Origin of the sequence: Edwardsiella sp. A.80236, from assembly GCF_044540725.1 — a bacterium.
Taxonomy (GTDB): Bacteria; Pseudomonadota; Gammaproteobacteria; order Enterobacterales; family Enterobacteriaceae; genus Edwardsiella; species Edwardsiella tarda.
In genome coordinates this window covers 1-48886 of the sequence record NZ_JBIUCY010000022.1, presented here as the reverse complement: position 1 = coordinate 48886, position 48886 = coordinate 1, and the positions used below count along the sequence as shown (strand labels likewise).

The window sequence follows — 48886 nt, the reverse complement described above, 5'->3', positions numbered from 1 at the left end:
ATGCCGAACTCAGAAGTGAAACGCCGTAGCGCCGATGGTAGTGTGGGGTCTCCCCATGCGAGAGTAGGGAACTGCCAAGCATTAAATAAAGCAAAAAAGCCGCTCAATGAGCGGCTTTTTTGCGTTTAACGCCAATCATCCTGCACCTCTTTATGTATGATTCGATATCGATGGGGAGTTATCCTCCCGCACCGACGGATTTATTTTCTTTTGCTACTCTTTTGAGCTTGCAACCAATTCTGTACGAAGTCGGCGATCTCCTCGACGTGGTTGATATTGAGCAGAGGTACATGGCAGGGATGGGGATGGTCACTGGCTAAAGCGATGACATGCTCATCGAGTAAACCGGCGAAGGGCTTCCCTACCGTTTGCCGATAGAGTGCAATCTTAGCGATAGTTTCATGCTTAAATCCCTCCACTAAAATAAGATCGCAGCGGGCGGCATCAATACGCGAGGCGAGAAAGCGCAAATCGAGGGGGGATTGTTCGGGGGTCTCTGTCATCAGGGCCCAACGTAAATCGCTGGCCACTAGGGTTTGCTCGGCGCCCGCCTTACGCAATTCATAGCTGTCTTTACCCGGCGTATCAACATCCATATCGTGGTGAGTATGTTTGATCAGTGCGATACGGATGCCACGCGTGTTTAGACAAGGGATGAGTTTTTTGAGTAACGTCGTTTTTCCTGTGCCGCTGTAGGCGGCAATACCCAGTAGAGGAGGCGTATTCACGATAGTCTCGGTTCCTGTTGCTGAGCCTGCTGACACTCTTGCAGGCTGTTGATATTGATAAAATTTGCACATCGCGGATCGTGAACGGCCTGAGCGTGTACCTGTGCCATGAATAACATCAACTTGCGGTCACCCTGTTGTAGGAATTGCTCGAGGGCGGGCAAGATGTCGCGATGCCAGAGCGCTAATGTTGGATGGCTGTGTTCGCCGTCGTCGATATAGGCTACATGAGCATCGCCTTTACCCTGCCACAGGATATCGACCAGATCGTGAGGAATGAAAGGGGAATCACAAGGAACAGTGATAAGCCACTCGCTTTGACATTGCGCTAATCCGGCGGCAACACCGGCGAGTGGACCAGGAAAGTCAGGTAGACTATCACCGATAACCTTACAGCCACTTTGTTGGTAAACCCCCTGGTTACGGTTCGCGCTGATGACGACTCGACATACTTGTGGCGCTAGACGCTGAAGTACCCATTGGTATAACGGGAGTCCATGTAAGGTGACTAATCCTTTATCTTTGCCTTGCATGCGGGTTGCGCGCCCTCCAGCCAGAATAACGCCTTCAATATCCTGCATAATGAGCGTGCTCCTCGGATTATGGTTAGCGATCACCTGATTAGGGTCATCCATATAGTCATCGATGTAATAGTTTGTAAATAGTGAGTGTTATACGGTAAACGGCTATCTTTGTTAAATTAGGATTGCTAGTTTTAGCGGCTTAGTAAAGATAAAAGAGAAGGTACTCCATGAAATGTCATCGCGTTAACGAATTGATTGAGTTGATCCATCCGGCCTGGCAACAGGAGCCGGATCTGAATCTCATCCAGTTTCTGCAGCAACTAGCTAATGAGGCGGGGTATGAGGGAGCCTTAGCCGATTTAACCGACGATATCCTCATTTATCACCTCAAGATGCGCGGTAGTGAGAAGAGCGCGGTGATCCCAGGATTACAGAAAGATTATGAGGAAGACTTTAAAACGGCGCTGCTGCGTGCACGCGGTGTGATTAAAGATTAATCTCATGACGACATCGGCCTTTAACTTCCAGACGCTAACCCCTGATTTGATATTGGAGGGTTTAGCACAGTGTGGGATCCGCGTCGACTCTGGGCTTAGCGAACTCAATAGCTATGAAAATCGCGTCTATCAGTTGATGGACGAGGAGCGGCAGCGCTATGTGGTGAAGTTTTACCGCCCGGAGCGTTGGAGCGATGCTCAGATTGCCGAGGAGCATGCCTTTGCGGCGGAGCTCGTGCAGGCGGAGATCCCGTTGGCGGCGCCACTTCGCCTACAGGGTGCAACGTTACATCATTATCAGGGTTATGCCTTTGCTGTCTTTCCTAGCCTTGGCGGGCGTCAGTATGAGGTAGATAACCTCGATCAGCTGGAGTGGGTCGGTCGTTATCTAGGGCGAATCCACCAGGTCGGCCGCTGTCAGCGTTTCAGGGAGCGCCCTACGATGGGGTTGGATGAATATGTCTACCAGCCTCGTGCTGAATTGGCGCACTCGCCTCTGGTCCCCGATGATCTACGTGAGAGTCTCCTCGCAACGTTGGATGCATTGATCGGTGCCTTGGTGGTGCTATGGCGGGATGATTACTCATTGTTACGTTTGCATGGTGATTGCCATCCCGGCAATATTCTGTGGCGGGATGGTCCGCTCTTTGTCGATCTGGATGATGCCCGCAATGGTCCGGCGATCCAGGATCTGTGGATGTTGCTTAACGGCGATGAAGCAGAGAAACGATTACAGTTGGATATCGTGTTGGAGGCCTACACCGAGTTCAGCGATTTTGATGTTCGGGAGTTAGCGCTGATCGAGCCATTGCGTGCCATGCGTATGATTCATTATCTCGCATGGGTATGTCGCCGTTGGCAGGATCCGGCTTTTCCTCGTAGTTTCCCCTGGATGGCGGATCGCCAGTTTTGGCACAGTCAGATCCAGACCTTTCATCAGCAGTTGGGTCTATTACAGGCTGCCCCGCTGAAATTGACCCCAATGTATTGATAACCAAGCCCTGAGGATGGAGATGAGAGTATGAAAAAGATGTGGCTGGCCCTACTGGGCATGGTAATGGCATTTGGTGTATCGGCTGCCCCCTTTACCAATGGCGAACAATATATCACCCTGGATAAGCCAGTAAATGGTGCACCACAGGTGTTAGAATTTTTCTCTTTTTATTGCCCGCACTGTTATGAGTTTGCTGAGGTTTACCATATTCCTCAAACCATTGAGAGCAAGTTGCCGCAAGGCGTTAAGCTGACTAAATACCACGTCGAATTCTTGGGACCGTTAGGGAAACAGTTGACTCAGGCTTGGGCGGTAGCCATGGCGTTAGGCGTCGAGAATAAGATTACCCAACCGATGTTTGATGCGGTACAGAAGAGTCAGACGATTAAGAGTGCGGCGGATATCCGTAACGTCTTCATTCAGGCTGGGATCCCTGCGGCAGAATATGATGCTGCTTTAGATAGCTTTGTGGTGAAATCTCTGGTGGTTCAGCAAGAGAAAGCGGCACAAGATTTCCAACTACGTGGTGTGCCTGCCGTCTTTGTTAATGGTAAATATATGGTCAGAAACGAGGGGTTGGATACTAGCTCAATGGAAAATTATGTTAAACAGTTTGCTAATGTAGTGCAGTTCCTGGCGACACAACCCTAAATACCACTCGCCCTATAAGACGTCGAATAGTGGATCTATTCGACGTCTTTCTTATTTATGATTTATGCTGATATTTTTGACGCAGTTGGCTGATTAACTGGTCCTTGCGCTGCCAAAGGGTATTCAACCAGAGCTGAAAGTGACGCTTAAAGCCCTTATCATTGAAGTAGTCTCCGCGAATCTCATCACTGATAGGAATCGTTTCGATATCGACGACGATGCTTTGCATGCGCCCACAAAGGAGATCCCAAAATGGCCGGTGTAGATTGTTTGGATAGAGCAGCGTCACATTGAGTACGCGATCGAACTGTGATCCCAACGCACTGAGGGTAAAGGCAATGCCGGCTGCTTTAGGCTGCAATAGATTCTGATATGGCGAATGTTGTTGCTCACGTTTTTCCGTAGTACAACGCGATCCTTCGACGAAGTTGACGATGGTGGTGGGGTGTAGACGGAATTTCTCGCATGAGCGGCGGGTTGTCTCAATATCCTTACCGCGACGCTCCGGATGTTTCAGCAAATAGCTGCGAGAATAACGGCGCATGAATGGCATATCCAATGCCCAGCAAGCGAGGCCGATAAAAGGCACCCAAGCGAGCTGCTGCTTGAGGAAATACTTATTCATGGGGATATGATTGCGGAGTAATACACAGAGTACCACAATATCTGTCCAGCTTTGGTGGTTGCTGATTAGCAAATACCAGTTCTCTTTGCTTAGCCCCTCCAACCCACGAACATGCCAACGGAGCTTGGGGTTGAGGCTCATTAATCCCGCGAGTCCCTGACACCAGCACCACATTAAGCCATCGGAATAACGAGAAATAGCGCGCGATACGTTGGGGAAGGGTAAGAGTAGCTTTACCACACCGAGCAGAGCGATGGGGATCGAGCAGGCGGCGGTGACTATGATGGTCAACAATGTTGTAAGTACAAAGATAAATGGAGACAACATCGAAGCAAGCAACATAGGCATCTGAGGGACACATCGCAGTTTATGGAATAAGGTCAGTAATTTTAACAGAAGGGGACGACTGTCGGCACATTTTGTCCCCCACGACACGTTGATGTTAAAAGGCACTCGGCGTCTGAAAAATCACCGACACAATAATAATAGCTAAACAATAGGGTAGCGATTTTCCTGACGACAATAAATCTATGCACAATGCATCTACTATTAATTTATGCAGAGATATTATTGGAGATAAAGTGTAATTAATTGATTTGTATGTGAAATATATTATAACCCTTGCCTGATTCTTCCCCGTGAGCTAAAAGAACACGATTTTGTACACAAACTTATCCACAGCGCGATCCTGCCAGATCTCGCATAGAACGGGGAGACAAAACGATGCTGAGCATTCGTCAGCGCACTCGACCTGTGGCATGCTTATGATCTGATGACCACCACGATAAAGATAGATTATGGCCCAGATAGCTGAAAATCCCCTGATCCTGGTTGATGGATCCTCATACCTCTACCGCGCCTATCATGCGTTTCCGCCGTTGACCAATGGCGCTGGCGAGCCTACCGGGGCGATGTACGGTGTGCTGAATATGCTGCGTAGTTTGATTATGCAGTACCAGCCGAGCCATATTGCCGTTGTCTTCGATGCCAAGGGCAAGACTTTCCGTGATGAGTTATTCGCTGAATATAAATCACATCGTCCTCCAATGCCGGACGACTTGCGTGAGCAGATTGCACCATTGCATCAAATGGTACAGGCGATGGGATTACCGTTGTTGGTGGTACCGGGTGTCGAGGCTGATGATGTGATCGGTACATTGGCACGTCGAGCCGAGCAGGCAGGGCGTCATGTGTTGATCAGCACTGGCGATAAAGACATGGCACAGCTGGTGACGCCGAACATCACCTTAATCAACACGATGACCAATACGGTCCTGGGGCCTCAGGAAGTATTTGATAAATACGGTGTTCCTCCAGAGTTGATAATCGACTTTCTAGCATTAATGGGCGACGCATCAGATAATATTCCTGGCGTCCCAGGGGTCGGTGAGAAGACAGCGCAGGCACTGTTGCAGGGGATCGGCGGATTGCAGTCGATCTATGGGGACATCGACCGTGTCGCAACCTTGAGTTTTCGCGGAGCGAAAACCATGGGGGCAAAGCTACTGCTCAATAAAGAGAAGGCCGACCTCTCCTATCTGTTGGCGACCATTAAAACCGATGTCGATTTGGCGCTGGATTGCGATGATTTAGCGATCAAACCGCTAGATAGCGCCACGTTGCATACCCTGTTTCAACGCTATGAGTTTAAACGTTGGCTGAGCGATGCGCAGGATGGATCCTGGCTCACGGCTGCACAGGGGATGAAAACGAAGGCGGTGAAACCTGCCAGCGAGGAGGCGAACCTGTCCGCCGTGGCAACCGCGGCGACGCTTTCACGCGAGGGGTATCAAACGATTTTAGATGAGGCGGCGTTAGAGGCATTGATTGCTCGTTTGCAACACGTTGGTTGCTTCGCCTTCGATACAGAAACCGACTCGTTGGATGTCTTATCCGCTAACTTGGTGGGGATCTCGTGCGCCGATGCGCCGGGACAAGCTTATTATATCCCATTGGCTCATGATTACCTGGATGCGCCGGCGCAGCTCGATCGTGAGTGGGTGCTGGCTCGCTTACAGCCACTATTGGAAGACGAAAAGGTCGCCAAAGTCGGGCAGAATCTGAAGTACGATATCGGCGTGATGGCGCGTCATGGCATCATCCTGCGTGGCGTGGCGTTTGACACCATGCTGGAGTCGTATGTCTTGAATAGTGTGGCCGGGCGTCACGATATGGATAGCCTGGCTGCCCGCCATCTGGATCATAAGACCATTACTTTTGAAGAGGTGGCGGGAAAAGGGAAAGGCCAACTGACCTTTAACCAAATTCCCTTGGAGCAGGCGGCCGAGTATGCGGCTGAAGATGCCGATGTGACCCTGCGCTTACACCAACGTCTCTGGCCGACGTTGGAGAGTGAGGCGGGACCTCGTCATGTCTTTTGTGACATCGATATGCCATTGGTTCCCGTACTGTCACGGATGGAGCGCACCGGGGTATTGATCGATAGCACTATCTTAGGTCAACACTCCCAGGAACTGGCGGTACGTCTGAGCGCGTTGGAACAACAGGCGCATACCTTGGCGGATGAGCCCTTCAATCTCTCTTCGACTAAACAGCTCCAGAGTATCCTGTTCGACAAACAACAGCTGCCGATTCTGAAGAAGACGCCGGGTGGCGCGCCATCAACGAATGAAGAGGTATTGGTTGAGTTAGCGGAGCAGGGATATGAGCTACCGCAGGTGATCCTGGATTACCGTACACTCGCTAAGTTGAAGAGTACTTATACCGATAAGCTGCCGCAGATGGTAAGCCCACTAACCGGACGGGTTCATACTTCTTATCATCAGGCTGTCACCGCGACGGGGCGGCTCTCTTCCAGCGATCCCAACCTGCAAAATATTCCGGTACGCAGCGACGAGGGGCGGCGTATTCGTCAGGCGTTTATCGCGCCAGCAGGCAGTAAGATCGTAGCGGCGGACTATTCTCAGATCGAATTACGTATCATGGCGCATCTGTCGGGCGATCGTGGGCTGTTGGAGGCCTTTGCGGCGGGGAAAGATATCCACCGTGCGACGGCCGCCGAAGTCTTTGGTCTGCCGTTGGAGGCGGTAACGGCCGATCAACGGCGCAGCGCCAAGGCGATTAACTTTGGCCTGATTTATGGTATGAGCGCCTTTGGGCTGGCACGCCAGTTGAATATTGGTCGTAACGAGGCTCAGCGTTACATGGATCTCTATTTCGAGCGTTATCCGGGCGTATTGGCTTATATGGAGCGGACACGTCAACAGGCGTCTGAACAAGGGTATGTCGAGACGCTAGATGGTCGGAGGCTCTATCTGCCGGAGATTAATGCGCGTAATGCGATGCGTCGCAAGGCTGCAGAACGGGCGGCGATCAACGCACCGATGCAGGGAACTGCCGCGGATATTATTAAGCGGGCGATGATCGCCGTCGATGCCTGGTTACAGCAGTCGCAGCCACAGGTACGCATGATTATGCAGGTACACGATGAATTGGTCTTCGAGGTGCCGGAGGCGCAGGTTGACGAGGTCGTCAGTCACGTTCGTACATTGATGGAGGGCAGCTTGGCGCTGGCCGTACCCTTGAAGGTTGATATCGGCTGTGGTGAAAATTGGGATCAAGCGCATTGAATGGTGTCGATTTAATCCTTTTATGTAATTTACCTACATAAAAACGCAGTTAATGCACAAAATAGCGACGTTAACGGTGTTTATTGTGTAACTAAACAACGAAAAAGTTTGCGCATACTCTAAAATGTTGTACAGTTACCGATGTAGGGTACAGAGGTAAGATGTTCTATCTTTCAGACCTTTTACTTCACGTAATCGGATTTGGCTGATTATTAGCCGCCCCAGTCAGTTATGACTGGGGCGTTTTTTTTGTAGGGAATGCCTACCCCACCCTGTGTTCTTGCCCCTTTATTCGTCCAGACCGTGGTGAGGGCGCATGGCGTATCGTTTTCCCTGTTTAACCGTGTGTTATCCCTGAGTTTTCATGTCTATTCGTGGTTATTTTGTGGAAAAATTACATAAAAAAAGCCGCTGATGCGGCTTGTGTCAGATAGCGTAATCCTAGCATGCGGTGTTATTCACCGAGACTCGACGCATCATCGCTGTCTTCGGCTTGTTGCGGTGCGATCTCGCTGAACCAGGTATCCAGCTTGTCACGCAGTTTATCGACACCGAATTTTTTCAGTGAAGAGAAAGCCTCGACTTGAATATCCCCCATGAACGGCAAGACGGCTTCGCGTACCAGATTAAGCTGTGCCTTGCGGGCTCCGGAAGCTAACTTGTCCGCTTTCGTGAGCAACAGTAACACCGGCAATCCGGCCTCGACGGCCCAAGCGATCATCTGCTGGTCAAGATCCTTCAGCGGGTGACGGATGTCCATCAGCACCACTAATCCCTTCAGACATTGACGTTGTTGTAGATATTCACCCAGAGCGCGCTGCCATTTGCGCTTCATCTCTTCCGGCACCTCGGCATAACCGTAGCCGGGTAGATCGACCAGACGCACACCATCGTCAACTTCGAACAAGTTGATGAGCTGAGTACGTCCCGGTGTTTTACTGGTGCGAGCCAAGCTCTTTTGATTGGTGAGGGTATTTAATGCGCTGGATTTCCCGGCATTAGAACGCCCGGCGAACGCGACTTCGATACCGATATCCGCAGGCAGGTGGCGAATATCTGGGGCGCTGGTGACGAAATGCGTCACATGGTAGTTATAAGTTTGACGGGCCAAGCTGGTCGTCTCCCTGTTGCTGGCAGAATAATGGTGGGAATTATAACCATAAAGGCGCGCAAGGGCGCGTAAATCCGTCACCTGTTTAGTCTGGGTGCTGTAAGACACAGGCATCTCATCATGTGCGAGATCGACGATAGCCTATGCTGAAAAAACCGTTTCATACTGTAAGGCTTTGATTTTTTACTTATTCATATTCAATTAATTACATAACTTATGTGATCTGTATCGTGGGAAGAGCGCGAGAGAACCATATTGTCGTTTACCGTCAGTAAGATAGAGTGATTACACGGTAGGGATGCCGTGAAAGGGACCTCAAGACCAGGATGGTGAGAGATCGGGTGTGTCAGGATGACGCAGCGAGATGCAGGATGCAGCCATAGGACGTGGCTTGGCAGACAGGATGTTTGTCACAGGGAAGAGGCTCGAGGATGAGCTGCCCCGTGAGGGGGCTCAAGGAAGAGAGCAGGGACGCACAAGCGCAAAGGGATAAACCGGGACGTTGTTTGCCGTTAAGGACGATGAGTGTCAATATCCTTCTGCAGAAGGTATAGAATTAAGGCGACAGTTTAGACTGTCGCCTTTTTTCTTTGCGGCCTTTCTGATAGATTCCGCCGCAGTTTTCGACATCTCTGACCAAGAGTATAAGTTATGAGTCCGGTGAATAAATCTAAGGCCGTTAAAGGCAAAAAAACACGTAAGACCCGCCAGGAGCTAGATCTGGAGGGACGTGAGCGTAAACGCCAGAAGAAGCGCCGCGGCCATAAGCCGGGTGCACGTAATAATGAGCAGAGTACCCAAGGTGGGAAGGGCGGCATACATGCCGATCGCGATCCGCGCATCGGTAGCAAAAAGCCGGTCACGTTGGTGGTCGAGCCTGGCGTCGTGAAAAGTCGGGTACAGGTTGTGAAGCAGCCAGAGACGAAGACAGTATTGACGCCGGAGGCAGAACTGGCGCGTTTGGAAAATGATCCGCGTCTGGATGCCTTGCTGGAGCGCTTGGAAGAAGGCGCGACGCTGAACAGTGAGGAGCAGCGTTATGTGGATGAGATGCTGGATCGCATCGATGAATTGATGGAAGAGTTGGGCATCGAACTGGAAGATGACGAGGAGGAAGAGAAAGACGAGGACATCATGCAGCTGCTGCGCCGCGGTAGCCCAAAAGATGCGATCTGATGCCGAATGGCGTTGATTCTGGTCATAGCCTCGTTGCTCACATGTTATCTACTGTGGTTATTGGCTAAACTATGGCGGCTGTCGCAGCGCAAAACGCGCTGGCAACGAGCCGCCATACGTTACGGTCGGCCACCGGCTTCTCCACTGCGTGCCGGCAGGAGAAAACAGAATAAGGAGTGAGCACCCATGTCGGAACAGACTATCGTCTGGGATCTGGCCCTGATCCAAAAATATAACTATTCCGGGCCACGCTATACCTCATACCCCACCGCGCTGGAGTTTAACGAAGACTTTAACGAAGCGGCTTTTCAACGTGCGGTGGTCCGTTATCCCGAGCGTGCACTATCTCTCTACGTCCATATCCCGTTCTGTCACAAGCTGTGTTATTTCTGCGGCTGCAACAAGATTGTCACTCGCCAGACGCATAAGGCAGATGAGTATCTGGATAAACTGGCATTGGAGATTGCTGCACGGGCTCCGTTGTTTGCCGGGCGTACCGTCAGTCAGTTGCATTGGGGGGGCGGAACGCCGACCTATCTCAATAAGGCGCAGATTAGTCGCCTGATGGCGTTGTTGCGTACACACTTTCATTTTGCCCCGCAGGCTGAGATTTCAATCGAGATCGATCCGCGTGAGATAGAACTGGACGTCCTCGATCATCTGCGTCATGAAGGATTTAATCGCCTCAGCATGGGGGTACAGGACTTTAATAAGACGGTACAACAGCTGGTTAACCGTGAGCAGGATGAGGCGTTCATCTTCGCCCTATTGCGTCACGCGCGGGAAATCGGCTTTACTTCGACTAATATCGATCTGATTTATGGCCTGCCGCGTCAGACCCCGGAGAGTTTCGCTTTTACCCTACAAAAGGTGATCGAGTTAAATCCCGATCGCCTAAGTATCTTTAACTACGCGCATATGCCGAAGCTCTTCGCCGCTCAGCGTAAGATTAAGGATGCCGACCTGCCCAGCGCCGATCACAAGCTGGCGATCTTGCAGCAGAGTATCGCGACCTTGACGGGGGTCGGTTACCAGTTTATCGGTATGGATCACTTTGCCCATCGGGATGATGAGCTGGCGGTGGCTCAGCGGGCCGGTAAGTTGCACCGTAATTTCCAGGGGTATACGACCCAGGGCGATAGCGATCTGCTGGGATTAGGCGTGTCGGCGATTAGTATGATCGGCGATAGTTACTCGCAGAATCTGAAGGTACTGAAGGAGTATTACGCTGCGGTTGAAGCGCAGGGTACCGCGTTATGGCGTGGATTGACCATGAGCCAAGATGATTGTATCCGCCGTGACGTGATCAAGGGGCTCATTTGTAATTTCCGCCTCGATTACGCCCCGATCGAGCAACACTATGGTATTCGCTTCGTGGACTACTTCGTCGAGGATTTGGTGCTACTTCGCCCGTTGGCTCAGGATGGGCTGGTGGAGTTGGGGGCGGATGCCATTACCGTGACGCCGCGTGGGCGTCTATTGATTCGCAATATTTGCATGTGTTTTGATGTCTATCTACGCCGTCAGGCACGGATGCAACAGTTCTCTCGTGTGATTTAAGCATCGGGCCAGAGCCGGATACCAAACAGCCCCGCATAAGCGGGGCTGTTTGGTTTAGCGTGTGTCGAGATGGTGGACGTGGTTAGACGCTCCAGAATAACAGCGCTAATAACTGGGGCGACATGATGCGCAAGAACATCGCCAGAGGATACACGGTGGCATAGGAGAGCGCGGCCGCCCCGCTCGTGGCATGCAGACCATTAGCGAAGGCGAGGGCTGGGGGATCGGTCATGGCGCCAGCCAGCATGCCGCAGAGCGTCAGGTAGTTCATCTTGATCAGTAGGCGTGCCATGATGGCTGCGGTGATCAGCGGAATGGCGGTGATCAGGATGCCATAACCAATCCAGGTGACCCCTTCGCCGTTGATCAGCGTATCGATGAAGTTACCGCCTGATTTTAGTCCGACGACCGCCAGAAACAGCACGATCCCCAGCTCGCGTAGGGCCAGGTTGGCGCTGGGTGGCATAAACCAGTACAGCTTGCCGATGCTACCGATACGGCCAAGAATGAGGGCAACGACTAACGGGCCACCGGCTAATCCTAGTTTGAGCGCCGCCGGAAATCCGGGGATAAACAATGGGATCGAACCTAGTAGTACCCCTAACCCAATACCGATAAAGACCGGTAGCATTTGCACCTGTTGCAGTTTTTGCTGCGCGTTGCCGACGATGGCGGCGACGGCATCGATCGATTGGGGGCGTCCGACCAGATTCAGGATATCACCAAACTGAAGGGTCGCATTGTTGCCCGCCACTAATTCGACCCCGGCGCGGTTGAGGCGGGAAATGACCACATCGTACTTTTGCTTCAGGTTAAGATCGCGGATCTTCTTCCCTAACACTTTCTCGTTCGTCACGACGACACGACTGACTTGGAGCTCTGTGCCGCGTGTCGACAGTGACGTATCGACCTGTTCGCCGATCACCAACCGGGCGCTCTCCAGCTCTGGTTTCTGTCCAACCAGATGAAGGAGATCGCCGATCGCTATTTGAGTCGTTGGCAACGGTACCATCAGTAGATCGCCCCGCTTGAGACGCGAGCAGACGATGGTATCGCTATTCAGGATCGGGACATCTTGAATCGATAGACCGTCCAGATTTGGATTGCGTACCATGATATTCATGGTTTGCAGCAGTTCATGATGATGGCCATTACGCGAATCGAAGTCACGCGCCTCGGCATCGACGTTGATGCGGAATAGTAAGCGTACTAACCACATCACCAAGAGGATCCCGCAAATTCCAAACGGGTAGGCCATGGCGTAGCCCATCCCCATCAGATTGATTTGGTCGGGCGCCGATCCTAAATCGGTCAGGATCTGTTGTCCGGCACCAAGCGCGGGGGTATTGGTGACCGCGCCGGAGAAAATCCCAAGGATGATGGGCAAGGGGACGTCGAACAGCTTATAGATGGCGGCGGTGATCAGGCCACTGATCGCCACCATTAAGACAGCAAAGGCGTTGAGGCGTAGCCCCGAGACGCGTAGTGATGAGAAGAACCCCGGCCCAACCTGGATGCCGATGCTGTAGACGAACAGGATTAGGCCAAACTCCTGAATAAAATGCAGCATATCGTTGTTGAGGATCAGCTGATAGCTTTGGGCGAAATGGCCGACGATAATGCCGCCGAACAACACGCCGCCGATCCCAAGGCCAACGCCGTAAATCCGCCAGTTACCGATCCATAACCCAAGTACGGCGACCAGCGATAGCATACTGACCGTTAGGGCGATATCACTCATGGACACATCCTTGATAGTAAGAAGATCCGCTATAAATCTATACGGTTATATAACCGTATGAGGACGCATGGAAAAATCACCTATTCTATTCTCACAGAATACTGCATAGGGTTATGTGCCATCAGGCACATAACCCTATGGCATGTATTGGCTATCCTAGCAGATATTCGCGCAGGCGCGGTGTAGTAAGCGGTTACGACAGGATGCCGCTACACCACAAGAAGGTATAGGGTTAGCCTAAGAGATGAAATAGCGCGGCGCATAACACGGCGGCAACGGCGGCATGTGAAGAGGGACCACCAGCCGAACTGAGTTCGGCACCGTGAGAGAGCATGGCATACAGTGAGTCGATCATCATAATTCTCCCTGAAAATGTCGTCGATCATACGCGTCGCACCGGACGTGTAAAGATCGTACTTGGCGTTTTTTTGTGCGGCGCGTGGCGTTTTTACTCAGTAATCAGCACGCCATTGACTATTCCATGCCTAATTCTTTCAGTTTACGGGTTAGCGTATTTCGTCCCCAGCCTAACAATCGCGCCGCCTCTTGCTTGTGCCCTTGGGTGTGCTGTAGCGCACAGGTTAATAGGGTACGTTCCATTTCTGGGAGCGCCTCAGCGAGCAGATCCTGCCGTCCATTCTGTAAGGCTTGCTGCGCCCACTGGCGTAGTAATAGAGGCCAATTGGCAGGGCTATCCGATGGACAGGATGTCGTGTCATGGGGTTCGCTAAGGCGCTCATTCGGGAGATCTTGGACGAGCACCTCTTGGCCGGCGGCCATGACCGTCAGCCAGCGGCAAGTATTTTCCAGTTGGCGCACGTTACCAGGCCAGGGCAGGCGTGTTAACGCCGCCTCGGCCTCGGGACTCAACACCTTAGCTTCAACGCCCAACTCGCGCGCGGCGACTTTGAGGAAGTGGCGCGCCAGGCGGGGAATATCCTCACGCCGTTCGCGTAGTGGGGGCAGGTGAATACGGATGACGTTGAGGCGGTGAAACAGATCTTCGCGAAACTTCCCCTCCTGGACCCGCACCTCCAGATGCTGGTGGGTGGCGGCGATGATGCGTACGTCGACCTTGACCGGCGCATAGCCACCAATACGGTAAAACTGACCATCGGCTAACACGCGCAGCAGGCGGGTTTGGACATCCAATGGCATGTCGCCGATCTCATCGAGAAACAGGGTACCACCATCCGCCTGTTCGAAGCGTCCCTGACGGATTTGGTTGGCGCCGGTGAAGGCTCCCTTCTCGTGGCCGAATAACTCAGACTCGATCAGATCGCGTGGGATAGCCGCCATATTCAAGGCGATAAAGGGGGCTTGGGCGCGAGGGCTATGGCGATGTAGGGCGTGAGCGACTAACTCCTTACCGGTTCCCGACTCACCGTTGATCAAGACACTGATGGAGGAGCGAGACAGTCGACCGATGATACGAAATACATCCTGCATCGCGGCAGCCTCACCGATAATATCGGTGCTAGGATCGCCCGCCGGTGTTTGGCGCGAGGGTTGTTGTTGTTCCTGATAGTGGCTGATGGCGCGCTCGACCAAGGCGACGGCCTCATCGATATCGAAAGGTTTGGGCAGATAATCGAAGGCACCCTGTTGATAGGCGCTGACGGCGGCGTCGAGATCGGAGTGGGCGGTCATAATGATGACCGGTAGCAGGGGATGGCGCTGTTTGATCTGTTGGAGCAGCGCCAGACCATCCATACCGGGCATACGAATGTCAGACAGTAGGACGTCCGGCGTCTGACTGCTGAGCGCCGTCAGTACCGCCTGGCCGTTGTCGAATGTGGTGCAGCAGAGACCGGCGCCCGTCAGCGCGCGTTCTAATACCCAGCGGATGGCACTGTCATCGTCGACGATCCAGACGAGACCCGGTTGCATTGTCATGGTGACCACCTGTTGCGTTAGGGGCGGAGGCTATTTGCGAATCGGCAAATACACCGAAAATTCGGTATGGCCTGGCCAGCTGTTAAATTCAATTTTGCCCTGATGTTGATCGATCAGGTTACGTGCAATTGACAGGCCAAGTCCGGTTCCCCCGCTACGACCGCTGACCATCGGGTAAAACAGCGTGTCTTGTAGTTGGGCGGGGATCCCGGGCCCGTCGTCTTCGATATCGATGCGCGCCGCCAGACGATAGCGTTCGCCGTGCAGGGTGATCTGAAGCGCCGTCCGTGTCCGTAGGGTAATGGTGCCACCACGCTCGCCTAGTGCCTGCAGGGCATTACGGGTGATGTTTAACAGCACCTGTTCAATCTGCTCCGGATCGTGATTAAGCTCCGGCAGACTGGGATCGTAGTCGCGCAGTAGGGTCACGTTATCGGGACATTCTAAGGACACTAACTGGCAGACGCGTTCGACCACCTGATGGATATTCTCTGTGACGCGTTGCCCTGGACGTTGTGGCCCTAAGAGGCGATCGACCAGGTTACGTAGGCGGTCGGCCTGCTCGATGATCACCTGGGTATATTCGGTCAACGCGGGGTCGGGCAGTGCTCGCGCCAGCAGTTGGGCCGCGCCGCGTAAGCCACCGAGCGGGTTCTTGATCTCATGAGCGAGTCCACGTACCAGATCGCGTGCGGCGACTTGCTGAGCGTGCTGTAACTGCTCCTGGCTGAGTCGGCGTTGGCTGTCTAAGGTAGCCAGTTCGAGCATCATCAACCCTTCGTGTAGGGGTTGGGCCGTTAACGTCATGACGTGAGGCTGGCTGTCGACCACCAACATGACTTCGTTGTCGGTAAATCCCTGTCCGCTACGGAGGCTGGCCTGCATCATGTCGATGTCTAACGACAGGTAGCTTAATAGATCCGGTAGCGGTGTGCCGAAAAGTTTACGTGGACTTTGCGCCAGTAACTGTTGGGCGGCCGGGTTGGCATAGCGGATGACCAACGCATCATCCAAGACTAATACACAGGTCATCAAGGCATTCAGCAACTGCCAGGCATCGGGTTGTTCGCGCTGAGGCGCGATGGTCGGGTCGGCCATGGGCATACTCCTGCACTATTTTGGTGCAATATGATTTTTGCACTGTAGCATGCTTTTGTTACCGAGAGGGTGGGCGGCACGCTTTTTTCCTCACCGGTCTGTGATGCATGGCGAAAAAAACCCATCCGAAGATGGGCTGAAAGTTTCCACGGCAACAAAAACAGAGACGTACTGTATGGGGTGTCTGGCCGTTGCCCGGTGCAGTGCCAGGCAACGGCACGCTGTCGCTTATACGCTGTAGTACAGTTCAAACTCAACCGGGTGCGGCGTCATGCGTACACGATCCATCTCTTCCTGGCGCAATGCGATGTAGGCATCGATGGCGTCATCGGTGAAGACACCGCCACGCGTCAGGAACTCGCGATCGCTATCCAGAGCCGCTAGGGCCTCATCCAGCGAACCGGCCACGGTCGGGATCTCTTTGGCCTCTTCCGGCGGCAGGTCATACAGGTTTTTATCCATGGCGTCGCCGGGGTGGATTTTGTTGATGATGCCGTCGAGACCGGCCATCAACAGTGCGGCGAAGCACAGGTAGGGGTTAGCCGCCGGATCCGGGAAGCGCACCTCGATGCGGCGAGCCTTCGGCGATGCCACCACCGGGATACGAATGGAGGCGGAGCGGTTGCGGGCAGAGTAGGCCAGCATCACCGGTGCCTCATAGCCCGGCACCAGACGCTTATAGGAGTTGGTGGTCGGGTTCGCTAGCGCGTTGATCGCCTTCGCGTGTTTGATCACCCCACCGATGTAGTACAGTGCCATCTCGGACAGGCCGCCGTATTTGTCACCGGCAAACAGGTTACTGCCGTTCTTGGAGAGGGACATGTGGCAGTGCATACCGGAACCGTTGTCACCAAACATCGGTTTTGGCATGAAGGTAGCGGTCTTACCAAAGGCGTGGGCGACGTTATGTACCACATACTTGTAGATCTGGATTTCGTCGGCTTTCTTGGTCATGGTGTTGAAGCGAGTAGCCACTTCGTTCTGCCCGGCAGTCGCCACCTCGTGGTGATGCGCCTCGACGACCAAACCCATCTCTTCCATGGTCAGACACATGGTAGAACGGATGTCCTGTGAGGAGTCGACCGGCGGAACCGGGAAGTAGCCGCCCTTGACGGCGGGGCGATGGCCCTTGTTACCGCCTTCATATTTGGTCGAGGAGTTCCAGGCGCCCTCGATGTCATCGATGGCGACATGGCTGCCACGGATGCTACTACCGAAGCGGATATCGTCGAACAGGAAAAATTCTGGTTCCGGCCCGAAGAGTACGGTGTCGGCGATACCAGAGGCGCGCAGGAAATCTTCGGCACGCTTGGAGATGGAACGAGGATCGCGATCATAACCCTGCATGGTTCCCGGCTCCAGGATATCGCAGCGGATGATCAGGGTCGGCTCCTCGTAGAACGGGTCGAGCACCGCCGTGGTGGCATCCGGCATTAACACCATGTCAGATTCATTGATGCCTTTCCAGCCACCGATAGAGGAGCCGTCAAACATTTTACCTTCTTCGAAGAAGTCGGCGTTTACCTGATGAGCCGGAATAGTGACGTGCTGCTCTTTACCTTTGGTGTCGGTAAAACGCAGATCGACAAATTTAACTTCGTGCTCATTCAGCATCGCTAAGATATGTTCAGCGGACATACTCTACTCCCGGTTTCTTTGGTCGCCGTGCAACGGATCACGGATGATAGAAAGTGGTTTTAGCCATCGTGACATAGTATTAGCTAGAAACGTGCCAACTTTACAAATTGCCCGGATGGCGCATAATTACCTAACTCTGACATTGTGTCAGGCGCTACCGATGGAGCTGAGTGCTCCATAACGGTGCAAAACACTTCAGCAAGCGCACAATCTTGGTGCAAGCTGTTTATTCCCGCGCCATTTAGCATCGTGAATAGGATCACAAACCGCCATTCGCAGCATTGTTTCTGCGAGAAGCTTGTGATCCTGTTTAGTCCCTTGCTTAATACGTGTACAATAGCGCGCTATTTCTAATGCCTGAGGCAAAGCTGTGATCGAAAATCTGCGTAACATCGCCATTATTGCGCACGTTGACCATGGGAAAACCACCCTGGTCGACAAACTGTTGCAACAATCCGGGACCCTGGGTGAACGTAACGACGCGACTGAGCGCGTAATGGACTCCAACGATTTGGAGAAAGAGCGTGGGATTACTATCCTCGCTAAAAACACCGCCATTAATTGGAATGGCTATCGCATCAACATCGTAGATACCCCGGGGCACGCCGACTTCGGCGGCGAGGTAGAGCGTGTGATGTCTATGGTTGACTCGGTTCTGCTGCTGGTCGACGCAATGGATGGCCCGATGCCGCAGACTCGCTTCGTTACCCAGAAAGCGTTCGCCAATGGGTTGAAGCCGATCGTGGTCATCAACAAGGTTGACCGCCCGGGCGCACGTCCGGATTGGGTCGTCGATCAGGTCTTCGATCTGTTCGTTAACCTGGGTGCTACCGACGAGCAGTTGGACTTCCCGATCGTCTACGCGTCTGCCCTGCAGGGGATCGCCGGTCTGGATCACGCCGACATGGCCGAGGATATGACTCCGCTGTTTGAGGCTATCGTCGAGCATGTTGCCGCGCCGGACGTTGACCTGGACGGTTCATTCCAGATGCAGATCTCCCAGCTGGACTACAACAACTATGTTGGGGTTATCGGCATCGGCCGCATCAAGCGCGGTAAGGTGAAGCCGAACCAGCAGATCACCATCGTCGACAGCGAAGGTAAGCGTCGTAACGGTAAGATCGGCCAGGTTCTGGGCCATCTGGGCCTGCAGCGCATCGAGACCGATGTGGCCGAAGCGGGTGACATCGTTGCAGTTACCGGTCTGGGCGATCTGAACATCTCTGATACGCTGTGCGATCCGAACAACGTCGAAGCGTTGCCGGCGCTGACTGTCGATGAGCCGACCGTTAGCATGTACTTCTGCGTTAACACCTCACCGTTCTGCGGTAAAGAAGGTAAGTTCGTGACCTCCCGCCAGATCCTGGAGCGTCTGCAGAAGGAACTGGTACACAACGTGGCACTGCGTGTGGAAGAGACGCCTGACCCGGATGCCTTCCGTGTTTCTGGTCGTGGTGAGCTGCATCTGTCCGTGCTGATCGAAAACATGCGTCGTGAAGGCTATGAACTGGCCGTATCTCGTCCGAAGGTTATCTATCGTGAGATCGATGGCCGCATGCAGGAGCCGTTCGAGCAGGTTACTCTGGACATCGAAGAGCAGCATCAGGGCTCTGTGATGGAAGCACTGGGTATCCGTAAGGGTGAGATCCGTGACATGTCCCCGGATGGTAAGGGTCGTGTTCGCCTGGATTACATCATCCCGAGCCGTGGCTTGATCGGTTTCCGTACCGACTTCATGACCATGACCTCCGGTACCGGTCTGCTGTACTCTACCTTCAGTCACTACGACGACGTCCGTCCGGGTGAAATCGGCCAGCGTCAGAACGGTGTGCTGATCTCTAACGGCCAGGGCAAGGCTGTCGCCTATGCGCTGTATAGCCTGCAGGATCGCGGTAAGCTGTTCCTCGGTCATGGTGCGGAAGTGTATGAAGGCCAGATCATCGGTATTCACAGCCGCTCTAACGACCTGACCGTTAACTGCCTGACTGGTAAGAAGCTGACCAACATGCGTGCCTCCGGTACCGATGAGGCGACCACCCTGTCTCCGCCGATCAAAATGACCCTGGAGCAGGCGCTGGAATTCATCGATGATGACGAACTGGTCGAAGTGACGCCGCATTCTGTACGTCTGCGTAAACGTCACCTGACCGAGAACGATCGTCGCCGCGCTAACCGTGGCCCGCGTGACTAATCGTCTCGTTTGAGTGTTTGAGAAAAGGGCACCGTGTGGGTGCCCTTTTTTATGGTTGCGAGGATCCCACCTCGCTAAAATGGGAACGCGCGTTTTTTCTTCTACGTATCCCTTTCTGCTTTTCTCCCTTTCTGTCTGTTCGCTCACCGTTTTTCCGTCTACAGTGGAGACTCTCACGCCAATAAGCTGAAATCGGGAGCTGCACATGTTGTATATCTTTGATTTGGGTAACGTGATCGTCGATATCGACTTCCAGCGGGTGTTGGGGGTCTGGAGTCGCTACAGCGGGGCGCCGTTGGCGACGCTGAGCAAGCGTTTTACGATGGGAGAGACGTTTCGCCAGCATGAGCGAGGCGAGATCGATGATGAAACCTTCGCTCGACGCCTGTGTGCAGAGATGGGGATCTCACTGAGTTTTGCCCAGTTCGAGTTGGGGTGGCAGGCGATCTTTGTCGCGCTCCGTCCAGAGGTGATCGCCATCATGCAGCGGTTGCGCACTCAGGGGGAGCGGGTGGTTGTACTCTCTAATACCAATCGCCTGCATACTCACTTCTGGCCTAAGCACTACCCGCAAGTCGCGGCCGCCTGCGATCGGATGTATTTGTCGCAGGACTTGGGGATGCGTAAACCAGAGGCCGAGATTTACCGTTATGTCCTCGAACAGGAGCGAGCGACGGCGGCGCAGACGGTATTCTTCGATGATAATCACGATAACATTGCGGCGGCGCAGGCGCTGGGTATCCATGCCATTCAGGTGGATGACCGGCAGGTTATCCCGGCCTACTTTGCGCATGAGCCGTAATGGCTTCTGGGAGAGGGCATGCCCGTTTCTTGGCATAATGACTGGCTTCCTCCGTGACGGTAGGAAGGATTGACCCGTGTCGGACGGGAATGACTGATAGGAGTGGCTATGGCGCCCTTTTCCTTAAAACACCTGAAAGGTGGGTTCTGCTTCGCCCAGATACTGTGGCGGCGGGTCGATGAAGATCGTATGACGATGGTGGCGGGGTCGTTGGCCTACGTCTCGTTACTCTCATTGGTACCGCTGGTGACGGTAGTGTTCTCCCTGTTCACCGCCTTTCCGATGTTCGCCAGTGTTTCCGATCAGTTGAAGCATTTTATCTTTACCAACTTCGTACCCGCGGCCGGCGATGTGGTGCAATCCTATCTGGAACAGTTTGTTGCGAATTCGAGTAAGATGACCGCCCTGGGTATTATCGGTCTGATCGTCACCGCACTGCTGCTGATCTCGTCGGTGGATGGGGCGTTGAACCATATCTGGCGCAGCGAACGTAAGCGCGCCATCGTATATTCATTCGCGGTCTATTGGATGATCCTTACCCTGGGGCCGCTGCTCGTCGGTGCCAGCATGGGGATCAGCACCTACCTATTATCGCTACGCTGGCTAGCCGATAGCCGTGTTTACTCCCTCGTCGATCAGTTACTACGTTTATTCCCGTTGCTGTTGTCATGCGTCAGCTTCTGGTTATTGTATTGCATCGTCCCGACACAGCGGGTGCCGCTGCGTGATGCACTGATAGGTGCGCTGGTGGCTGGCGGTTTGTTTGAGCTGGGGAAGAAGGCTTTTGCGTTGTATATCACCGCCTTTCCATCATATCAGCTGATTTATGGTGTATTGGCGGTGATCCCGATGTTGTTCGTCTGGGTATATTGGAGCTGGTGTATCGTTCTGCTCGGTGCAGAGATCACCGTGGCCATCGGCGACTTTCGCACCCATCGTCAGCAAGCGAGAGGATTACAGCAGACGCTAAAATCCCATCATGAGTAAGGAGTCAGAGGAATAATGATTGCGTTAATTCAGCGCGTGACCCGCGCCAGCGTAACGGTGGAACAGCAGATTGTCGGCGAGATCGGTGCGGGGCTGCTGGTATTGTTGGGTGTGGAGAAGGATGACGATCAGCAAAAGGCGAAGCGTTTGTCTGATAAGGTGTTGGGATATCGTATTTTTAGCGATGAGAATGACAAGATGAATCTCAACGTGCAACAGGCCGGCGGCAGTGTCTTGGTCGTCTCCCAGTTTACGCTTGCGGCCGACACCCAGAAGGGGATGCGTCCCAGCTTTTCCCGTGGCGCTGCGCCAGATGAGGCCGAGCGGTTATATGACTATTTTACGGCGTGCTGCCGTGCCAGTGGCGTTGCTACGGAGACCGGGCGTTTTGCCGCCGATATGCAGGTAGAACTGCTTAATGATGGGCCGGTCACCTTCTGGCTGCAGGTCTAGCCAGTCACCCTGTGCGGCGTCGAGCAGTACGCCGCCACACAGGGGGCCGAGTTACGACTCTGTCTGGATACCGACTCGCTTGTCGCGTAGCATCCGTACGACTAACCACAGCCATAGCAATCCGCTGAGCAGATTGAACAGATTGAAGGCACCGTTACCACTGAGCAGCCAGGCGTGTTTTCCCACCTCGATACCCAATGTGTAGATCAACATACTGATCATCCCCATGGCGGCGGAGACTGTCCCCTTACTCATCTCGCTGGAGAAGAGCGTGAGGCGATACAGACCGGCGTTGGCCAGGCCGATACCGAAAGCGTATAGGCTGAGCCCCGCCATCATCCACAGATAGGCGTGGGGGCTATAGAGCGTCGCGACGGCGGCGATGGTCAGCCCGCCGACCATCGGCCAGGCGCCTAGCTGAATCAAGCGGCGTACTGGGCGCCGCCCACTCAGGCGAGCCAGCGTAAAGTTACCCAGGATCAGCATGCCGAAGATCGGCACCTGCAACAGGCCGTAGTCATAACTACTTAGCCCTTCACCACTGATGATGATCACCGGTGACTGCGCTATCCAGGTCAGTAGTGGCAGGCTGGCAAAACCACACGCCAGCGCACCGCAGAGGAAACGCCCATTCTTCAATACCAATGCGTAGTCATGACCTAGCGCGGGCAGTGACAGTTTTTCCCCACGGCGGGTGGCCGTTTCCGGCATGGCCTTATACAGTCCGATAAAGGCGATTAGCGCCAGGACGGCGAACAGGATAAACATGCTTTCCCAGGGCAGGACATGTACCCAAGCCGCGCCCGCCAATGGACCGAGCAGTGGCGCGATCAGGGCAACGTTGGCCATCAGGGCGGTGATCTTGATACATACCGACTCCTCGAACGACTCTTGGATGGCGGCATAGCCGACGGCCCCGATGAAGCACAGGCTGATCCCTTGCAGGAAACGCAGCAGTGTAAATTGTTCGATACTGTCGGTGAACAGGATGGCCAGACAGGTGACAGCGAAATAGAGGGTGCCGGTCAGCATCACCGGACGCCGACCGATACGGTCAGAGAGTGGGCCGAGTAGCCATTGCAAGAACATGCCGCCAGCGAGGTAAGCCGTCATGGAGGTGGGAACCCAGCTGTCATCGACGCCGAAAGTTTGTACTACCGAAAGCATTCCGGGTTGGATCATATCGTTTCCGATATAAGTCGCGAACTCGTATAACACCAGACAGAGTGGAAAGAGCAACGCGCGTCGGCCGAGGCGGCGCGTAGGAGAAGAACGGTTTTGTTGCATAGTATTGGTCGCTAAAAGGGAAAGCAGTCAGACCCAGCGGGATCGCCTGTGAAATAGCGGCTGGTAGGGCTGGTTATTCTGCCGTCAGTGAGCGTACTTGGCAACAGCCGTTCGTGCGTTAGCGCGCGATCGCCCACAGCGGATCAACGCTGCGGGCGGTGTATTAGGCCGTGCGTTTTTGCCAGGCAACGGATTGTAGGCGGGCATCCAGCTCCGTGTGAGCCACATGATTGGTATAGTTGCTCATCACTTTTTGCGCCAGACATAAGATGACGTCAAGGATGTGGCGGCGCGTAAAACCGGCGGCAAGGAAAGCCTCGAGGGTCGCCTCATCGACTTCTCCCCGTTGGCGTACCATGGCCAAGGTGAAAGTGCGTAATGCCTCCAGACGCGCGTTAGGCAGCGGAGTCTCATTGCGCAGAGCATCATTGATCGCCTCATCGACTTTCATCGCTCTGGCGATCAGGGTATGTGCCGGTACACAGTAGTGGCAGCGATGTTCGACATTAATGGTCTGCCAGACTACGGTTTTTTCTTCATCATCGAAGCTGCTGTGGAGGAAAAGATGATGCAGCGTCTGGTAACCGGCTAGCAGTTGTGGCGACTCCGCCATGATGGCATGGAGTGCGGGAAGGCCGCCATTGTTGCGCTTACTTTGCTGCAGTAGCTCCCGACTCTCGGGTGGCGCGTTGGTCTCATCGTATTTTTCAAATGTCAGCATCATGTGTTTCCCTGGTGTGATGGGAGATGCCTCGCATTGGGGCGAGGAGCCTCGTGGTTAAATTTCACTCTAGATATTTTTGAACGATCATTCAAGTTTGTTTTTTGAATAAACGTTCAAAAAAGTGCGCTACAATGAAGAAAATAAAACGGATGGTTAGGCGGTGATATGGCGCGACCTCTACAACATGATCGTGATGAGGCGCTGCAACAGGCCGTGATCCTGTTCTGGCGTCAAGGCTATTTTGCGACATCGATGAAAGATATTGAGCGGGCACTGAATATGCGCCCCGGTAGTATTTACGCTTCGTTTGGCAGTAAAGAGGTGCTGTTTACGCGCGCGTTAGCCTGTTATACCCAGCAGCAGATCGCCGCCTATGAGGCATTACTCATCGCTCATGGCGATCCGTTTGCGGCCACGGTGGATTTTCTCCAGCAGTTTGGCCAGCCCACTCCTGCATCGATCCCCTCGGCTGTCTGTTTCTTAGTGAAGAGTCTGCTGGAGGTAGAGGGGCAACAGGATGATAGCCTCGCCTCACAGGTACGCTTACACCTGGCGGCGATGGAAGCGGCGTTTTATCGCGCCTTTCTTCCTGTGCTGACGGAGCCGCAGGCTCGACAGTTGGCGCAGTGGTTGCAGAAAGAGGTGATCGGTATTCGTATCATGGCATCACAACTCGGTGATTCGCCCGCCTTGGCGCGGCTGGTGGCTGAGAGTGTTAAGACGTTGCAGCGTTGGCCGCGCAGCGATAGTTGATGAACGCCCGCAGCTCTCGCCCCCTGCGAGGGCACGATTGGCGGGGCCTGCTTGAATATCTCTCATCCCTCCTTGTCATTTCTTCATGAGTAAAATGCATTTTGCGGTTGACGAATCCATCGACTTACGGCAACTTCTATTTAGACGTCTAAACGTATAGATGTTTAATTTTGGCGTGCGGTGGAGCGCACAGGGCAGCGAGCATAAGGATGATCGGGATGAGTTTTTTTCACGCAAGCCAGCATGATGCGCTAAACCAGAGCCTGGCCGAGTTGCAGGGTAGGATCCAGGTTTCCTTTGAGTTTTTTCCCCCCCGTACGCCGGAGATGGAGCAGACACTCTGGCAATCCATCGATCGACTCAGCACCTTGAAGCCCGCGTTTATCTCGGTGACCTATGGCGCAAATTCCGGTGAGCGCGATCGTACTCATTCGGTGATCAAGGGCATCAAGGAGCGTACTGGGCTAGAGGCTGCTCCCCATCTGACTTGCGTCGATGCCAGCCGTGAGGCGTTACGTGCCATCGCCCGAGATTACTGGCAGAGTGGTATCCGTCATATTGTGGCGTTACGCGGTGATTTGGCGGCGGGGGCGGGGCGCCCCGATATGTATGCCAGCGATCTGGTAGCGTTATTGCGCGAGGTGGCGGACTTCGATATATCGGTTGCCGCGTATCCCGAGGTTCACCCGGAGGCGAAGAGTGCCCAGGCCGATCTGTTGAATCTTAAGCGTAAGATTGATGCGGGAGCCAATCGAGCGATCACCCAATTTTTCTTTGATGTGGAAAGCTATCTACGCTTTCGCGATCGTTGTGCGGCGGCGGGGATCGAGGCTGAGATTGTGCCGGGGATCCTGCCGGTTTCAAACTTTGGGCAACTTCAGCGTTTCGCTGCACTGACCAACGTGCGAGTACCGCAATGGATGATGGCGATGTTCGATGGCTTGGAGAATGATGTGGAGACACGCAAGCTGGTGGGGGCGAATATTGCCATGGATATGGTTAAGCTACTCTGCCGTGAAGGGGTGAAGGATTTCCATTTCTACACCTTAAACCGTGCGGAGCTGAGCTATGCTATCTGCCATACCCTGGGGGTACGACCGCAAGCCTAAAGGATGGTAGAACCGTACGACGTGTTTGACGAGTCCTGATATCGGTTGACCGTTTTTTGTCTGTAAAATGCCTGATGAACATCATCGGGCGTTTTATATTTCAGGGCCTGATGTGGTCGCTCATAACGCTATTCAGGACAGGTCAGTTGTTAGCAAAAGCCCGCCTAAGCGGGCTTTTTCGTGCCGTAATCTTCGGCCCATACTAGCCGGTGTTACGCATCCCAGCGGCAACGCCAGCGATGGTAACCATCAGCGCTTGTTCGACGTTTGCGTCCGGCGTCTCTTGTTGGCGTGAGCGATGCAGCAGCTCGGCCTGCAAGACGTTGAGTGGATCGGTATAGACGTTACGTAGGGCGATAGATTCGGCGGCCCAAGGAAGATCGGCCATCAGATGGTCGGTGTTGGCGATGGCCAGTACCGCCTGGATATCGCGTTGTACCTGCTGGCGCAGATCGTTCCCCAATGGCCACAGGGCCGGATCGACCAGGCGTTGATCATAGTACTCCGCCAGCCACAGATCGGATTTAGCGAACACCATCTCGAGCATATCGATACGCGTGGTGAAGAACGGCCAGTCGCGGTACATGTTCTCTAGTGTGTCCCGCTTGCCCTGATCCATCGCCTCGGACAATGCGGCGCCGGCACCGAGCCAGGCTGGTAGCATCAGGCGATTTTGTGTCCAGGCGAAGATCCAGGGGATGGCTCGCAGGCTCTCGACCCCTCCGGTAGGACGGCGCTTGGCAGGGCGAGAGCCCAGTGGGAGTTTGCCCAGCTCCAGCTCCGGTGTGGCCGAGCGGAAATAGGGAACGAAGTCGGGGTTCTCGCGCACATAGCGGCGGTAGAGCGCACAGGAGGTTTGTGATAGCTCATCCATGATATCGCGCCAAGCCTGCTTCGGCGCTGGCGGCGGCAGTAGGTTAGCCTCCAGAATGGCGCTGGTATACAGCGTCAGGCTACTGACCGCGATCTCGGGTAAGCCGAGCTTAAAGCGGATCATCTCCCCTTGCTCGGTGACACGCAGGCCCCCCTTCAGGCTGCCCGGCGGTTGGGAGAGCAGGGCATCGTGTGCCGGTGCGCCGCCACGGCCGATAGAGCCGCCACGACCATGAAATAGGGTCAGGGCGATCCCCGCCTGGTCGCAGACGCGCACCAGTGCCTCTTGCGCACGGTATTGAGCCCAGGAGGCGGCCATCACCCCGGCATCCTTGGCGGAGTCGGAGTAACCGATCATCACCATCTGCTTGCCTTGGATGAAGCCGCGATACCAGTCGATGCTGAGCAGTTGGCTCATCACCGCCTCGGCATTGTTCAGATCATCGAGCGTTTCAAACAGCGGCGCTACCGGTAGGTTGAAGGGACAGCCAGCTTCTTTCAGGAGTAGGTGTACCGCTAAGACATCCGAAGGCGTACGTGCCATGGAGATGACGTAGGCGGCGATGGCGCCAGCCGGTGCCTCGGCGATGACCTGACAGGTATCGAAGACTTCCTTGGTCTCTGGCGACGGTGTCCAATGGCGTGGCACCAATGGACGTTTGGAGTTCAGTTCACGCAGCAGGAAGGCCTGCTTGTCTGCCTCGGACCAGGTTTCATAGTCGCCTAGGCCTAAGTAACGCGTCAGCTCGGCGATGGCCTCGGTGTGGCGTGTGCTCTCCTGGCGGATATCGATACGTACCAGCGGGACGCCGAAACAATGAACCCGGCGTAGGGTATCCAGCAGCTGCCCGTTGGCGATGATCCCCATCCCGCAGGCCATAAGCGAGCGATAGCAGGTATGTAGCGGTTGCCACAATTGGTCGTTGCTGATCAGTAGATCGTTGGGGCGTGGCGGATGCTCGCCGCGCAGGCGGGCATCGAGGTAGGTCTGCGTATCGATCAACTGACGGCGCAGACGTTTTAAGACCTCACGATAAGGCTCTTGCGCCTCCTCGCCAGCCAGCACGCGCAGTTCCGGGGTGCAGACCGTCATGGAGAGTTCCGATACCAACACCTGGACGTCGCGCAGGAATAGCTCGGCGGCTTTCCAACGGCTGAGCAACAGGGCACGGCGTGTCACCTCGGCAGTGACATTGGGGTTACCGTCACGGTCGCCGCCCATCCAAGCGGTGAAGCGTACGGGTACGGCCTCGACGGGGAGCTGGTAACCGAGCGCTTTTTCTAATTGTTCGTTGAATTCGCGCAGAAAGGCGGGAACACCTTCCCACAGGCTATTTTCGACGACGGCATAGCCCCATTTAGCTTCATCGATCGGCGTGGGGCGATTCTTTCGAATTTCGTCGGTATGCCAAGACTGTGCGACCAATTGGCGCAAGCGACGCATGATCTGATTGCGTTCGTAGTCGGCCAGATCGTCATGGTCCAACTGACTGAGGCAGGTATTCACCTCGACCAGCTTATGGATCAGTGTCCGGCGGGTGATCTCGGTCGGATGCGCGGTCAGGACCAGCTCGATCGAGAGATTGTCGACGGCCTGGCGGATCTGAGTCTCGTCCAGGTTCTTCTTCTTCAACCGGGTGAATAATTGTGAGAGGGCATCGGGGTTGCTGGCCGCCTCGCCATGGGGAGAGATACGATGGTATTGCTCCGCGACGTTAGCCAGATTGAGGAACTGGCTAAAGGCCCTTGCCACTGGCAACAGTTCATCGTTAGACAGGTTTTGCAGTGTGTTCAGCAACGCCTGGCGGCTGGCTTCATTGCCAGCACGTGACGACTTGGACAGCCTGCGGATGGTTTCGACGCGATCCAGGATCTGTTCACCCAGTGCGTCTTTGATAGTATCGCCCAGCAGCTTGCCCAACATGCTGACATTGCCACGCATCGCCGAATATTGCTCATTCATAGAACCACTGCCCCTCCCAAGACGTAAATTTCTTTCACCCGGAAATTGTAGAGTGTCTCTTTATAAAGCCACGTTCCGTCTTCTGCGTCAATTGACACAATTTCTTGCCAAAATACACAATTTAGCGGCGTTAACTGAAATTTAATTACGGCATGACCTGAATGGGTCTATTTGATAACAGTTACATTGCAAATGTTGCCGCGTCATCGTTTGCTAACGCAGTTAACGGCCCATTTAGGGCCGACAAAAGTGATGAATCAACTGCATCAACAGCGTGCGCGTTGGCAAAATAAAATCCGTTGCCAGGTACTCATCCGGCTGATGCGCTTGTTCAATCGAGCCGGGACCGAGCACCAGAGTTGGACAGATCTCCTGTAGGAACGGGGCTTCGGTGCAATAGTTGACGACCTCGGCACGCTCGCCTAGCAATTTTTCTATTGTCTGTACCAACGGGGCATGACGTGGACACTCGTAGCCGGGGATCGGCGGATGCAGCGATTCGATGCGTAACCGTCCGGGCCACTGGCGGACGATGGGATCTAGGGCTTGAGTGAGTAACTCATTGAGGTCGTTAAGCGTCATCCCCGGCAGGGGGCGCATATCCAGATGGAGTTCACAGCAGGCACAGATACGGTTAGCGGCGTCACCGCCATGGATATGCCCCAGGTTTATCGTCGGGTAGGGAATGTTAAACGCCGGATTATGGTAACGCTGTTGTAGCGTATTGCGCAGCGTCAGTAGCTGGCCGATGGCATCATGCATGATCTCGATGGCGTTGATGCCACGAGCCGGATCGCTGGAGTGACCGGATTGACCGGTGATGCGAATAGACTCCGAGAGGTGACCTTTGTGTGCTCGGATCGGTTTGAGGGAGGTCGGTTCGCCGATGATGCAGCAGGCGGGGCGTAGCGCCGTATTCGCCGCGAAATAGCGAGCCCCGGCCATGGATGTCTCCTCGTCCGCCGTCGCCAGAATATACAGTGGTTTTGCCAATTTATGCAGTTCGATATCTCGTAACGCATCGAGGATAAAGGCGAAGAAGCCCTTCATATCGGCGGTGCCAAGGCCATATAGCTTGTTATCCTGTTCGCTGAGGGTGAAGGGATCGCGCGTCCAGCGCCCCTCGTCGAAGGGGACCGTATCCGTATGCCCCGCGAGCATTAGCCCATCCGGCCCTTGGCCATAGCTAGCTAACAGATTGAATTTCTTTCTTGTTCCTGGAACGGGCTGGACTTCTACCCGGAATCCCATATCGCTCAACCAACCAGCCAACAGATTGATTAATCGTTCATTACTCTGATCCAGTGCCGCATCGTTGGCGCTGATGGATGGCGTGGCGATAAGCGCGCGGTATAGCTCGATAAATGAGGGTAATTGCGTATTCAATGTTGACAGCCTCTGCTGGGGATAGTATCAATATTCATGCATTTATTTTGAATAAAAATACACTAAAGCTTGTTTGAAAGAAACAGGCAGGGAAGCCCGGATGCCGGCATGGCTGCGGGGCTAACTGGATGAACGACGAGGCGCGGAGGGAGATCGGTGTCTCGCCCGCTATCCATCGTTAACCAAGAGAGGCTATCGCAGCAATGTCCCACAGCCCAACGACTTTAAGAGCGTTAATCGTCGGCGCCAGCGGTTATACCGGTGCCGAGCTGGCCGCTTACCTACAGCGCCATCCCTACATCACCATAGCCGGTTTGATCGTCTCGGCGCAAAGTGTTGATGGTGGTAAGCGCTTATCCGATCTGCATCCTCGCCTAAAAGGCGTGGTCGACCAACGGCTTATTGCCAGTGATGATGTGGCCTCTTTGGCCGAGCTGGCGGATGTGGTCTTCCTGGCGACGGATCATGCCGTGAGTCATCAATTAGCCCCGCAGTTTCTCGCTGCGGGTTGTACGGTCTTCGATCTCTCGGGTGCGTATCGGGTAAATCAGGCGGCGTTTTATTCGCAATATTACGGTTTTACTCATCAATATCCTGAATGGTTAGCCCAGGCGGTCTATGGCCTCGCGGAGTGGCAGGCTGACGCGCTACGTTCGGCGCAACTGATCGCCTTGCCGGGCTGCTATCCCACGGCGGCACAACTGGCACTTAAGCCTTTGCTGGCTGCCGGTTTGGTTGATACGACGCAGTGGCCGGTGATCAATGCCGTTAGCGGGGTGAGTGGTGCCGGACGCAAGGCCAGCCTGAACAACAGCTTTTGTGAGGTGAGCCTGCAACCGTATGGCCTATTCACCCATCGTCATCAGCCAGAGATCGCGGCGCATCTGGGAATACCGGTTATTTTCACCCCCCATCTGGGGAACTTCCCGCGTGGGATCTTAGCGACCATCCACCTGCGGGTGAAAAGCGGCGTCGATGCGGCGGAGATCGCTACGGCGTTCTATCGCGCTTATCAGGAACAGCCGCTGGTGCGCCTAAATACAGAGACGTTGCCATCGGTTGGGGCGGTGGCTGGCACGCCCTATTGCGATATCGGTTTCGCCTTACAGGATGAGCATCTGATCGTGATCGCCGCCGAAGACAACCTGTTAAAAGGGGCAGCAGCCCAGGCAGTGCAGTGCATGAATCTACGCTTTGGCTTTCAGCAGACTTGCGCCCTGCTTTAATTCAAACCAGTTGGAGAGACAGAGGCAGCTATGGATCCATTAATCATTAAACTCGGCGGTGTGTTACTCGATAACCCTCAGGCGATGGAACGCCTTTTCCAGGCGTTGCTACGCTATCGCCGTACTGACCAGCGTCCGATCATCATCGTTCACGGCGGCGGCTGTCTGGTGGATGAGTTGATGGCGCGTCTGCAACTCCCCGTAGAGAAAAGAAATGGTCTACGTGTCACGCCCGCCGATCAGATCGGCATCATCAGCGGTGCATTGGCGGGGACGGCGAATAAGACCCTACAAGCCTGCGCCATTGCCCACGGTTTGCCCGCCTTGGGCTTATCGCTGGCAGACGGCGATATGGTACGGGTCACGCTCCTGGATGAGGCGCTCGGTCATGTGGGTGCGGCGCAGCCGGGATCGCCACAGTGGGTGCGTCAGCTATTGGCGGCGGGGTTCCTGCCGATCGTTAGCTCTATCGGCATCAGTGCCGACGGTATGGTGTTGAATGTTAATGCCGATCAGGCTGCGACGGCGTTGGCCGCAACCTTACAGGCCGATCTACTATTGCTCTCTGATGTCAGCGGCATCCTTGACGGCAAGGGGCAACGTATCGCCGAACTGAGCGCGACGAAGGTACAGCAGCTGATCGCACAAGGCATCATCACCGATGGCATGGTGGTGAAAGTGAATGCCGCACTTGAAGCCGCGCAGACGCTAGGGCGGGCCGTCGATATCGCCGGCTGGCGTTGCGCCGAAAAATTACCGGCCCTGTTTAATGGCGAGGCCGTCGGTACACGTATTTACGCCTAACACAACGACATGATTCGGTTGAACACAAGGAAAATAACTATGGCAACCCCAACTATTAGCAAAATCGTTCTGGCTTATTCCGGTGGTTTAGATACCTCCGCCATTATCCCGTGGCTGAAAGAGAACTACGGGGAGTGCGAGGTCATCGCCTTCGTCGCGGATATCGGCCAGGAGCGTGAGGATCTGGTGGGCATCGAGCAGAAGGCGCTGCGTTCTGGCGCCTCGGCCTGCTATGTGGTGGATCTGCGTGAAACCTTCATCAAGGAGTATGTTTATCCGGTACTGAAGAGTGGCGCGTTGTATGAAGGGAGCTATCTGCTGGGAACCTCAATGGCTCGCCCGTTGATCGCTAAAGCTCAGGTCGAGTTGGCCCTGGAGCTCGGCGCCGATGCACTGTGCCACGGTGCGACCGGTAAGGGTAATGATCAGGTACGCTTCGAGACGACCTATACCGCGCTCGCGCCGCAACTGCAGGTGGTGGCGCCGTGGCGTGAGTGGGATCTGCGTTCGCGTGAGGCTCTGCTCGATTATCTGAAGGTGCGCGACATTCCGACGACGGCTACTCTGGAGAAGATCTACAGCCGTGACGCTAACGCCTGGCACATTTCTACCGAAGGTGGGGTGTTGGAGAGCCCGTGGAATGCCGCGAATCAGGATTGCTGGGTCTGGACCACGGCGCCGGAGGAGGCACCGGATCAGCCAGAGTTGGTCACCGTCGGTGTCGAGCGGGGCGAGGTGGTGTCGGTCAATGGTGTGATGATGACCCCCTTCGGCTGCTTGCAGACGCTGAACGAGATCGGTGCTCGTCATGGTGTGGGACGTATCGATATCGTGGAAAACCGTCTGGTCGGTATCAAGTCACGCGGCTGCTATGAAACCCCCGGGGGCACCATCATGATGGCGGCGCTACGCGGTGTGGAGCAACTGGTTTTGGATCGCGATAGCTTCCAGTGGCGTGAGAAGTTGGGCCAGGAGATGTCTTATGTCGTGTATGACGGGCGTTGGTTCGCTCCGTTACGCCAGTCGTTACAGGCAGCGGCTGACGCCTTGGCCGAGGCGGTCAGCGGTGAGGTAGTGATTAAGCTATATAAAGGTCAGGCGACGGCGATCCAGAAGAAATCGGCTAACAGCTTGTATAACGAAGCCTTTGCAACCTTCGGTGAGGATGACGTTTACGATCACAGCCATGCTGGCGGTTTTATCCGCTTATTCTCTCTGTCATCGCGTATTCGGGCGTTGAACAGCGCCAAATAATCGGCGCGAGCCAGCGAGGTCATCGGCGGGCCAAAGGGTGGCCCGTCGATGAGGTATTCACAGTACGGAGCAGGCACGATGGCACTTTGGGGTGGGCGTTTTAGCCAAGCAGCAGATCAACGGTTTAAACAATTCAATGACTCTTTGCGTTTCGATTATCGTTTAGCAGAGCAAGATATCATCGGCTCCCTGGCGTGGTCACGAGCGTTGGTCGATGTCGGCGTGTTGACGCAGCAAGAGCAGCAGACATTGGCCCAGGCGCTGGCAGCCCTGTTAGAGGAGGTGCGCGCCGAGCCACAGGCGATGCTACACAGTGATGCCGAGGATATTCACAGTTGGGTGGAGCAGCAACTGATCGGGAAAGTCGGTGATCTTGGGAAGAAGCTGCATACCGGTCGCAGTCGTAACGATCAGGTCGCGACCGATCTTAAACTGTGGTGCAAGGCGCAGGGGGCGCTGTTGTGTCAGGCATTGCAGGCGCTACAGCAGGCGTTGATCAGCTGCGCGGAGCAACATCAGGATGCAGTGATGCCGGGTTATACCCATTTGCAGCGTGCCCAGCCGATCACCTTTGCACACTGGTGTCTGGCCTATGTGGAGATGCTGGCGCGTGACGAAAGTCGGTTGGCGGATGCGTTGCGCCGCTTAGATAGCAGCCCATTGGGGTGCGGGGCTTTGGCTGGTACCGCTTATCCCATCGATCGTGAGCAGTTGGCGGGCTGGTTAGGGTTCGCGGCGGCGACGCGTAATAGCCTGGACAGTGTCTCCGATCGTGATCATGTCCTCGAGTTGCTATCTACCGCGGCCATCAGCATGGTACATCTGTCGCGCTTTGCGGAAGATCTGATCTTCTTTAACAGTGGCGAGGCTGGCTTCATCGAGCTGTCGGATCGGGTGACTTCCGGCTCGTCGCTGATGCCACAGAAGAAGAATCCCGATGCTTTGGAGTTGATCCGGGGGAAATGTGGTCGGGTGCAGGGTGCGTTGAGCGGCATGATGATGACCCTAAAAGGCTTACCCTTGGCTTATAACAAAGATATGCAGGAGGACAAGGAGGGATTGTTTGATGCCCTCGATACTTGGCTCGACTGTCTGCATATGGCGGGCCTGGTGTTAGTCGATCTGCAGGTAAAACGTCCGCGTTGTACCGAGGCGGCGCAGCAAGGTTATGCGAATGCCACGGAGCTGGCAGATTACTTAGTCGCCAAGGGTGTGCCATTCCGTGAGGCACATCATATCGTCGGTGAGGTGGTGGTGGCGGCCCTGGCGCAGGGTAAACCGTTGGAGGCCTTGCCGCTGGCGACGCTGCAAGCCTTTAGCCCGGTGATCGGCGAGGATGTTTATGCAACGTTAGCGTTGGCGTCGTGTCTGGCTAAGCGTTGCGCCCGTGGTGGCGTGGCACCACAGCAGGTGGCGCAAGCCATTGCCGAGGCACAGCGCCGTTTAGGGTGAGACTCCGTGTCGTGAGAATGAGCGGCGCCTGAGGGTGCTGCTCGATCATTGAGGCGGTGGATCTCTATCCTGAACTCACTACTCTCCGGGGCAACGTAGGCAGCGTTCGATCTCGTCATCACCGAGGTGTAGTTGGCTTTGCAGGTCGCGCAGGGCGGTACGCAGCCCCTCTTCGATCACCGGATGGTAGAACGGCATATCCAACATCTGGTCGATAGTCAGTTGCTGCTGGTGGGCCCAGGCGAGCAGATGGGCGAGGTGCTCTGCATCCGGGCCAATCATCTCGGCCCCAAGGAAACGACCACTGCCTTGCTCGCCGTATACGTGTAACAACCCTTGGTTACGTAGCATCACGCGGGAACGGCCCTGATCCTCAAAGGAGACTTCGCCGACGGCGAAGCAACCGCAGGCACCATATTTTTCGTTCAGCTCACGGAACGTAGCACCGACCATGGCGATCTGCGGATCGGAAAAGACCACCGAAAGCGGGCTACGGCGCAGGCCGGGGCGGATTTGCGGGTAGCGACCGGCATTGTCACCGGCGATCCGGGCTTGGTCGCTGGCCTCATGCAACAAGGGTAATTGGTTGCTGGCGTCGCCGGCGATGAAGATATGTGCGGCGCTGGTCTGCATGGTTAGTGGGTCAGCTATGGGAACACCGCGTGCATCTCGTTGTAGACGGGTATTCTCTAAGCCGAGGTTATCGACATTAGGGCGTCGTCCGGTGGCGGCTAATACATAGTCTACTCGGCACGTTTGCATCTGGCCGTTGCGATCGCGATAGCGGATACACACCTGATCGCCCTCGCGCTGCATCATCTCGATATCTACATCAGGATCGAGATAGAACGCCTCGCTCAATGTTGTGGCCGCATAGCGGCGCACCGCATCGTCTGTCAGCGGCCCTACCGCTCCACCGATACCGAATACTTTGATCTCTACGCCTAAGCGGTGCAAGGCCTGTCCCAGTTCGAGGCCAATAACACCCGGGCCGAAGACGGCAACGGCGCGTGGCAGGGTATCCCAGGCGAACAGATCGTCGTTGACGATCAAGCGATCGCCCAGCGCGTTCCAATCCGTAGGCCAAGTCGGGCGTGAACCAGTGGCGATCACGATGCGTTGTGCGTGGAGGCGAGTGTGGTCATCGACCTGTAGGGTATGCTCATCGAGGAAGCGGGCATAGCCCATGATCTTATCTTCGGCGGGGATACTCTCGACTCCTTCCATTACAAAGCCCACGAAGCGATCGCGTTCACGCTTGACGCGATCCATTACCGCCCGGCCATCGATATGGATCTCGCCTTGGGGATGGACTCCAAAGGCGGGAGCTCGGGCTATCTGATGAGCCGCTTCCGCCGCCGCGATCAGCAATTTTGATGGCATGCAGCCTACGCGGGCACAGGTGGTGCCAAAGGGGCCGCCTTCGATCATGACGACATGTGGAGTATGGCGCTTGGCGGCACGGTAGGCGCCCAGACCGGCGGTGCCACCGCCGATAACGGCCACATCGACATGTAATTCTTTCATCGTGTGATTCCTCATGCGCAGAAAAAAAAGGCGGGGCAAGCCCCGCCAATGTGTTGGCTTTCATGAGCCATGGATGGCTCTATCGTTATTAAGCCTATTGCAGGTAATGCTCCAAATCATCGCTGCCGCCAATATGTCGGCCGCCGATAAAGACTTGTGGAACCGTCGCTCGCCCCGTGACGGCGCGCAGGCTGACCAGTGTTGCGTCTCGACCTAGGGAGATCTCTTCATATTGAAGGCCTCTATCGCGGAGTAACTGCTTTGCCTTGGCGCAGTAAGGGCAATCGGGTTTTGTGAAGAGTGCAATCGAGGGCTGTAGTTGATGTTCCGGTGCGAGGTAGTTCAGCATCGTATCGGCGTCGGAAACCTGGAAGGGATCGTCCAAGGTATCAGGCTCGATGAACATTTTCTCTATCACGCCGTCACAGACCAACATGGAGTAACGCCAGGCGCGCGGACCGAAGCTTTGTTCGGACTTCTCGACCATCATGTTCATGCCACGGGTAAAGTGGCCCTCTCCGTCCGGCAAGAATGTCACATGCTCGGCCTTCTGCGCCTCTTTCCATGCTTCCATGACGAAAGCATCGTTGACGGATACGCAGAGAATGCGGTCTATACCATACTGCTGGAAGATAGGCGCCAATTCGTTGTAGCGTGGTAAGTGGCTTGAAGAGCAAGTTGGTGTGAATGCTCCCGGCAATGAAAAAACGATGACGCGTTGGTCACGGAACAGTTCATCGCTGGTCACTTCGATCCATTGATCACCTTGATGAGTATGAAAGGTAACCTGTGGGACTCTTTTGCCTTCTTGACTGCTAAACATGCATGACAACCTTTTCTCGGAAACAAAACGACGTTATGGCCTGTTACTTATCATTCATTATTGAGACTCCCTCTTGATAGTTCTAATCGTTCATTGCTATCTTATTCATCGGTGCTTGCTATCTGTTGCGGGGGAAACATGAATATCCGGGATTTGGAGTATCTGGTGGCGTTGGCAGAGCATCGCCACTTTCGACGGGCGGCTGATTCGTGCCATGTCAGCCAGCCAACGTTAAGCGGTCAAATCCGTAAGCTAGAAGATGAGCTTGGGGTCATGCTGTTGGAACGGACCAGTCGTAAGGTATTGTTTACGCAGGCAGGTCTACTGTTGGTCGAGCAGGCACGTACCGTGTTGCGCGAGGTCAAGGTGCTGAAGGAGATGGCCAGTCAGCAGGGTGAGGCGATGTCCGGTCCGTTACACATTGGGTTGATCCCGACGGTTGGACCCTACCTGTTGCCGCAGATCATCCCCATGCTACACCAGGCCTTCCCTAAATTAGAGATGTATCTGCATGAGGCTCAGACTGCTCAACTACTGGCGCAGTTAGATAGCGGTAAGCTGGATTGTGCCATCCTGGCCTTGGTCAAGGAGACAGAGGCGTTTATCGAGATCCCGCTATTTGATGAGCCGATGACGCTGGCGGTGTATAGCGATCACCCTTGGGCGAGGAAAGAGCGTATCGCGATGCCGGAGTTGGCGGGGGAACATCTGTTGATGTTGGAGGATGGTCACTGTTTGCGCGATCAGGCGATGGGCTTCTGTTTTGAGGCCGGTGCCGATGAGGATACCCACTTCCGGGCTACCAGTCTGGAGACACTGCGTAATATGGTGGCTGCCGGCAGTGGTATCACACTCTTGCCCGATCTGGCGGTGCCCATCGAGCGGCAGCGTGATGGAGTGAGTTATCTCCCCTGTTATAAGCCGGAACCGAAGCGAACTATCGCTCTGGTCTATCGTCCTGGTTCACCTTTACGCGCGCGCTATGAACAGCTCGCGGAGGCGATCCGCGAGCATATGCAAGAGGTGATGAACCAGCGTGAAGCATTAAAACAGGCGGTTTAACCCGTTTAGTGCCGCGACGCGATAGGCTTCGGCCATGGTCGGGTAGTTGAAGGTAGTATTGACGAAATATTCGATAGTATTGCCTTCCCCCTTCTGTTCCATGATCGCTTGGCCGATGTGGATAATCTCGGCGGCGCGCTCACCAAAGCAGTGAATGCCTAGAATCTGCTTAGTATCACGATGGAACAGGATTTTTAACCCACCGACATTCATCCCCGCTATCTGTGCGCGAGCCAGATGCTTAAACTGCGAGCGACCGACCTCATAGGGGATCTTCATCGCCGTCAGCTCCTGTTCCGTTTTACCGACGGAGCTGATCTCTGGAATGGTGTAGATACCGGTAGGGATATCTTCGATAAGATGGGTATGCGCTTGACCGCGAGTAATGACTTGGGCGGCGATACGTCCTTGGTCATAGGCGGCCGAGGCTAGGCTAGGATAGCCGATGACATCCCCGACGGCATAAATATGCGGTACGTCGGTCTGGTAACGGGCGTTCACGTTGAGTTGACCGCGTTTATCGGCGGATAATCCGACCGCCTCTAGCTGTAGCCCGTCGGTATTCCCGGTACGACCGTTAGCGAACAACAGGCAGTCTGCCTTCACCTTTTTGCCGGATCGCAGGTGAACGATCACCCCATCATCCAGCCCCTCAATTTGTTCAAACTCCTCGTTGTGGCGGATGACTACGCCGTTATTCCAGAAGTGATAGGAGAGCGAGTCTGACATCTCCTGATCCAAGAAAGAGAGGAGGCGATCGCGGGTATTAATCAGATCGACTTTGACGTTGAGGCCACGGAAGATCGAGGCATACTCACAACCGATTACGCCGGCGCCATAGATGATGATATGGCTAGGTTCGTGATGGAGATTAAGGATGGAGTCACTGTCGTAGATGCGGGGGTGGCTGAAATCGATCTCTTGCGGGTGATAGGGGCGCGAGCCGCAAGCGATGACGATGTTATCCGCCGTGAGTGTGTCGCTGCTACCATCCGCATAGGTCACGCTTAGCGTATGCGCATCGATAAATCGCGCTTGGCCGTAGAATAGTTGGCAATGATTACGTTCATAAAACCCCTGGCGCATGCGGGTTTGTTGATTAATTACGCTATCGGCGTGACGTAGGATATCGGGGAAAGTGGCACTGATTAGGCGGGTATTGTCGCTGTAAAGCGGGTTTTGGTTAAACTCAATGATACGACTTACTGCATGACGTAGGGCTTTCGAAGGGATGGTGCCCCAGTGGGTACATCCTCCACCGACGCTGAATTGCCGTTCGATCACGGCAACGCGCGCCCCTTGTTTAACCAATCCCATGGCGGCGCCTTCACCTCCGGGACCTGAACCAATCACAATGGCGTCAAAACGGAAATGCTGTTGCATGTTAGAGTAGGCCTTTTTTTATACAAAACCACAACGGCATCTTAACATGGAATACTATGTAGCCCAATCATCCTCATTATTTATATAAGAAATATTTATGATTAGTAGGTAATGATGGAATAGCCTCGCCGAGGATCGAGGCGATGGTTAATCCAGCGTGGTGTAGCTAAGTTTGATATAGTGAGACGATGGTGGGACACACGGCGTGCCTGCCGGAAGGCCAGATATGAAGAGAGTAACGGGTAAACCTATGGGCGTTAGGGCACAACAAAAAGAACGGACCCGCCGTTCCCTCATCGAGGCGGCATTTAATCAGCTTAGTGCCGAGCGCAGTTTCGCGAGTCTGAGCCTGCGAGAAGTGTCACGCGAGGCGGGGATCGCGCCGACCTCATTTTACCGTCATTTCCGCGATGTGGATGAGTTGGGTTTGACCATGGTGGATGAGAGCGGCTTGATGTTGCGCCAGTTGATGCGCCAGGCACGTCAGCGCATCGCCAAGGGCGGCAGTGTGATCCGCACCTCGGTTGCGACCTTCATGGAGTTTATCGGCAATAATCCGAATGCGTTTCGTCTCTTGTTACGTGAGCGCTCAGGGACCTCTGCTGCATTTCGTGCGGCGGTTCAACGTGAAATTCAGCATTTTATTGCGGAACTTGCCGATTATCTGGAAATCGAAAACCACATGCCGCGCAGTTTTACCGAAGCACAGGCCGAGGCAATGGTTACCATTGTGTTTAGCGCGGGTGCTGAGGCGTTAGATATCGATAACGAGCAACGACGCCAGCTGGAAGAGCGCCTAGTGCTACAGCTGCGGATGATTTCTAAAGGGGTGTACTACTGGTATCGTCGTGAGCAGGAAAAGGCACATCTGGCGCAGCTACAGCTCGCCGAAGGTGCCGAAGGTAGCATTCACCATCATAAGTCATAGGGGAGGAGATGAGTAAACGTCGTCTTGATATAGGAACGCTGATCCTGTCTACCGTGGCAGGCTTATCCATTAGCGGCTCATTCTCTGCGCTGTTTAGCAGCGTGGTGCCTTTTTCTATTTTTCCACTGTTGGCCTTGGTGCTCTCCGCCTATTGCCTGCACCAACGTTATCTCAACGTTGCCATGCCGGAAGGCATGCCGATGCTCTCCTCGTCTTGCTTCTTACTCGGTCTGCTGTTTTATAGCACCTTGATTCGTGTCGAGTATCCGGCTATCGGTTCCAATTTTCTCCCCTCCTTGCTGTGCGTGGTGCTGGTGTTGTGGATCGGCGTACGCATCAAGAAACAGCGCGATCGTATCGCACAGGAGCGGGATGATGAGGATGATGACGATAAAGGTCTCTGAATCGGTAACAACGACTCGGGCAGCCTATTGGCTGCCCGATTTTTTTGAACTTAACGGCGCTCAAGCAGTACGCCGCACTCCATGTGGTGGGTATAGGGAAACTGGTCAAACAGTGCCAGGCGTGTCATGCGATGGCTCTGACTGAGAGTCTGGAGATTGGCGCACAATGTCTCAGGATTACAGGAGATGTATAAGATCTGAGGATAGCCTTGCACCATGTTGAGCGTCTCTGCGTCTAGGCCGCTACGTGGCGGGTCGACGAAGATGGTATTGCAGGCATAGCTGTGTAGATCGATACCTTGCAACCGGTTGAAGGCACGAACGCCTTGCATTGCCTGGGTAAACTCTTCGGCTGACATACGAATGATCTGAACGTTGTCTATCTGATTGGCGGTAATGTTGTATTGTGCGGCGGCCACAGAGGGCTTGGCGATCTCCGTGGCGAGGACGCGGCGGAAGTTACGTGCCAGCGCCAGGGAGAAATTACCATTACCACAATACAGCTCCAGTAAGTCGCCACGCGCATCCTGGGTTGCATCCAGCGCCCACTCTAACATCTGGATGTTGATCGCCGCGTTGGGCTGGGTGAAGCTATTCTCCACCTGACGGTAGATCATGTCGCGTCCAGCGATCGGCAGGACCTCATCGACCCAATCTCGATCGAGACAGATTTTGGTTTTACTGGCGCGTCCGATCAGTTGAACATCATACCCTTGAGCTTGTAGCTGGTTACGTAGCGTCTTTGCAGCGTGGCGCCAGGCGTCATCCAGCGGGCGATGGTAGAGCAGCGAGATGATGGCTTGATTGCTACGCGTCGAGAGATAATCGATCTGGAACAACTTGTGGCGCAACGTCGGATTAGGGCGTAGGGCATCGATCAGCAAGGGCATCAGTCGGTTGATTAGCTCGCTAGCCGCAGGGAACTGATCGACGCGGATACGTCGTTTAGTCTGAGCGTCAAACATGATGTGGTATAGATCGTCACCCTCATGCCAGATACGGAATTCTGCACGCATCCGGTAGTGGCTAGCCGGGGAGCGAAAAGCCTGAACGGCGGGGGCGCCGAAGGGCTGCATCATCTGCGCCAAACGGTGGATCTTTTCCTGGAGCTGTTCATCATAGTGTTCGGTTGGCAGCATGCTTGGTGTCATATCGGTTCTCATCGGCATGGGGTTCAGGCAGCGTGTTTACGCCGCTGCGGATGTTTGTCCGCGATAGGGTAGTACTGACACGCTGCACTCTGAAAGCGGAATGCGCTTGAATGGCGACAGGTATCCTAAAAGCTGGGATTGTAGGCGATGGACGCATGATGTCCAGCCCCAGATGGGCTTTTCCATTAGCCGTCTGCCAGGCGGGGTGGCCATAGTGATGCTAGTTTTGGGGGGAACGGCATTGCCTTCCGCCACGCATTGTATTACCGCTCCCCATGACTACATGACTACATGACTACATGACTACATGGCTACATGGCTACGCGAGATAATATCGGGATGCGGAGAGTGCTGGCGAGAGTCGATACTCGCCAGCCGGGGCTTTTGTTAGAAACGATAGTTCAGCATAGTGACAAAAATATCATCAGTACTGATGTGATTGTTGCGGGTGAATGTGTTGTTATCCAATAGGTTAATCTTATATTCGAGGATTAACGCTAGATTTCTATTGAAGGCATAGGTCGTCGCTAGGTCGAGATATTTGACGTAGGTTTGGTTGCTGCCTGCGTCGCCCTTCAGATCCTTGGCCGTCCCGTTTAGGTAAGCGATGGAGGGTTTCAGGCCGCAGTCGAACTGGTATTGTGCTAACAGCTCATAACCACGCGCCTTGGGAGCGAAGCCATCCTGTTTACCGATGTAGTGCATATTTTTGACTTCGCCATAGATAGCAGCCAGATACACATTATGGTTGTCATATTTGGCACCGACGTTCCATCCCGTGGCGCGCTTACCTAACTGATCTTCACGCTGCTCCAGCGTTCGGGCTGAATTGGCGTATGAGCTACCGATACTGAGACCATTAGTGAAGTGATAGACTAGGGAGGTCCCGACGCCATTACCATTCTGGTGAGCCACGCCGCGAGGGTTATTGCTCAATGGCCCAATCTGATTTTCCGGATCGTTCCAGCCATCGTTTTTACCTTGGACTTGTAGGGCGAAGTCTAATCCCTCGACGAGATTAAAAATATTACGGTTGCGGTAGGTGGCGACGTTGTTGGTACGATAAGTCATAAAGTTATCGATACCATCATAGGATAGTCCACCGAAGACAGGTACTGGGGCACCAGTCCAGCCATTAATATCGTTGAGGATGCCGTAGTTTCGACCATAATCAAAACTTCCGTATTGTCCGAAGCCGACGCCGGCATAGCCGATACGAGTGGTGTTTCTATTACGGTAGGTGCTTTCTGATTGATTTAATTTAACGTTATATTCCCAACGGGCATAACCAATCATCAAGTCGTTAATTTTGGTTTCACCGCGTAGAGTAAATTTAACTTTAGATTGATCGCCCGCGATATGATTATCAGATGAGAAATAGTGACGGACCTTAAATGAACCATCTAAATAAACCCGGTTGCCATCCTTGTTATAAATTTCAGCAGCCTGTGAAATGAGCGGTAACATACCCATGCAGCTTATGGTTGATAATACCATAAGCGAGCGGATCTTATTCATCATTGATTCCCGAAAGTGATTACATAAAGTTATTAAAATAGGTAGCAAGAGTGTTGCTTTTTTTATGATTATATAAAAAATGGGCACATTTTTGTGATGAATGTCACGTATTTAAGTCTATTTGTATCATGAATATCTTTAAACAGAGATCATGGTCACGTTAATCATTAGGCTTGAATCGATAGAATTTTAAAAACTCCACTCGGTCTTCTTCACAAAAAATCACCAGAGATTACTGCTATGTCTATAAGCAAAAAAAAATCGTTGTTAGCCTTGGTTATCGCTACATCTAGCCTCTTTTGCTCGCCGACGCTTTTCGCTACCGAGGTCGCTAGCCAGCCCAATCTAGGGGCTACATTGACGCAGTTGACACAGCAATACCCTATTCATTGGATCTCTATTGAGCAAGTTGCCGAGAGCCTGAAGGGTAAGGCACCGATTAGTGTCGGGTTTGATATTGATGATACGTTACTTTTCTCTAGCCCGGCATTTTTCTATGGTAAGCAAAAATTCTCTCCGGATAGCAATGCCTTTTTGAAGAATCAAACGTTCTGGGATGAGGTAAGCAGTAGCGGTTGGGATCGCTTCTCTATTCCGAAAGATTCAGGTCGTGCATTGATGGAGTTGCATTTAAAACGTGGCGATCATGTTTATTTTATTACGGGTCGGCCGATGCCCTCTAATGGGAAAGAAGATTTAACGCAAACGCTGAAAGATGACTTTAAGATTCCGGATAATCAGCTGAATAAGGTTATTTTCGCCGGGACGAAGCCCGATGCGAAGGTTGAATATATGCAGAAACATCATATCACTATGTTCTATGGTGATTCTGATAACGATATCCTTGATGCGCGAAAAGCGGGGGCCGAAGGTATCCGTGTATTACGTCCATTGAACTCCACTAATAAGCCGATGCCGAAAAATGGTGTATTTGGTGAAAAAGTAATCATTAACTCCCAATACTGATCGGCGGCATAAAGATAAGAGGACATGATGAAGCATGCATTTAAATTGAGTCTGGCCGCCGCCATGATGGTGTTGGCCGGTTGCGCCGCCCATCCTAAGGATGCGCAGCAGAGTGCACAACAGCAACTGTCATCTCAGGCAACGCTGGCTGTTAACTGGATGCAGCAGTCAGGTGAGTATCAGGCGTTGTCCTGGCAGGCGTTCAATGTAGCGAAAACAGCATTTCTCAATAATCCGGCCCCGAAGGGGAGTAAGAAGGCGGTGATCGTCGATATCGATGAAACGATGTTGGATAACACGCCCTATGCGGCATGGCAGATTAAACAGTCGCGCAGTTTCAGCGAGGCGGATTGGGATAAGTGGGTAGAGGCACGCCAGGCGAAGGCACTACCGGGCGCGGCTTCCTTTGCGCACTTCGTGCTCGATCATGGTGGACGTGTCTTCTATATCTCCAACCGCACTCAGCAGGGCTTAGCGAGCACTGAGGCCAATCTGAAAGCTCAGGGTTTTCCTGATATCAGCGCACAGACATTGTTGCTAAAAGATAGCAGCGGTAGTAACAAGGTCGCTCGTTTCAAGCGGGTGAGCGAAATGGGTTATTACCCGGTGTTGTTCGTCGGCGATAACCTGAATGACTTTACTGGTGAGACTTATCACCAGGCTAACGCGCAGCGTAAGGGGTTTGTGGCGGAGAATCACCAGAAATTCGGTACGCAGTTTATTATTCTACCCAATCCCTCTTATGGTGATTGGGAGGGGGGAATGGCACCGGGTTATTGGCAACAGTCTGCCGCCGGGAAGTTGAAGATCCGTGATGCTAACCTGTCGGCTTGGCATCCGTCGGTACAGTAAACCTCCTGTACTGGGCGCCGATTTCGGCGCCTTTAATGACCTATTATGTGCTATCACCAGCACATTTTTTTGTCACTAAAAACTCGACTGATTAATCGTTATTTTAGTCGAAAATGATGTTGATTGCGTTGAGCCTCATATAATTCTCTCATTGCCCTTCTATTTCCCTATTATGACGCCAATCGTTGGCGAGATTGCATACGTTTGAGAGTATCCCTACTAGCGTGTGACGGGTAGAATGCCTCGTTTTTTTTGGGGTTGGTGGCAGGGCGCCAACCCTTTACGCTGAGATGAAAAGTAGGGTCATATCATAATGAATAACAAATATCCGGTTATTGCGTGGTTGCCGCTTACGGTCGTCGCTATGCCTAACGTTGCGCTGGCCGCGTCGAGTGACATGGTCGTAACCGCGAGCCGTTTTAGCCAGCCCGTATCGACGGTGTTGGCACCAATGGATGTGGTGACGCGCGATGAGATCGAGCGTTGGCAATCGAAGAGCCTCGATGAGGTAATGCGCCGTCTACCGGGGGTCGACATCGCCCAAAATGGGGGGTTAGGTCAGAACTCCACGCTTTATCTGCGTGGTAGCGAAGCGCGGCAGGCTCTCATCCTGCTGGACGGTATTCCGCTGGCGCGCCCGGGGATCAGTAATGTTGCCGCATTGAACAAGATCCCTATTGCCATGGTGCAGCGTATCGAATATATCCGTGGGCCGCGTTCGGCAGTTTACGGTTCTGGGGCCATCGGTGGTGTGATTAATATCATTACACTGGATGCGGAGCCGGGGGCGAGGTTGGGGATCGGGACTGGTTCGAATCATTATCAGCAATATGATGCCGGGGTACGCCAGCAGTTAGGGAATACAACACTCTCCTTGGCTGGTGCCTTCCAATCGACGGAAGGATTTAATGTGAAGCCCGATTCCCCTTATGCACCTGACGGTGACCGTGATGGTTTCCGTAATAAGGTGCTATGGGGAGGGGTCGAGCATCGTTTTACGCAGGCGTGGTCAGGTTTTGTCCGTGGCCATGGCTATAGCGATGCCTCGGATTACGATGCGGGGAAATATGGTAAGGCGAGTAGTGGTACCCAGCGTCAGCTTTACAATCATAGCTATGATATGGGGCTGCGCTATCAGTCTGGAGTCTATGCTTCGCAGTTAATCGCGGCTTACCAGCGTGTTAAAGACTATAACTACGGTCCGGTCTATGGTCGCTATGGTAAGGGGAGTTCACTGGATGATCTGCGCCAGTATAACCTGCAATGGGGTAATACCTACCGTTTCGACAGCGGTATGCTGAGTGCCGGTGCCGACTGGCAGCAGCAACGCTTGATCTCATCGGATATCCAGAAGAAGCAACATTACCAGCGCTACGACACAGGGTTTTATCTGAGCGGCCAACACAAAGTGGGTAGCGTGACACTCGAGGCCTCCGGACGAGCGGATAATGATCAGCAATTTGGCTGGCATGGTACCTGGCAGAGCGCGGCCGGTTGGGAGTTTGCCTCTGGCTACCGAGCGACGCTCTCCTATGGTACCGGTTTTCTGTCACCCTCTTTGGGGCAACAGTTCGGTGCCGATCGGATGAATATCAAGAGTAACCCAGACTTGCGTCCAGAAGAGTCTCGCCAATGGGAGCTGGGATTAAGTGGGTTGAGTGGTCCGTTGGATTGGCAACTTTCGGCTTATCGTAATCAGGTGCGTAATCTGATCACCTATTTTAGCGATCCTGATACCCAACAAGGGCAGTACCTTAACATTGACTCAGCGACGATTAAGGGGGTGGAGTGGGTCGGCAGTTTTGATACTTGGGTAGTGAGTCATCGGATTACTTTGCAATATATCGATCCTCGAGATGATAAGACAGGCGAGCTATTGCCACGCCGTTCCCGTCATCAAGGTAAGTATCAATTGGATTGGGCAATGGGGTCGCTGGAGATGGATCTAGCCTACCAATATTATGGCCGCCGTAATGATAGCTCGGCTCCCGGTGGAAAACTTCCGAGTTATAGTACGATGGACGTTTCGGCCTCTTATCCTGTTACATCTCAACTGACGGTTCGTGGTAGAATTGGTAATCTTCTGGATAAAAATTACCAAACCGCTTATGGCTACCAAACCGCAGGACGGGAATATTATCTCTCCGGTAGCTACACCTTCTGATGATGTAGCCACTGCCAAGCCCACCGTGCTGGTGTTCGACTCTGGGGTCGGTGGGCTTTCCGTTTATCAAGAGATCCAAGCCTTATTGCCGGATCTCCACTATATCTATGCATTCGATAACCAAGGCTTCCCTTATGGGGAGAAAGAGGCTGCATTTATTACCGAGCGGGTGCTACTGATCGTTGAGGCGATTCAACGGCGTCATGCGCTATCGGCTATGGTTGTGGCGTGTAATACAGCGAGTACCATTGTATTACCGGCATTGCGCGAGCGTTTTTCTTTTCCGGTCGTGGGTGTGGTTCCCGCTATCAAGCCTGCGGCGAAACTGACACGTAATGGGATCGTCGGCCTATTGGCGACGCGCGCCACCGTTCAACGTGCCTACACGCATGAACTCGTCGCTCGTTTTGCGGCTGATTGCCAGATTAAGATGTTAGGCTCGGCCGAGTTGGTCGAGATTGCCGAGGCTAAGTTACATGGTGAGGCAGTAGAACTACAACGGCTGCGTGCGATTTTGCGCCCATGGCTCACCATGGCTGAGCCACCGGATACGGTCGTACTAGGCTGTACCCATTTCCCGTTGTTACGTGCGGAATTGGCTCAAGTATTACCGGTAGGAACGCGGATGGTCGATTCGGGTGCCGCGATTGCGCGTCGGGTTGCTTGGCTGATTGCCAATCAGCCAACTCTGACTGGAACTGATCGGCGTAATGTCGCCTATGCGACGCATTGTGATGCACAAACAGCGGCATTATTGCCCGTTTTATGCCAGCAGGGTTTCGATGCACTCGAAGAATTGTCCATATAAGCGGCGATTTATACCGAGTTGCTGAAAAGTTGCCCTGTCGCGCGATTTTTTTAAAATTAGGACTTGTCACCTCGCGAGAAGTCCCTATAATGCGCCACCACTGACCGGGAACAACGACAACAACGTCGCTCAGTCAGGCAGAGAAAGCAAAAATAAATGCTTGACTCTGCGGGCGAAAAGCGTAATATACGCAGCCCACGCCGACGA

The 48886-nt window shown here is 53.9% G+C and carries 41 protein-coding genes; 23 read left to right on the top strand and 18 right to left on the bottom strand.

Features of this window, described 5'->3' with window-relative positions:
* Positions 1 to 200: 200 nt before the first annotated feature.
* Together mobB and mobA are read right to left on the bottom strand one after the other, a co-directional pair.
* Positions 201 to 728 (bottom strand): molybdopterin-guanine dinucleotide biosynthesis protein MobB, encoded by a 528-nt coding sequence (gene mobB / locus ACEQFP_RS15620; protein WP_005280527.1) that lies wholly within the window; start codon positions 726 to 728, stop codon positions 201 to 203.
* On the bottom strand, positions 725 to 1309 hold the full coding sequence (gene mobA, locus ACEQFP_RS15615; RefSeq protein ID WP_035594096.1) for a molybdenum cofactor guanylyltransferase MobA: 585 nt from the start codon (positions 1307 to 1309) through the stop codon (positions 725 to 727). The genes mobB and mobA overlap by 4 nt, the downstream gene beginning before the upstream one ends.
* 170 nt (positions 1310 to 1479) lie before the next feature.
* Here mobA and ACEQFP_RS15610 point away from each other — a divergent pair, with 170 nt between their 5' ends.
* From ACEQFP_RS15610 to dsbA, 3 genes are read left to right on the top strand one after another with little or no spacing between them, the layout of a single operon-like run.
* Positions 1480 to 1749, top strand: a complete 270-nt coding sequence (locus ACEQFP_RS15610; RefSeq protein ID WP_005280534.1) for a YihD family protein — start codon at positions 1480 to 1482, stop codon at positions 1747 to 1749.
* Between the two features lie 4 nt (positions 1750 to 1753).
* A complete protein-coding gene (locus ACEQFP_RS15605) occupies positions 1754 to 2740 on the top strand; it encodes a serine/threonine protein kinase (protein WP_035596725.1) in 987 nt (328 codons plus the stop codon).
* 30 nt (positions 2741 to 2770) lie between these two features.
* A complete protein-coding gene (gene dsbA, locus ACEQFP_RS15600) occupies positions 2771 to 3394 on the top strand; it encodes a thiol:disulfide interchange protein DsbA (protein ID WP_035596728.1) in 624 nt (207 codons plus the stop codon).
* A gap of 55 nt (positions 3395 to 3449) precedes the next feature.
* Here dsbA and ACEQFP_RS15595 read toward each other — a convergent pair whose 3' ends face one another.
* Positions 3450 to 4367, bottom strand: a complete 918-nt coding sequence (locus tag ACEQFP_RS15595; protein WP_396464356.1) for an acyltransferase — start codon at positions 4365 to 4367, stop codon at positions 3450 to 3452.
* A gap of 449 nt (positions 4368 to 4816) precedes the next feature.
* On the opposite strand from ACEQFP_RS15595, the gene polA reads away from it, so the two are divergent.
* Positions 4817 to 7609 (top strand): DNA polymerase I, encoded by a 2793-nt coding sequence (gene polA, locus ACEQFP_RS15590; RefSeq protein WP_035596729.1) that lies wholly within the window; start codon positions 4817 to 4819, stop codon positions 7607 to 7609.
* Between the two features lie 454 nt (positions 7610 to 8063).
* Here polA and yihA read toward each other — a convergent pair whose 3' ends face one another.
* Positions 8064 to 8720 carry a ribosome biogenesis GTP-binding protein YihA/YsxC gene (gene yihA / locus ACEQFP_RS15585; RefSeq protein WP_035596746.1) on the bottom strand — a complete coding sequence of 219 codons (657 nt, stop codon included), beginning with the start codon at positions 8718 to 8720 and terminating at the stop codon, positions 8064 to 8066.
* Between the two features lie 651 nt (positions 8721 to 9371).
* On the opposite strand from yihA, the gene yihI reads away from it, so the two are divergent.
* Positions 9372 to 9896 carry a Der GTPase-activating protein YihI gene (gene yihI / locus ACEQFP_RS15580; RefSeq protein WP_005280548.1) on the top strand — a complete coding sequence of 175 codons (525 nt, stop codon included), beginning with the start codon at positions 9372 to 9374 and terminating at the stop codon, positions 9894 to 9896.
* A gap of 186 nt (positions 9897 to 10082) precedes the next feature.
* On the top strand, positions 10083 to 11456 hold the full coding sequence (gene hemN / locus ACEQFP_RS15575) for an oxygen-independent coproporphyrinogen III oxidase (RefSeq protein WP_005280552.1): 1374 nt from the start codon (positions 10083 to 10085) through the stop codon (positions 11454 to 11456).
* A gap of 82 nt (positions 11457 to 11538) precedes the next feature.
* Here hemN and ACEQFP_RS15570 read toward each other — a convergent pair whose 3' ends face one another.
* From ACEQFP_RS15570 to glnA, 5 genes are all read right to left on the bottom strand, one after another.
* A complete protein-coding gene (locus ACEQFP_RS15570; protein WP_005280555.1) occupies positions 11539 to 13197 on the bottom strand; it encodes a putative transporter in 1659 nt (552 codons plus the stop codon).
* A 232-nt stretch (positions 13198 to 13429) separates the two neighbouring features.
* Entirely contained in the window at positions 13430 to 13552 is a 123-nt protein-coding gene (locus ACEQFP_RS15565) for a YshB family small membrane protein (RefSeq protein WP_005280558.1), read from the bottom strand.
* Positions 13553 to 13671: 119 nt separating this feature from the next.
* The gene (glnG, locus tag ACEQFP_RS15560; RefSeq protein ID WP_035596731.1) at positions 13672 to 15087 is read right to left on the bottom strand and encodes a nitrogen regulation protein NR(I); all 1416 of its coding nucleotides are present in this window, start codon (positions 15085 to 15087) and stop codon (positions 13672 to 13674) included.
* 36 nt (positions 15088 to 15123) lie between these two features.
* On the bottom strand, positions 15124 to 16191 hold the full coding sequence (gene glnL / locus ACEQFP_RS15555; RefSeq protein WP_005297417.1) for a nitrogen regulation protein NR(II): 1068 nt from the start codon (positions 16189 to 16191) through the stop codon (positions 15124 to 15126).
* A gap of 228 nt (positions 16192 to 16419) precedes the next feature.
* On the bottom strand, positions 16420 to 17829 hold the full coding sequence (gene glnA, locus ACEQFP_RS15550) for a glutamate--ammonia ligase (protein ID WP_005280572.1): 1410 nt from the start codon (positions 17827 to 17829) through the stop codon (positions 16420 to 16422).
* Positions 17830 to 18199: 370 nt separating this feature from the next.
* Here glnA and typA point away from each other — a divergent pair, with 370 nt between their 5' ends.
* From typA to dtd, 4 genes are all read left to right on the top strand, one after another.
* Positions 18200 to 20020: a ribosome-dependent GTPase TypA gene (gene typA / locus ACEQFP_RS15545; protein WP_005280575.1), complete on the top strand. Its 1821-nt coding sequence runs from the start codon at positions 18200 to 18202 to the stop codon at positions 20018 to 20020.
* 205 nt (positions 20021 to 20225) lie between these two features.
* Complete coding sequence (yihX, locus tag ACEQFP_RS15540; RefSeq protein WP_097364244.1) at positions 20226 to 20822, top strand: glucose-1-phosphatase; 597 nt, start codon at positions 20226 to 20228, stop codon at positions 20820 to 20822.
* A gap of 108 nt (positions 20823 to 20930) precedes the next feature.
* The gene (locus ACEQFP_RS15535) at positions 20931 to 21809 is read left to right on the top strand and encodes a virulence factor BrkB family protein (protein ID WP_005280582.1); all 879 of its coding nucleotides are present in this window, start codon (positions 20931 to 20933) and stop codon (positions 21807 to 21809) included.
* A gap of 15 nt (positions 21810 to 21824) precedes the next feature.
* Entirely contained in the window at positions 21825 to 22262 is a 438-nt protein-coding gene (gene dtd / locus ACEQFP_RS15530; protein WP_068870461.1) for a D-aminoacyl-tRNA deacylase, read from the top strand.
* A gap of 51 nt (positions 22263 to 22313) precedes the next feature.
* On the opposite strand, the gene ACEQFP_RS15525 is transcribed toward dtd, so the two are convergent.
* Together ACEQFP_RS15525 and ACEQFP_RS15520 are read right to left on the bottom strand one after the other, a co-directional pair.
* Positions 22314 to 23549 carry an MFS transporter gene (locus ACEQFP_RS15525; RefSeq protein WP_005297421.1) on the bottom strand — a complete coding sequence of 412 codons (1236 nt, stop codon included), beginning with the start codon at positions 23547 to 23549 and terminating at the stop codon, positions 22314 to 22316.
* 163 nt (positions 23550 to 23712) lie between these two features.
* The gene (locus ACEQFP_RS15520; protein ID WP_005280590.1) at positions 23713 to 24273 is read right to left on the bottom strand and encodes a carboxymuconolactone decarboxylase family protein; all 561 of its coding nucleotides are present in this window, start codon (positions 24271 to 24273) and stop codon (positions 23713 to 23715) included.
* Between the two features lie 165 nt (positions 24274 to 24438).
* Here ACEQFP_RS15520 and ACEQFP_RS15515 point away from each other — a divergent pair, with 165 nt between their 5' ends.
* Positions 24439 to 25026, top strand: coding sequence for a TetR/AcrR family transcriptional regulator (locus ACEQFP_RS15515; protein WP_005280593.1), 588 nt, complete (start codon positions 24439 to 24441; stop codon positions 25024 to 25026).
* Positions 25027 to 25244: 218 nt separating this feature from the next.
* Positions 25245 to 26135 (top strand): methylenetetrahydrofolate reductase, encoded by an 891-nt coding sequence (metF, locus tag ACEQFP_RS15510; protein ID WP_370547109.1) that lies wholly within the window; start codon positions 25245 to 25247, stop codon positions 26133 to 26135.
* A 202-nt stretch (positions 26136 to 26337) separates the two neighbouring features.
* Here the strand turns inward: metF and ppc are convergent, their stop codons facing one another.
* The gene (ppc, locus tag ACEQFP_RS15505; protein WP_005280601.1) at positions 26338 to 28971 is read right to left on the bottom strand and encodes a phosphoenolpyruvate carboxylase; all 2634 of its coding nucleotides are present in this window, start codon (positions 28969 to 28971) and stop codon (positions 26338 to 26340) included.
* Between the two features lie 234 nt (positions 28972 to 29205).
* Positions 29206 to 30357, bottom strand: a complete 1152-nt coding sequence (gene argE / locus ACEQFP_RS15500) for an acetylornithine deacetylase (protein WP_370547108.1) — start codon at positions 30355 to 30357, stop codon at positions 29206 to 29208.
* A 203-nt stretch (positions 30358 to 30560) separates the two neighbouring features.
* Between argE and argC the strand changes: the two genes are divergently transcribed.
* The 4 genes from argC to argH all read left to right on the top strand — a co-directional run bounded on the left by argC (position 30561) and on the right by argH (position 35093).
* Complete coding sequence (gene argC, locus ACEQFP_RS15495; protein ID WP_370547107.1) at positions 30561 to 31583, top strand: N-acetyl-gamma-glutamyl-phosphate reductase; 1023 nt, start codon at positions 30561 to 30563, stop codon at positions 31581 to 31583.
* Between the two features lie 30 nt (positions 31584 to 31613).
* A complete protein-coding gene (gene argB, locus ACEQFP_RS15490; RefSeq protein WP_005280610.1) occupies positions 31614 to 32387 on the top strand; it encodes an acetylglutamate kinase in 774 nt (257 codons plus the stop codon).
* Positions 32388 to 32426: 39 nt separating this feature from the next.
* Positions 32427 to 33641 carry an argininosuccinate synthase gene (locus tag ACEQFP_RS15485; RefSeq protein WP_035596740.1) on the top strand — a complete coding sequence of 405 codons (1215 nt, stop codon included), beginning with the start codon at positions 32427 to 32429 and terminating at the stop codon, positions 33639 to 33641.
* Between the two features lie 78 nt (positions 33642 to 33719).
* Positions 33720 to 35093 (top strand): argininosuccinate lyase, encoded by a 1374-nt coding sequence (gene argH / locus ACEQFP_RS15480; RefSeq protein WP_005297434.1) that lies wholly within the window; start codon positions 33720 to 33722, stop codon positions 35091 to 35093.
* A gap of 78 nt (positions 35094 to 35171) precedes the next feature.
* Here argH and ACEQFP_RS15475 read toward each other — a convergent pair whose 3' ends face one another.
* Both ACEQFP_RS15475 and ACEQFP_RS15470 read right to left on the bottom strand, forming a co-directional pair.
* The gene (locus ACEQFP_RS15475; RefSeq protein ID WP_047060685.1) at positions 35172 to 36620 is read right to left on the bottom strand and encodes a dihydrolipoyl dehydrogenase; all 1449 of its coding nucleotides are present in this window, start codon (positions 36618 to 36620) and stop codon (positions 35172 to 35174) included.
* Positions 36621 to 36714: 94 nt separating this feature from the next.
* Positions 36715 to 37443, bottom strand: a complete 729-nt coding sequence (locus ACEQFP_RS15470; protein WP_370547106.1) for a glutathione peroxidase — start codon at positions 37441 to 37443, stop codon at positions 36715 to 36717.
* Between the two features lie 138 nt (positions 37444 to 37581).
* On the opposite strand from ACEQFP_RS15470, the gene oxyR reads away from it, so the two are divergent.
* Complete coding sequence (oxyR, locus tag ACEQFP_RS15465; protein WP_005280624.1) at positions 37582 to 38505, top strand: DNA-binding transcriptional regulator OxyR; 924 nt, start codon at positions 37582 to 37584, stop codon at positions 38503 to 38505.
* On the opposite strand, the gene sthA is transcribed toward oxyR, so the two are convergent.
* On the bottom strand, positions 38488 to 39888 hold the full coding sequence (gene sthA / locus ACEQFP_RS15460; protein ID WP_005280628.1) for a Si-specific NAD(P)(+) transhydrogenase: 1401 nt from the start codon (positions 39886 to 39888) through the stop codon (positions 38488 to 38490). The genes oxyR and sthA overlap by 18 nt on opposite strands.
* A 250-nt stretch (positions 39889 to 40138) precedes the next feature.
* Here sthA and fabR point away from each other — a divergent pair, with 250 nt between their 5' ends.
* Together fabR and ACEQFP_RS15450 are read left to right on the top strand one after the other, a co-directional pair.
* Positions 40139 to 40816 (top strand): HTH-type transcriptional repressor FabR, encoded by a 678-nt coding sequence (gene fabR, locus ACEQFP_RS15455; protein ID WP_005297440.1) that lies wholly within the window; start codon positions 40139 to 40141, stop codon positions 40814 to 40816.
* An 8-nt stretch (positions 40817 to 40824) separates the two neighbouring features.
* Positions 40825 to 41220, top strand: a complete 396-nt coding sequence (locus ACEQFP_RS15450) for a YijD family membrane protein (RefSeq protein WP_005280634.1) — start codon at positions 40825 to 40827, stop codon at positions 41218 to 41220.
* A 50-nt stretch (positions 41221 to 41270) separates the two neighbouring features.
* Here the strand turns inward: ACEQFP_RS15450 and trmA are convergent, their stop codons facing one another.
* Entirely contained in the window at positions 41271 to 42371 is a 1101-nt protein-coding gene (gene trmA / locus ACEQFP_RS15445; protein ID WP_370547105.1) for a tRNA (uridine(54)-C5)-methyltransferase TrmA, read from the bottom strand.
* 387 nt (positions 42372 to 42758) lie between these two features.
* Positions 42759 to 43892 (bottom strand): porin, encoded by a 1134-nt coding sequence (locus tag ACEQFP_RS15440; protein WP_035600183.1) that lies wholly within the window; start codon positions 43890 to 43892, stop codon positions 42759 to 42761.
* Between the two features lie 237 nt (positions 43893 to 44129).
* On the opposite strand from ACEQFP_RS15440, the gene aphA reads away from it, so the two are divergent.
* From aphA to murI, 4 genes are all read left to right on the top strand, one after another.
* The gene (gene aphA / locus ACEQFP_RS15435; RefSeq protein WP_005280643.1) at positions 44130 to 44855 is read left to right on the top strand and encodes an acid phosphatase AphA; all 726 of its coding nucleotides are present in this window, start codon (positions 44130 to 44132) and stop codon (positions 44853 to 44855) included.
* Positions 44856 to 44882: 27 nt separating this feature from the next.
* The gene (locus ACEQFP_RS15430) at positions 44883 to 45707 is read left to right on the top strand and encodes a 5'-nucleotidase, lipoprotein e(P4) family (protein WP_370547571.1); all 825 of its coding nucleotides are present in this window, start codon (positions 44883 to 44885) and stop codon (positions 45705 to 45707) included.
* A 313-nt stretch (positions 45708 to 46020) separates the two neighbouring features.
* The gene (btuB, locus tag ACEQFP_RS15425; protein WP_035600181.1) at positions 46021 to 47871 is read left to right on the top strand and encodes a TonB-dependent vitamin B12 receptor BtuB; all 1851 of its coding nucleotides are present in this window, start codon (positions 46021 to 46023) and stop codon (positions 47869 to 47871) included.
* Positions 47816 to 48679, top strand: a complete 864-nt coding sequence (murI, locus tag ACEQFP_RS15420; RefSeq protein ID WP_370547104.1) for a glutamate racemase — start codon at positions 47816 to 47818, stop codon at positions 48677 to 48679. The genes btuB and murI overlap by 56 nt, the downstream gene beginning before the upstream one ends.
* Positions 48680 to 48886 lie beyond the last annotated feature (207 nt).

Bases quoted from the DNA above. Each gene is read 5' to 3' on its own strand.
- mobA (WP_035594096.1), bottom strand. From the start codon at position 1,309: ATGCAGGATATTGAAGGCGTTATTCTGGCTGGAGGGCGCGCAACCCGC.
- ACEQFP_RS15610 (WP_005280534.1), top strand. From the start codon at position 1,480: ATGAAATGTCATCGCGTTAACGAATTGATTGAGTTGATCCATCCGGCC.
- ACEQFP_RS15605 (WP_035596725.1), top strand. From the start codon at position 1,754: ATGACGACATCGGCCTTTAACTTCCAGACGCTAACCCCTGATTTGATA.
- dsbA (WP_035596728.1), top strand. From the start codon at position 2,771: ATGAAAAAGATGTGGCTGGCCCTACTGGGCATGGTAATGGCATTTGGT.
- ACEQFP_RS15595 (WP_396464356.1), bottom strand. From the start codon at position 4,367: ATGCCTATGTTGCTTGCTTCGATGTTGTCTCCATTTATCTTTGTACTT.
- polA (WP_035596729.1), top strand. From the start codon at position 4,817: ATGGCCCAGATAGCTGAAAATCCCCTGATCCTGGTTGATGGATCCTCA.
- yihI (WP_005280548.1), top strand. From the start codon at position 9,372: ATGAGTCCGGTGAATAAATCTAAGGCCGTTAAAGGCAAAAAAACACGT.
- hemN (WP_005280552.1), top strand. From the start codon at position 10,083: ATGTCGGAACAGACTATCGTCTGGGATCTGGCCCTGATCCAAAAATAT.
- ACEQFP_RS15570 (WP_005280555.1), bottom strand. From the start codon at position 13,197: ATGAGTGATATCGCCCTAACGGTCAGTATGCTATCGCTGGTCGCCGTA.
- ACEQFP_RS15565 (WP_005280558.1), bottom strand. From the start codon at position 13,552: ATGATCGACTCACTGTATGCCATGCTCTCTCACGGTGCCGAACTCAGT.
- glnG (WP_035596731.1), bottom strand. From the start codon at position 15,087: ATGCAACCGGGTCTCGTCTGGATCGTCGACGATGACAGTGCCATCCGC.
- glnL (WP_005297417.1), bottom strand. From the start codon at position 16,191: ATGGCCGACCCGACCATCGCGCCTCAGCGCGAACAACCCGATGCCTGG.
- glnA (WP_005280572.1), bottom strand. From the start codon at position 17,829: ATGTCCGCTGAACATATCTTAGCGATGCTGAATGAGCACGAAGTTAAA.
- yihX (WP_097364244.1), top strand. From the start codon at position 20,226: ATGTTGTATATCTTTGATTTGGGTAACGTGATCGTCGATATCGACTTC.
- ACEQFP_RS15535 (WP_005280582.1), top strand. From the start codon at position 20,931: ATGGCGCCCTTTTCCTTAAAACACCTGAAAGGTGGGTTCTGCTTCGCC.
- dtd (WP_068870461.1), top strand. From the start codon at position 21,825: ATGATTGCGTTAATTCAGCGCGTGACCCGCGCCAGCGTAACGGTGGAA.
- ACEQFP_RS15525 (WP_005297421.1), bottom strand. From the start codon at position 23,549: ATGCAACAAAACCGTTCTTCTCCTACGCGCCGCCTCGGCCGACGCGCG.
- ACEQFP_RS15520 (WP_005280590.1), bottom strand. From the start codon at position 24,273: ATGATGCTGACATTTGAAAAATACGATGAGACCAACGCGCCACCCGAG.
- ACEQFP_RS15515 (WP_005280593.1), top strand. From the start codon at position 24,439: ATGGCGCGACCTCTACAACATGATCGTGATGAGGCGCTGCAACAGGCC.
- metF (WP_370547109.1), top strand. From the start codon at position 25,245: ATGAGTTTTTTTCACGCAAGCCAGCATGATGCGCTAAACCAGAGCCTG.
- ppc (WP_005280601.1), bottom strand. From the start codon at position 28,971: ATGAATGAGCAATATTCGGCGATGCGTGGCAATGTCAGCATGTTGGGC.
- argC (WP_370547107.1), top strand. From the start codon at position 30,561: ATGTCCCACAGCCCAACGACTTTAAGAGCGTTAATCGTCGGCGCCAGC.
- argB (WP_005280610.1), top strand. From the start codon at position 31,614: ATGGATCCATTAATCATTAAACTCGGCGGTGTGTTACTCGATAACCCT.
- ACEQFP_RS15485 (WP_035596740.1), top strand. From the start codon at position 32,427: ATGGCAACCCCAACTATTAGCAAAATCGTTCTGGCTTATTCCGGTGGT.
- argH (WP_005297434.1), top strand. From the start codon at position 33,720: ATGGCACTTTGGGGTGGGCGTTTTAGCCAAGCAGCAGATCAACGGTTT.
- ACEQFP_RS15475 (WP_047060685.1), bottom strand. From the start codon at position 36,620: ATGAAAGAATTACATGTCGATGTGGCCGTTATCGGCGGTGGCACCGCC.
- ACEQFP_RS15470 (WP_370547106.1), bottom strand. From the start codon at position 37,443: ATGTTTAGCAGTCAAGAAGGCAAAAGAGTCCCACAGGTTACCTTTCAT.
- oxyR (WP_005280624.1), top strand. From the start codon at position 37,582: ATGAATATCCGGGATTTGGAGTATCTGGTGGCGTTGGCAGAGCATCGC.
- sthA (WP_005280628.1), bottom strand. From the start codon at position 39,888: ATGCAACAGCATTTCCGTTTTGACGCCATTGTGATTGGTTCAGGTCCC.
- fabR (WP_005297440.1), top strand. From the start codon at position 40,139: ATGGGCGTTAGGGCACAACAAAAAGAACGGACCCGCCGTTCCCTCATC.
- ACEQFP_RS15450 (WP_005280634.1), top strand. From the start codon at position 40,825: ATGAGTAAACGTCGTCTTGATATAGGAACGCTGATCCTGTCTACCGTG.
- trmA (WP_370547105.1), bottom strand. From the start codon at position 42,371: ATGACACCAAGCATGCTGCCAACCGAACACTATGATGAACAGCTCCAG.
- ACEQFP_RS15440 (WP_035600183.1), bottom strand. From the start codon at position 43,892: ATGATGAATAAGATCCGCTCGCTTATGGTATTATCAACCATAAGCTGC.
- aphA (WP_005280643.1), top strand. From the start codon at position 44,130: ATGTCTATAAGCAAAAAAAAATCGTTGTTAGCCTTGGTTATCGCTACA.
- ACEQFP_RS15430 (WP_370547571.1), top strand. From the start codon at position 44,883: ATGAAGCATGCATTTAAATTGAGTCTGGCCGCCGCCATGATGGTGTTG.
- btuB (WP_035600181.1), top strand. From the start codon at position 46,021: ATGAATAACAAATATCCGGTTATTGCGTGGTTGCCGCTTACGGTCGTC.
- murI (WP_370547104.1), top strand. From the start codon at position 47,816: ATGGCTACCAAACCGCAGGACGGGAATATTATCTCTCCGGTAGCTACA.